The 54,002-nt window shown below is 69.2% G+C and carries 51 protein-coding genes and 7 pseudogenes; 26 read left to right on the top strand and 32 right to left on the bottom strand.

Translation table 11 applies throughout. The features are described 5' to 3' along the window. Positions 1–64 precede the first annotated feature (64 nt). A complete protein-coding gene (locus ACIQFZ_RS35685) occupies positions 65–211 on the bottom strand; it encodes a hypothetical protein (protein ID WP_402693181.1) in 147 nt (48 codons plus the stop codon). A gap of 232 nt (positions 212–443) precedes the next feature. Next, positions 444–1,499 (bottom strand): ABC transporter permease, encoded by a 1,056-nt coding sequence (locus ACIQFZ_RS35680; RefSeq protein WP_376653092.1) that lies wholly within the window; start codon positions 1,497–1,499, stop codon positions 444–446. A 62-nt stretch (positions 1,500–1,561) separates the two neighbouring features. On the opposite strand from ACIQFZ_RS35680, the gene ACIQFZ_RS35675 reads away from it, so the two are divergent. The 3 genes from ACIQFZ_RS35675 (at position 1,562) to ACIQFZ_RS35665 (ending at position 4,334) form a co-directional block, all read left to right on the top strand. Next, positions 1,562–1,867, top strand: a complete 306-nt coding sequence (locus ACIQFZ_RS35675) for a hypothetical protein (protein ID WP_383060631.1) — start codon at positions 1,562–1,564, stop codon at positions 1,865–1,867. Between the two features lie 889 nt (positions 1,868–2,756). After that, positions 2,757–3,512: an SCO4225 family membrane protein gene (locus ACIQFZ_RS35670; protein WP_383060633.1), complete on the top strand. Its 756-nt coding sequence runs from the start codon at positions 2,757–2,759 to the stop codon at positions 3,510–3,512. A gap of 525 nt (positions 3,513–4,037) precedes the next feature. Then, the gene (locus tag ACIQFZ_RS35665) at positions 4,038–4,334 is read left to right on the top strand and encodes a hypothetical protein (RefSeq protein WP_365433091.1); all 297 of its coding nucleotides are present in this window, start codon (positions 4,038–4,040) and stop codon (positions 4,332–4,334) included. Positions 4,335–4,382: 48 nt separating this feature from the next. Here ACIQFZ_RS35665 and ACIQFZ_RS35660 read toward each other — a convergent pair whose 3' ends face one another. Further along, the gene (locus tag ACIQFZ_RS35660; RefSeq protein ID WP_365433094.1) at positions 4,383–4,760 is read right to left on the bottom strand and encodes a DUF6281 family protein; all 378 of its coding nucleotides are present in this window, start codon (positions 4,758–4,760) and stop codon (positions 4,383–4,385) included. A gap of 384 nt (positions 4,761–5,144) precedes the next feature. Here ACIQFZ_RS35660 and ACIQFZ_RS35655 point away from each other — a divergent pair, with 384 nt between their 5' ends. Beyond that, a complete protein-coding gene (locus ACIQFZ_RS35655) occupies positions 5,145–5,696 on the top strand; it encodes a hypothetical protein (RefSeq protein ID WP_402693180.1) in 552 nt (183 codons plus the stop codon). On the opposite strand, the pseudogene ACIQFZ_RS35650 reads toward ACIQFZ_RS35655, so the two are convergent. Beyond that, positions 5,693–5,992 (bottom strand): annotated as a pseudogene (locus tag ACIQFZ_RS35650) (transposase); the annotation flags it as partial. The gene ACIQFZ_RS35655 and the pseudogene ACIQFZ_RS35650 sit on opposite strands and share 4 nt — an antisense overlap. A gap of 455 nt (positions 5,993–6,447) precedes the next feature. Here ACIQFZ_RS35650 and ACIQFZ_RS35645 point away from each other — a divergent pair. Further along, a complete protein-coding gene (locus ACIQFZ_RS35645; protein ID WP_383060635.1) occupies positions 6,448–6,864 on the top strand; it encodes a VOC family protein in 417 nt (138 codons plus the stop codon). Position 6,865: 1 nt separating this feature from the next. Here ACIQFZ_RS35645 and ACIQFZ_RS35640 read toward each other — a convergent pair whose 3' ends face one another. The 3 genes from ACIQFZ_RS35640 to ACIQFZ_RS35630 form a co-directional block, all read right to left on the bottom strand. Continuing rightward, the gene (locus ACIQFZ_RS35640; protein ID WP_365433100.1) at positions 6,866–7,627 is read right to left on the bottom strand and encodes a helix-turn-helix domain-containing protein; all 762 of its coding nucleotides are present in this window, start codon (positions 7,625–7,627) and stop codon (positions 6,866–6,868) included. 422 nt (positions 7,628–8,049) lie between these two features. Then, complete coding sequence (locus tag ACIQFZ_RS35635; RefSeq protein ID WP_402693179.1) at positions 8,050–8,874, bottom strand: hypothetical protein; 825 nt, start codon at positions 8,872–8,874, stop codon at positions 8,050–8,052. Positions 8,875–9,116: 242 nt separating this feature from the next. Beyond that, positions 9,117–9,668, bottom strand: a complete 552-nt coding sequence (locus ACIQFZ_RS35630; protein ID WP_402693178.1) for an RNA polymerase sigma factor — start codon at positions 9,666–9,668, stop codon at positions 9,117–9,119. Positions 9,669–10,250: 582 nt separating this feature from the next. Between ACIQFZ_RS35630 and ACIQFZ_RS35625 the strand changes: the two genes are divergently transcribed. Together ACIQFZ_RS35625 and ACIQFZ_RS35620 are read left to right on the top strand one after the other, a co-directional pair. Continuing rightward, positions 10,251–10,487, top strand: coding sequence for a LysE family transporter (locus ACIQFZ_RS35625; RefSeq protein ID WP_383060665.1), 237 nt, complete (start codon positions 10,251–10,253; stop codon positions 10,485–10,487). Next, complete coding sequence (locus ACIQFZ_RS35620; protein WP_383060638.1) at positions 10,484–10,756, top strand: LysE family translocator; 273 nt, start codon at positions 10,484–10,486, stop codon at positions 10,754–10,756. The genes ACIQFZ_RS35625 and ACIQFZ_RS35620 overlap by 4 nt, the downstream gene beginning before the upstream one ends. Before the next feature lie 264 nt (positions 10,757–11,020). On the opposite strand, the gene ACIQFZ_RS35615 is transcribed toward ACIQFZ_RS35620, so the two are convergent. Then, on the bottom strand, positions 11,021–12,214 hold the full coding sequence (locus ACIQFZ_RS35615) for a DUF2993 domain-containing protein (protein ID WP_402693177.1): 1,194 nt from the start codon (positions 12,212–12,214) through the stop codon (positions 11,021–11,023). A gap of 82 nt (positions 12,215–12,296) precedes the next feature. Between ACIQFZ_RS35615 and ACIQFZ_RS35610 the strand changes: the two are divergent. Both ACIQFZ_RS35610 and ACIQFZ_RS35605 read left to right on the top strand, forming a co-directional pair. After that, a pseudogene (locus ACIQFZ_RS35610) lies at positions 12,297–12,506 on the top strand (DUF6233 domain-containing protein); the annotation flags it as partial. 380 nt (positions 12,507–12,886) lie between these two features. Next, positions 12,887–15,082, top strand: a complete 2,196-nt coding sequence (locus ACIQFZ_RS35605) for a DUF6351 family protein (RefSeq protein ID WP_402693176.1) — start codon at positions 12,887–12,889, stop codon at positions 15,080–15,082. 60 nt (positions 15,083–15,142) lie between these two features. Here the strand turns inward: ACIQFZ_RS35605 and ACIQFZ_RS35600 are convergent. Then, positions 15,143–15,486 (bottom strand): annotated as a pseudogene (locus tag ACIQFZ_RS35600) (zinc ribbon domain-containing protein); the annotation flags it as partial. A 720-nt stretch (positions 15,487–16,206) separates the two neighbouring features. Next, positions 16,207–17,862, bottom strand: coding sequence for an amidohydrolase (locus tag ACIQFZ_RS35595; protein WP_365775958.1), 1,656 nt, complete (start codon positions 17,860–17,862; stop codon positions 16,207–16,209). 523 nt (positions 17,863–18,385) lie between these two features. On the opposite strand from ACIQFZ_RS35595, the gene ACIQFZ_RS35590 reads away from it, so the two are divergent. After that, positions 18,386–18,775 carry a DUF6223 family protein gene (locus ACIQFZ_RS35590; RefSeq protein ID WP_365437053.1) on the top strand — a complete coding sequence of 130 codons (390 nt, stop codon included), beginning with the start codon at positions 18,386–18,388 and terminating at the stop codon, positions 18,773–18,775. Positions 18,776–18,983: 208 nt separating this feature from the next. Here the strand turns inward: ACIQFZ_RS35590 and ACIQFZ_RS35585 are convergent, their stop codons facing one another. Both ACIQFZ_RS35585 and ACIQFZ_RS35580 read right to left on the bottom strand, forming a co-directional pair. After that, positions 18,984–19,706: a VOC family protein gene (locus tag ACIQFZ_RS35585; RefSeq protein ID WP_383060647.1), complete on the bottom strand. Its 723-nt coding sequence runs from the start codon at positions 19,704–19,706 to the stop codon at positions 18,984–18,986. 501 nt (positions 19,707–20,207) lie between these two features. Continuing rightward, complete coding sequence (locus ACIQFZ_RS35580; RefSeq protein ID WP_365433567.1) at positions 20,208–21,158, bottom strand: YafY family protein; 951 nt, start codon at positions 21,156–21,158, stop codon at positions 20,208–20,210. Between the two features lie 72 nt (positions 21,159–21,230). Here ACIQFZ_RS35580 and ACIQFZ_RS35575 point away from each other — a divergent pair, with 72 nt between their 5' ends. Then, positions 21,231–21,617, top strand: a complete 387-nt coding sequence (locus ACIQFZ_RS35575) for a VOC family protein (RefSeq protein WP_365433570.1) — start codon at positions 21,231–21,233, stop codon at positions 21,615–21,617. A 233-nt stretch (positions 21,618–21,850) separates the two neighbouring features. On the opposite strand, the gene ACIQFZ_RS35570 is transcribed toward ACIQFZ_RS35575, so the two are convergent. Genes ACIQFZ_RS35570 through ACIQFZ_RS35545 form a run of 6 tightly spaced genes read right to left on the bottom strand, consistent with a single transcriptional unit; the run spans position 21,851 to position 28,594 of the window. After that, the gene (locus ACIQFZ_RS35570) at positions 21,851–22,999 is read right to left on the bottom strand and encodes a VWA domain-containing protein (RefSeq protein WP_402693175.1); all 1,149 of its coding nucleotides are present in this window, start codon (positions 22,997–22,999) and stop codon (positions 21,851–21,853) included. Then, positions 22,992–23,900 (bottom strand): AAA family ATPase, encoded by a 909-nt coding sequence (locus tag ACIQFZ_RS35565; RefSeq protein WP_402693174.1) that lies wholly within the window; start codon positions 23,898–23,900, stop codon positions 22,992–22,994. The genes ACIQFZ_RS35570 and ACIQFZ_RS35565 overlap by 8 nt, the downstream gene beginning before the upstream one ends. After that, a complete protein-coding gene (locus ACIQFZ_RS35560; protein ID WP_365433579.1) occupies positions 23,893–24,819 on the bottom strand; it encodes an XdhC family protein in 927 nt (308 codons plus the stop codon). The genes ACIQFZ_RS35565 and ACIQFZ_RS35560 overlap by 8 nt, the downstream gene beginning before the upstream one ends. A 10-nt stretch (positions 24,820–24,829) precedes the next feature. Then, positions 24,830–27,202, bottom strand: coding sequence for an aerobic carbon-monoxide dehydrogenase large subunit (locus ACIQFZ_RS35555; protein ID WP_365775961.1), 2,373 nt, complete (start codon positions 27,200–27,202; stop codon positions 24,830–24,832). Beyond that, the gene (locus tag ACIQFZ_RS35550) at positions 27,199–27,720 is read right to left on the bottom strand and encodes a (2Fe-2S)-binding protein (protein WP_383060656.1); all 522 of its coding nucleotides are present in this window, start codon (positions 27,718–27,720) and stop codon (positions 27,199–27,201) included. Before ACIQFZ_RS35550 ends, ACIQFZ_RS35555 begins: the two co-directional genes overlap by 4 nt. Position 27,721: 1 nt before the next feature. Beyond that, positions 27,722–28,594 carry an FAD binding domain-containing protein gene (locus tag ACIQFZ_RS35545; protein ID WP_402693173.1) on the bottom strand — a complete coding sequence of 291 codons (873 nt, stop codon included), beginning with the start codon at positions 28,592–28,594 and terminating at the stop codon, positions 27,722–27,724. Positions 28,595–28,701: 107 nt separating this feature from the next. Here ACIQFZ_RS35545 and ACIQFZ_RS35540 point away from each other — a divergent pair, with 107 nt between their 5' ends. Next, the gene (locus tag ACIQFZ_RS35540; RefSeq protein ID WP_402693172.1) at positions 28,702–29,658 is read left to right on the top strand and encodes a LysR family transcriptional regulator; all 957 of its coding nucleotides are present in this window, start codon (positions 28,702–28,704) and stop codon (positions 29,656–29,658) included. A gap of 83 nt (positions 29,659–29,741) precedes the next feature. After that, entirely contained in the window at positions 29,742–29,864 is a 123-nt protein-coding gene (locus ACIQFZ_RS35535) for a hypothetical protein (protein ID WP_402693171.1), read from the top strand. Positions 29,865–30,161: 297 nt separating this feature from the next. On the opposite strand, the gene ACIQFZ_RS35530 is transcribed toward ACIQFZ_RS35535, so the two are convergent. Together ACIQFZ_RS35530 and ACIQFZ_RS35525 are read right to left on the bottom strand one after the other, a co-directional pair. Further along, entirely contained in the window at positions 30,162–30,764 is a 603-nt protein-coding gene (locus ACIQFZ_RS35530; protein WP_402693170.1) for a hypothetical protein, read from the bottom strand. Positions 30,765–31,494: 730 nt separating this feature from the next. Continuing rightward, positions 31,495–31,881, bottom strand: a complete 387-nt coding sequence (locus ACIQFZ_RS35525; protein ID WP_383060659.1) for a VOC family protein — start codon at positions 31,879–31,881, stop codon at positions 31,495–31,497. Between the two features lie 190 nt (positions 31,882–32,071). On the opposite strand from ACIQFZ_RS35525, the pseudogene ACIQFZ_RS35520 reads away from it, so the two are divergent. Beyond that, positions 32,072–32,302: pseudogene (locus ACIQFZ_RS35520) on the top strand (helix-turn-helix domain-containing protein); the annotation flags it as partial. Between the two features lie 413 nt (positions 32,303–32,715). On the opposite strand, the pseudogene ACIQFZ_RS35515 reads toward ACIQFZ_RS35520, so the two are convergent. Beyond that, a pseudogene (locus ACIQFZ_RS35515) lies at positions 32,716–32,793 on the bottom strand (DDE transposase family protein); the annotation flags it as partial. A gap of 295 nt (positions 32,794–33,088) precedes the next feature. Between ACIQFZ_RS35515 and ACIQFZ_RS35510 the strand changes: the two are divergent. From ACIQFZ_RS35510 to ACIQFZ_RS35490, 5 genes and pseudogenes are all read left to right on the top strand, one after another. Then, positions 33,089–33,922, top strand: a complete 834-nt coding sequence (locus tag ACIQFZ_RS35510) for a PIG-L family deacetylase (RefSeq protein WP_365423165.1) — start codon at positions 33,089–33,091, stop codon at positions 33,920–33,922. A 479-nt stretch (positions 33,923–34,401) separates the two neighbouring features. Continuing rightward, a complete protein-coding gene (locus tag ACIQFZ_RS35505) occupies positions 34,402–34,896 on the top strand; it encodes a hypothetical protein (protein WP_402693169.1) in 495 nt (164 codons plus the stop codon). Positions 34,897–35,078: 182 nt separating this feature from the next. Beyond that, positions 35,079–35,366, top strand: coding sequence for a hypothetical protein (locus ACIQFZ_RS35500; protein ID WP_361422477.1), 288 nt, complete (start codon positions 35,079–35,081; stop codon positions 35,364–35,366). Positions 35,367–35,446: 80 nt separating this feature from the next. Next, positions 35,447–35,584, top strand: a pseudogene (locus tag ACIQFZ_RS35495) (transposase); the annotation flags it as partial. Between the two features lie 79 nt (positions 35,585–35,663). Continuing rightward, a complete protein-coding gene (locus tag ACIQFZ_RS35490; protein WP_402693168.1) occupies positions 35,664–36,269 on the top strand; it encodes a DUF4240 domain-containing protein in 606 nt (201 codons plus the stop codon). A 338-nt stretch (positions 36,270–36,607) separates the two neighbouring features. Here the strand turns inward: ACIQFZ_RS35490 and ACIQFZ_RS35485 are convergent, their stop codons facing one another. Further along, a complete protein-coding gene (locus ACIQFZ_RS35485; protein ID WP_402693167.1) occupies positions 36,608–38,098 on the bottom strand; it encodes a DUF1214 domain-containing protein in 1,491 nt (496 codons plus the stop codon). Positions 38,099–38,409: 311 nt separating this feature from the next. Between ACIQFZ_RS35485 and ACIQFZ_RS35480 the strand changes: the two genes are divergently transcribed. After that, entirely contained in the window at positions 38,410–39,831 is a 1,422-nt protein-coding gene (locus ACIQFZ_RS35480; RefSeq protein WP_402693166.1) for a DUF1214 domain-containing protein, read from the top strand. A 144-nt stretch (positions 39,832–39,975) separates the two neighbouring features. Here the strand turns inward: ACIQFZ_RS35480 and ACIQFZ_RS35475 are convergent. Further along, a protein-coding gene (locus ACIQFZ_RS35475) for an IS5 family transposase (protein ID WP_402693182.1) occupies positions 39,976–40,783 on the bottom strand; the annotation gives its coding sequence in 2 pieces (ribosomal slippage) (positions 39,976–40,447 and positions 40,446–40,783; 810 coding nt in all). A 97-nt stretch (positions 40,784–40,880) separates the two neighbouring features. On the opposite strand from ACIQFZ_RS35475, the gene ACIQFZ_RS35470 reads away from it, so the two are divergent. Continuing rightward, positions 40,881–41,252, top strand: a complete 372-nt coding sequence (locus ACIQFZ_RS35470; RefSeq protein ID WP_365423171.1) for a TetR/AcrR family transcriptional regulator C-terminal domain-containing protein — start codon at positions 40,881–40,883, stop codon at positions 41,250–41,252. Here ACIQFZ_RS35470 and ACIQFZ_RS35465 read toward each other — a convergent pair. The 5 genes and pseudogenes from ACIQFZ_RS35465 to ACIQFZ_RS35445 form a co-directional block, all read right to left on the bottom strand. Continuing rightward, entirely contained in the window at positions 41,221–42,042 is an 822-nt protein-coding gene (locus ACIQFZ_RS35465; RefSeq protein ID WP_402693165.1) for a DUF427 domain-containing protein, read from the bottom strand. The genes ACIQFZ_RS35470 and ACIQFZ_RS35465 overlap by 32 nt on opposite strands. A gap of 115 nt (positions 42,043–42,157) precedes the next feature. Further along, a pseudogene (locus tag ACIQFZ_RS35460) lies at positions 42,158–42,415 on the bottom strand (excinuclease ABC subunit UvrA); the annotation flags it as partial. Positions 42,416–42,574: 159 nt separating this feature from the next. Beyond that, positions 42,575–43,873, bottom strand: a complete 1,299-nt coding sequence (locus ACIQFZ_RS35455) for an amidohydrolase family protein (RefSeq protein WP_402693164.1) — start codon at positions 43,871–43,873, stop codon at positions 42,575–42,577. Between the two features lie 80 nt (positions 43,874–43,953). After that, a complete protein-coding gene (locus tag ACIQFZ_RS35450) occupies positions 43,954–44,178 on the bottom strand; it encodes a hypothetical protein (protein WP_365423148.1) in 225 nt (74 codons plus the stop codon). Between the two features lie 79 nt (positions 44,179–44,257). Then, a complete protein-coding gene (locus ACIQFZ_RS35445) occupies positions 44,258–45,427 on the bottom strand; it encodes a trans-sulfuration enzyme family protein (protein ID WP_402693163.1) in 1,170 nt (389 codons plus the stop codon). 153 nt (positions 45,428–45,580) lie between these two features. On the opposite strand from ACIQFZ_RS35445, the gene ACIQFZ_RS35440 reads away from it, so the two are divergent. Continuing rightward, complete coding sequence (locus ACIQFZ_RS35440) at positions 45,581–46,024, top strand: Lrp/AsnC family transcriptional regulator (RefSeq protein ID WP_365423142.1); 444 nt, start codon at positions 45,581–45,583, stop codon at positions 46,022–46,024. A 28-nt stretch (positions 46,025–46,052) separates the two neighbouring features. Here ACIQFZ_RS35440 and ACIQFZ_RS35435 read toward each other — a convergent pair whose 3' ends face one another. The 4 genes from ACIQFZ_RS35435 to ACIQFZ_RS35420 all read right to left on the bottom strand — a co-directional run bounded on the left by ACIQFZ_RS35435 (position 46,053) and on the right by ACIQFZ_RS35420 (position 49,988). Then, positions 46,053–46,901 carry a PhzF family phenazine biosynthesis protein gene (locus ACIQFZ_RS35435; protein ID WP_402693162.1) on the bottom strand — a complete coding sequence of 283 codons (849 nt, stop codon included), beginning with the start codon at positions 46,899–46,901 and terminating at the stop codon, positions 46,053–46,055. A 154-nt stretch (positions 46,902–47,055) separates the two neighbouring features. After that, positions 47,056–47,997 carry a D-2-hydroxyacid dehydrogenase family protein gene (locus ACIQFZ_RS35430; protein ID WP_365423136.1) on the bottom strand — a complete coding sequence of 314 codons (942 nt, stop codon included), beginning with the start codon at positions 47,995–47,997 and terminating at the stop codon, positions 47,056–47,058. A 78-nt stretch (positions 47,998–48,075) separates the two neighbouring features. Then, positions 48,076–49,248, bottom strand: a complete 1,173-nt coding sequence (locus ACIQFZ_RS35425) for an alkene reductase (RefSeq protein WP_402693161.1) — start codon at positions 49,246–49,248, stop codon at positions 48,076–48,078. Positions 49,249–49,436: 188 nt separating this feature from the next. Further along, the gene (locus tag ACIQFZ_RS35420) at positions 49,437–49,988 is read right to left on the bottom strand and encodes a helix-turn-helix domain-containing protein (RefSeq protein WP_365423130.1); all 552 of its coding nucleotides are present in this window, start codon (positions 49,986–49,988) and stop codon (positions 49,437–49,439) included. Positions 49,989–50,081: 93 nt separating this feature from the next. Here ACIQFZ_RS35420 and ACIQFZ_RS35415 point away from each other — a divergent pair, with 93 nt between their 5' ends. From ACIQFZ_RS35415 to ACIQFZ_RS35400, 4 genes are all read left to right on the top strand, one after another. Continuing rightward, on the top strand, positions 50,082–51,332 hold the full coding sequence (locus ACIQFZ_RS35415) for an MFS transporter (protein WP_365775973.1): 1,251 nt from the start codon (positions 50,082–50,084) through the stop codon (positions 51,330–51,332). Positions 51,333–51,424: 92 nt separating this feature from the next. Continuing rightward, positions 51,425–52,303 carry an aldo/keto reductase gene (locus ACIQFZ_RS35410; protein WP_365423124.1) on the top strand — a complete coding sequence of 293 codons (879 nt, stop codon included), beginning with the start codon at positions 51,425–51,427 and terminating at the stop codon, positions 52,301–52,303. A 271-nt stretch (positions 52,304–52,574) separates the two neighbouring features. Continuing rightward, positions 52,575–52,829: a hypothetical protein gene (locus ACIQFZ_RS35405; RefSeq protein ID WP_402693160.1), complete on the top strand. Its 255-nt coding sequence runs from the start codon at positions 52,575–52,577 to the stop codon at positions 52,827–52,829. Between the two features lie 311 nt (positions 52,830–53,140). Continuing rightward, a complete protein-coding gene (locus tag ACIQFZ_RS35400; protein ID WP_383060208.1) occupies positions 53,141–53,860 on the top strand; it encodes a hypothetical protein in 720 nt (239 codons plus the stop codon). Positions 53,861–54,002: the final 142 nt, after the last annotated feature.

Below are 54,002 nucleotides of genomic sequence, written 5' to 3'. Positions count from 1 at the left end.
TGGCAGTACTGGACACGTCCCGGCGTTGTCAGGGCCGCTCTCGCCCTCCCCGGCATCACCCGGATCAGGCTGCCCTCAGCTTCAACCCCACTGCTGCGACAGCGAGTTGGTGCAGGCCTTCCACCTCCACTCGAACCAACAGCGCCTCACGGCGCACACAGAACTTGAGCCAGAACCCGTTTCCGGCTGCCTCCCGGAATTCCTCAAACATGTCGGTGATCCTTGCCCGCTGAGCCCTTCGCCCGAACGGGTGCCCCGCAGGGCAGGGATGATGCGCTGGTATGGCGGAACCCGCAGAGGGACACGCATTGGGCGGTGCCGACAGGGGTAGGCAGCAGAAGCTGACGGGATGTAAGGCAGCTGGTGGTCAGCGAGCTGGTCAACGCCCGCAAGTACGCCTCGGGCCCGGTGCAGCTGGAGCTGAGGATTGTCGGTGAGCGCGCTCATCCCGTGCTGGGTGTGGAGGCCTGTGCGATCGCCCGGCTGGCGGGGTGGCGTGCACGCCATACAAGGAAGACCGATGTGGCGACCAGGCACCACACGGCGAGTACCACGTAGGGCTCGACGTGTTGGTTGTGCGGGAAGTGGATGGCGTTGCGCTGCGCATTCACTGACGCGCCCGGTGGCAGGAACCGCCCTAGAAAGCCCAGGATCGGAGGGAGCAGGGGCCAGGCGACTGCGCCCCCGGACGAGGGGTTGCCGAGGATGACCAGCAGCAGCCACGTCGGCAGCATCGCCCAGCGGCCCAGGAAGGTGTGGAACGCGGTGAAGATCATGCCCGCCGTGAACATGGTCAACGTGCAGATCCCCCATGACTGGGCGAACGGCAGCCGCACCACGCCGAGCACCCAGTCGGCCATAACGCAGATCCACAGGCCGCCCAGCACGGAATAGCCGATGGTGGCGGCGATCCGTTCGACGGGGCGCAGCGCCTGGGCATGCACCGCTAGTTGGATGGCACCGACGAAACCGAGGATGGTGGACCCCAGGGCGATGTAGAAGAGAGCGAGCCCCTGAGGGTCGGTGGCCGGAAGCGGTTTGATGTCCCTGACCTGGACGGGAATGCCAAGCGCCCAGCCCACCGCCGGGGCGCTCTGGCCGAGGATCCGGGCGACCGACGCGCCCGCCGCGCTCGCCACATCGACCTCCACCCCGGCCGGTCGGCGCTGCAGGATCGCGAATTCCCGCTGCGCGTCGACCGCAGCGAGCGCCCTGCCGTAGTCGGGGTACGCATGCAGGACCAGTGACGTACCGAGCGTGGATTCCAGCGCATCGGTGAACCGGTCGCCCCTGGCCGACTTCCCCGTCACCGCGACGGGGATGCGATGCGGTACAGGATTGGCCATGGCCCAGCAGTAGGCGCCGACGAAGAGCCCGGCCAGGGTCGCGATGATGAGCGATACCACCACCGCCGGCACGAAACGCGACGACGTCAACCGCGACCATCCGCCCTGACGGGGCCGCCGAGGAGGCTCCGTCGCAGACCACCGCTCGCCCATGGCCGTGATCGTATGGGGGGCGCGGGGCGACACCTGGCTGCCGCACCGGACGCGTCACCGGCATGCCGGAACACCAGAACGAAGACGGGCTCCGGGCCTACTCTGGTGTGGGGCGCGGCGATGCACGGCGTTGTTGCGACGGGGAGGCGATCTCGCACTTCCAGCAGGCGCTGTCTGTACCGGGAGCGGACCGCTCGACCTTCGAAGCGGCACGGATCCGGCTGGCGTTCGGTGAACGACTGAGGCGCAGCCGTGGTAAGGGCAAGGCCCGAGAGCCTCTGGCAGCCGCGGCCGACACCTTCATCCGGCTTGGGGCCACTTCCTGGGCCGAGCGGGCCCGCAAGGAGTTGCCCTGCGTGATGCGCTGACCGCCCTGGACGGCGGGGCGTAATCTCTGCCCGGCGCGCTGGGGCTCGCCGAGCGCGCCGGCTCATCGCTGGTCAAGCCGCCGTAGGCCGAAGGGCACCCGTTCAGCGGGCGGCGGTGGTCACTGCAGCAATTCAGGCATCTTCACGACGCCTGCGGTGACCTGACCCATGACGAAGTCGGTGTACATCGTCGATGCTGCGCTTGCCGAATACCTCATCCGTGCTGGTCAAGCGGGGTGCTTTCGTCATGCCACGCTGGGGGGCACGGTCCTCGGGGTGGCACACGTCCGACAGCACCAAGGGCCACCGCCCAACGTCGGTCCATGAACTGATAGATGCCCCTCGATCACACGATGAAGCCGTGGCGCGGCCGTGACCTCAGCTCGGAAAGCTTGGGTGATCCAGGAGCTATGGTCGAGCTGACCAGCGGCGCAGCGACGGCTAGAGCTGATTGGCTGTCGAGTTGGTGCCCGACGTTTCCCGTGGTTCCCCGCATGTTCTGGCACGGTTCTGGCACGCACGCCGCAGCGCTGAGGGCGCCGCCTCAACTCGATCGCCCGTTTGGCTCGGCATCGGCTCCGCGAGTCAGTCTCTTCACTATCTCCAGCACCAGATCCGCTTCCTCCTCTGACAAGGCACTGGGCCATTGCGGTCCAGGGTGCTGCTCATGCGGGTACCGAGGACCACTGACGGTCAGCTGGGGGTGCGGTGGTTGCCGTACTCCGCTGCTGTACAGCAATCGATGCCGCCTGTAGGACTGGTGGTCAGTGTGACTGAGCAGCGTGGTAAGTACTGCCGCCCTGCCGATGAGTACCCGTACTCATGCCTGAGTGCACCCTCCGGTCCATCGTGGGGATCACCAACCCGGACGGACCCGAAGGAACCCTCGATGCCGAATGCCTCCCGCCCGCGCCGTATCCCGCGCCTGCGCCGACTCCTTGCGCTTGCCACGGACAACTGGCTCGCCCGAGGCTATCTAGCTGTATTCGCCGCGTCCGTCCTGGTCATGTTCCTCTTCCCGGACAGTGGCTTCGCCCCGGCCCCCCTGATGCTCACGGCTCCCCTCTCCTTCCTGAGTGTGGTCCTCCCCTTCGGCCCTGGCGCCGAAGGCAGCGGAGCGGTCGAGGTGCTCGCCGTCGGATTCTGGACCGTATGGCTCTTGCTGTGCGCCCTCGTGAATGCCGCCGTGTTGGGCGCCCTCGTCGCGAGATCCGCGACCACCGCACCTGCCGACGCGCGTGAGCCCCTCCCGCGTATCGCGGACCCCTCTGAACAGGAGGGAACGGACATGGCACGTTCTGCGCGTCCCCGCCTGCAAAGAATTCGGGTCCTGCTGGCGCCCGCCGTGGACAACTGGCTCGCGCGCGGGTACCTCGCTGTGGTCGCGGCGGCGCTGGCGTTCTTCCTGTACGCCGTGTACCTGTCGCCGGACCCGGGGTTCGCCGGGATCTGGCCGCTCATGGCCACGGCGCCGCTCAGCATCCTCGCCTCCTTGGTGGCGGCACTTGCGGAGTACTCCTCGCTCTCCTGGCTGAGCCCGTTGATTTTCTCCGCCGGTGTGGCACTGTCCGGGCTGGTCAACGCTGTGCTGCTCGGCCTGCTCGCACACAGGCTGCGGGCGCCAGGAGCGCGCTCAGCCACCTGAGGGACGCCGAACACCGGCCAACCTCCACACCGTCACCCCCGGTCCGTCTTAGAAGCGTCATGCTGCCCTGCCCTCCTTTGCACCCGCCGCAGCGAACGCCGGCCAACGGGCTTTGCAGTCCACGGATCGGCCCTCCGGCCAGTGGTGGGTAGCGACACGGCTGAGGCCCGTAGAGGCTCAGTGGCTGAGTCGAACCACCATCGATCTTGAAAACCGTCGTGGCGCAAGTCACCGTGGGTTCAAATCCCACACCCACCGCCCATGTGAACGGCCCCTGACCGGGTGAGACGGCCAGGAGCCGTTGTGCTGAGGGGTGCCCGCTCGGCACCCTGGTACCTCGAGATTCCCCGCACGATCGGGCGCGGATGGGGCACGGACAGCTTCTGCCGTCAGCTGCCGCCGAACAAGGTGCTCTTGGGTTCTTGACGCCCCCTCGCAGAAAGTGATCATCTTTGCTCTATGGCTTTGACGGCGACGTCCTCAATCCGCCGGAGGGCCCGCAGAGTCCTCTGGGTAGCGGTTGCTATGGTGTTGCTGGTAGCCGGCGGATGGCTGATCAACTACCGCCTGACTTACGACACGTTCGCCTGGTGGGAGGTTCCAGCTCGCATGAGCTTCTGCGGGCGCCAGTACGAGCCGGACGGCCACGGGAAGGCTCTGCCCAAGGGTGACGGCACGGTTACTCCTGTTTTCGTCGTGGAGCCGGCTGGCTGGCAGGTTTATAAGCAGACCTGGGGCAACGGCCCGGAGTGTCCCGTCACCCTTCTTCTGCAACGCAACAACCACGACGTCGTCGAGTACTCACTGCTCGGCGGTCCGTGAGTTCAGATGCCGAAGAAGCGAAGGCCCGGGTCTCTGACAACGACGAACTCAGGAAGCTGCGTCCAGCGACGTGAGATCCGCGCCTTGGACCGCCACCAGTACAGCCTCGCCCGGGGTCTTCCCCGCCGCCACGGCGACCGCCGGATCGATTCCCTCGACCTCGTAGACGGTCACCTCCTCCGACTTCTTCGTGCCGTCGACCTCGCCCGATTCGTCGCACCCGGGCAGCAGGCCGGTACCGAGGTCCTTGCCGACTGTGAACTTCGTGTCGGTCACGGACCGCCCCCTCACGTCGAGGTAGGACCGCCCCTCGTACTTCACGAGGTACGCGCACTTCGCATCGGAGGCGCCGCCCGCCTTGAGACCCCCGTCGCTCTCCCCCTTCGTCGTACAGCCAGTCACCCCGACCACCAGGACCGCCGCCACCGCCAGAGTCCTCGTCCATCTCCGCACCCGCGGCTTCGCTTCCATCGCCCGCCCTCCGCCTCTCCGACATCGCCGAAGGCCCTTCGGCCTCTCATACGATGACGGAGCAGACCTCCTTTTCGTTGTGCTCGACCTCCTGACCGCCGTCGATTTCCTGGCGGCCCGCCGCAGACAGCGCCGGTTATGGCGCAGACCCAGTCGTCGTGGAGCAGATACCGCCCACTGCAGTTCCTCTTGGCGCAGGCGTCGGTTTCGTCAGTCTCAAGATTCACGGCCACGGTAAGTGGCCAGACGAGTTCTCCAGAGCGCTTGCTCGGCTTCCCGGAGTAGGCGGATGGACAGCGCGCCCCTGGTCCGCCATGCTGCCCGGGCGATGATGCGCCAGTGTCGGCCGCATTGGGTGAGGGGTGGGAGCTGATGGAGCAACGGCAGGCCGGGGCCATACCGCCGGAGCGCATCCGCTACCGGTTGACGCGCCTCCAACGCGTGCTGCCTGTGCTGCCCATGATTCTTGTCCTCATGGCCTTTCAGGTCCTGTTCTGGTTGGACGGGGACCCGTTTGGTCCTGTACTGGTCTCAGGACTGCTCGATGGGGTCATCCTGCCGTTCGTGATGCTGATCATCTCGCGGCCCTTCGGCGTCACTCTCACGCAGTCGGCGGCCATCGTGCACAACCTCCGCCGCCGGACCATCCCGTGGTCGAACGTCCAAGCCATCCGGATGGGGTCGCTCTTCGGAAGCCGGACCGTCGTGATCTACGAAGCGGGCGGCCGAGGTACCCGCCTGCGGGCGCCTATCACCGGGTTCCTCAGCTGGGATCGCAGGTTCGAGGAGAAGTTCCACACCATCGGTAGATGGTGGCTGGACCACCGCGGCCCGGACTGGGCTCCCGTTCCGCCGCCGGGGGCACAGTGGGGTGGTCCACGTCGCGGGTAGCGAATCGCGTCCAGCATCTGGCGGTGGCAGTAGCCTTCGGGCTGCCCGCCCCGCCCCTGAAGCCAGGCCGGCACCGGCAGCAACGGCCGGATGGCCGCCCACTCGGCGTCCGTCATGTCCGATGGATACCGGCGCACCCGATCGGGATGGTCGGCCGCGTTGCCGTACACGTGCGCGAGGCAATCACACGATGGAGCAGCCGAGTTGAACTGGACGGGTTCGGACGCGTACAACAACGACACCAGGGCCTCTCGGCATTGCTCGGTCCCCGAACTACCGAGAGGCCCCGTCTTCATGCGCGTACCACGGGAAGATCACCCGGGCGGGGAACCTGTTCGACCCGCACGTTCCATCACCGTTTGAGAGACGGCTTCTGAACGCCACCCACCCCGCTCGCGGCTTGACAAACGGCATGAGGAATCGATGGCACGAACTTAGCGATCACCAACTTTCGGTGACAACGATCAACCATCCTTGTCACGGGACACCCGTGTTCCGTGGGTCCGTCTCTGGTGAGGTGGTTCGCCTCTTGGTTGAAGTGGTCCGATTTGCTCGCCGTCTCTAGGGGTCCGGTCGCTGCCCGCGGGCGTTGTCCCGAGCCGACTTGGTCTTCGTCCCACGGGCGGGCGCCACTCAGCGGCCCGGAACGCGGGGTCGGCACGGCATGGCGCGCCGACCCCGTCACCGTCTCCCAGGAGGGTGTCCGTTTCCTTCAAGACCCGACGCCCGTCCCCTGCCTACGCTGCCGGCCATGAACACCGAGCTGTCACCCCAATTCGATGTCATCGGCATCGTCGTCTCCGATCTGGCCGCGTCGCTCGCCTTTTACCGGCGCCTTGGGATCGCGTTCCCCGAAGGCTCCGAGGACCAGCCGCACGTCGAGGCCGCACTGCCGGGTGGGCTACGCCTTGCTCTCGACACCGAGGACACCATCCGCTCGTTCCACCCGTCGTGGCGTCCGCCGACGGGCGGCGGCCGGGTGGGACTGGCGTTCCGGTGCGCGAGCCCCGCACATGTTGACGCCGTGTACGAGGAGCTGGTCGGCGCCGGGTACCACGGCGAGCTGAAGCCGTGGGACACCGTCTGGGGCCAGCGGTACGCCGTGGTGAACGACCCGGACGGCAACGGCATCGACTTGTTCGCGCCGCTCGCGGACGACAGCGCTTGAGCTACCGTCCCACCAGCTCCGTCAGCGGCGCTCCCGCCAGCTCCCGCACCTCGCGTGACAGATGAGCCTGGTCCGCGAAGCCCGTCAGTGCCGCCGTCTCCGCGAAGGGGATGCCGGCGCGGGCCAGGGCAAGGGCACGCTGCAGACGGAGGACCCGGGCCAGGGTCTTGGGGCCGTAGCCGAAAGCGGTCAGGGAACGTCGGTGGAGCCGACGCGCGCCGAGGCCCACCGATTCGGCGGTCGCCGTGACGGAGCGGCCAGCCGTCAGCGACGCCACGACCGCCCCCAGGAGCGGGTCGAAGGGATCCGCGTCGGCCGCGAGACGCAGCGCCAGATCTTCGAGGGCAGCGGCCGGGTCCGGTGCCTCGTCGACGCGTTCCGTAAGGCGGCGCGTCTGGGCACCGGGCCATAGGTCTACAAGGTCCACGCGTCGGTCCCGCAGCTCGTGCGCGGGCACACCGAGCAGGGCGGGGGCGGTGCCGGGGAAGAAGCGGACGCCCGCCCACGGACCCTGCTCACCGGGGCCAGGGTGGTACGCGCGGGTGTCGGGCCCGGCAACAAGGAGCCTGCCCTCGGTCCACAGCAGATCCATGCAGCCATCGGGCAGGACAGCCGCCGCCTCGCCGACTCCCGGACGCCTGGCGGCTCCCCGCGTCCACACGACCGCCCCCGGCAGCCTGGACGCACGCTCTCCATACTCGGCGGACACGTCACGAAGGCTACGCCACGCGGGTGCGATACCCCGGGAGCCGAACGCGGACATCAGCCCGCAGGCGGTGGTATCGCTTCACACCGCAAGAGCCAGACCACATCATTCGAGACGCGGACCGGCAATCACGCACGACGGACCACATCGACCGGGAAACCAGGCGCCGACGACAACCGTTGGTACTGCTTCTACCAGTACTCGAACTTCGGGGGGCGCCGACTTCAGTGGAACCGTAGGGCTTCCAGCCTCTTCACGCGTTCGACGAGGTCCTCTTGTGCTTCACCCACCGCGTGATCGGGGCCGGGATCGAGAAAGTACGTATCCCGGTACGCATCGTGCAATTGCAGGAGCCCGGCCCTGTGGAGCTCCTGGATCGCGCTGTGAATGTCTTCCGCCCGTATGCCGTATTGGTCGTCGGCCCGGGCAAGTGTATCGCCTTCAGGAGGGGGCCTGTTGTACTTCCTTTCCGGCATCGCTCAGGGCCTCCGGTCGATCGTCGACACACTGCCCCGCTCCAGCGTCTCGGTCACGCTGAGAGTGGCGGGGACGGACACGTTGAGGCGCCGTGCGTGTCCGAACAGAGCCGACTCTGTGCCCACGGGGTAACCCGTCTCCGGGTCCAACAGTACTGATTCCCGTTGCGTGCTGCCGTCCAGCGTCTCGTTCTGCGACACGGCGATCACGTCCCGTCCGTTCCGGCTCGTAGTGCTGGCCACGGCCACGTCGGTGCTGCCGGCGAGGACCCGCAGCGCGGCGGCGCGGAGACGCGGATCCACCGGGCCGGATCTCGCCACGTAGCCGAGCAGGTCGTTCACTCCATAGATGATCAACCCGCCCTCCCAGTTCATCTTCGCCAGCTGCTGTGCGAGTTCCCCGGGGTCGGTGGCGAACGGAGCGACCGCCCCCCAGTCTCCGCCTTCCGGAGAGGGGAACTTGCCGGGCCCGAACGTCCGGTCCTCGACCCCGGTACCGGCGACCAGTCCCGCCTCTTCGGCTTCCTTCCGCTGTGCGGGGCTGGGGTAGATGGGCTCACCGAACGCACTGCGCTGACGTCCGGAATGGTCCTTGCCCACCCAGGACTCGGTCACGGTGGGCACGGCGGCGTTGGCAACGCCTCCCGGAACGTCCCCGGCTGTGTTGAGCCACCAGCCCCACGTCTTCGAGTACTGGTAGGCGCCCTGTGCCGCTTCGAGTTCGAGCCTTTCCACGCGCCGCGCGAAGGCGAGGAGGAACTCGCGCGCCGACTGTCCCTCAACGGGCTGCAGGGACAGTACGGGTGGTGTGTATGCGACAGGTGTCACTACGTCGCTGTTCGGGAGGAGGTTCCGGCCACCCACGGCCAGGGCCGTGCCGCCGCCCACGATCGCTGCTCCCGCGAGGAGCCGCCGTCGACCCAGACGTACCCGTCGCGGACGCCGGGTGGACCGAAGAGCCCGGAGTGTGTGCTCCGCCTGTGACGGCAGGGCGGCGCGGGCAGGCTCGACGAGACCTGCTGGATCATTGGCGGTGGTCAGGACTCCTCGGACCCGCTCCACGTCTCGCTTCACGTTGCAGTCCTCTCCGTAGTGACAGGGCGATGGTCGGCGACCGCAGGAACGTCCTTCGCGAGTTCGTGCTCCAATCTTCGTCGGGCCCTGTGCAGGCGCACGGCGAAGGTGGCTTTGCTGCACCCGAGAGCTTGGGCCGCCTCATGCGGCTCGAGGCCGTCCCAGGAGACGAGCATCAGCGCCTCACGGTCGCCCTCGGACAACCGCGAGAGAATACGGGCGGCGCCCATGCGCGCCAGCACCCGGGAGTCCGCGCCGGGTTCGTCTGTGTACGTGTCCTGTTCGCCGCGCAGCCGGCCTGCCAGCCGATCCGCCCGCCCCTGGGAGCGCCACGTGTTGGCGACGACCCGCCGGGCGATGCCGTATAGCCACGGCAACTCGGCGCCCCGCTTCGTCGACCAACGCTCCCAAGCGATGGCGAACACCTCCGAAGCAGCATCGTCGATCAGGTCCGGGGCGAGTCGGCGCGTCAGATACCTCACCACGGCGTAGTACGAGTCCCCGTACACCGCCTCAAACCGGGACCACTCGTCCGCGATCTCACTCACACGGCCTCCCCTTCCGATGATCCTCGCAGACCGTTTGTGTCCGTCACCCCCTCGCGATTACAGCAGCCGACCGTGCAATCCCTTCTCACGCCATCAAAAGAGATCCACAACCAGTGGTCAGTCTGGTTCGGTCACCGGTTGCGGCGGAACGGGTCGGGGGCGTCGCCGCACAGCACGCCGTGCACGAGCTGGACATGTACGCACCCGCATAAGCCTGAACGATCAGGAACTTCGCCGGGAACCGCGCCACCCCGGCGCTGCGGGCGATCACCGCATAGCCCGCCTCCAGCGGCTAGGAACGTGTGTCGCTAACGGGCAACTGACCGGGTGGTCTTGATCGCTGGGATCGCTCGCGGTCGCCCGGCTGGTTGTCCCGCGGCAGCGGTGGCCGGTCCTTCCGGCTTGGGGAATCGACCCGATGGCCGGACCTGTCAGGCAATCGCCATCCAGCGATGGCGGCAGCAGCAGGACCTGGTGAGGGTCGAACGCCCGGAACGTCCTATCCACCGCCGCCGCACGGCGTGGCAGCTGTTTGCCCTCCACCGGCTCGACCTCGAACGCCGGGCGGCGCTGGCCACGGCGATGGGCAACAACGGCGGGGTGCTGATCCAGGCCGTGCTGGTGGCTTTCGGGTTGGGGGCCGTGGTCGCGCGATCGATCGTGGTGTTCTCAGTACTGAAGTTCGCCGGCGCGCTCTATCTGATCTACCTCGGTATCCAGACGTGGCGGCATCGCGGGGAACTGGCCGTCACGGACGCGCAGCAGCGGCCACCCGCAAACCTGCGCCGCATCGTCCGGCAGGCTTCGTTGTCGGGGTGAGCAATCCGAAGGGCTTCCTGATCTTCTCTGCGGTGCTGCCCCAGTTCGTCAACCGCTCGGCGGGGCACGTGACGCTGCAGCTCCTGCTCCTTGGCATCGTCTGCGCCACTGTCGCTCTGGTTTCCGACTCGGCCTGGGGGCTCCTCGCCGGGACCACACGTGACTGGATCCGCGGGTCGCCCCGCCGCCTGTCCGGGATTGGCGCAGTGTCCGGGGCGGTGATGGTCGGCCTCGGCGCCGGTCTCGCTCTCACCGGGAATGACGTGTGATAGCGGATACTCGAAACGTTGCGCGGGTCGCCGGTTACTGAGACAGGCTCCTGGCCTCTTGCTCTGCACTATCTGCACCTTTGGCGCCGGACGTAGCGAACTACAGCCGACGGAGAAGAGACGTGGACGGCGACGATCGCCGCTAGAACAAGCCTCCAGGCTTGGGATGGGCAGGGCGCGGTTCACGAACGACAGGCTGTTCCTCAGGCAAACGCCGACCGGGCGATGATCTAAAAGCCCCGTGAGCCCCGTGCAGCGGGCGAGTCACCGGCTGAGCCGCACGTCCTTTCCGGTCAGCTGGGCCCGGATGCCGTCCTTCGCCACCGAGATGTCGCGCAGCCGAATGTCGCCCGGGAGGTCGTCCGGCAGCTGCGCCGAGAACTCCATCTGCTGCGCGACCTTCGGCTCCTGGAGCTTCTGCAGTCCCTGGATCAGCGACGGATCGATGCCGGTGGGCTTCAGCACCGACGGATGGTGCACAAGCGCGTCCAGCACCCGGCCCTTCATCATCTGCTGCGGGCGGACGTCCTTGCCGGCCGCCTGTTGCAGCTTGTCCTCGTCCATCCGGTCGGCGGCCGCCGCGGCCAGCTGCAGGCCGCCGCCCTTGCCCGGCACGTACGTGAGCAGGCCGGGCACCACCACGCGCAGGTCCCGCACGCTCATGGCGAGGCCGCGGTCACCGACCCGCCGCAGCTGCGCCCGCCCGCGGACCTGGGCCTGCCGGCCGCCCACCGGCAGGTCGCCGCGGGCCAGCACCGTGTTCTTCCCCGGACCGGGACTCAAGTGAACTTGCGACGCGCCGACTTCGCGGTTCAGGTCCTTGAAGTCCAGCAGGATGTCGCCGCGCACCCGGTCCAGCACCGCGCCCTTGACCGAGGACGGCAGGCTGCCGACGATCCGGATGTCGTCGACGTTCGCCCGCACCTGCGCGACGGAGACCGGCCCGGCGTCGACGTGCGGCACGCTGACCTCGACGTGGTCGACGCCGCCCGCGAGTACCTGCCCGAGGAACGGGAAGCTGTCGATGTGTACCTCCGGCGCGGCATGCAGCCCCAGCGCTTTCTGTACCTGCTGTGCCGCCAGATCCTGGGCGTAGAGCACGGCCCATCGGTCGCCGAGCGCGAGGAACGCGAGCGCAACGACGAGCGCGGCGAGCGTCTTGACGGTCCGCCGGACGATGCGGCCGGGCTTGCGCCCGACGCGCGGGCGGTCCTTCGTGCCGTCCTTGCCGTAGTCGGGGGCGGGGGCGACGGTGTCCGTGCCGCCTGTGTCGTCGGTGGCGGTGACGGCGGTGGCTTCGGTCTTGGCGTCAGCCTCGGCCGCGGGGCCGGCCTCGGCGTCGTCGCGGGTGTCCGCGCCTGCATCCGTATCCGAGTCGGCGCCGGGACCGGCCTCATCGTCGTGTACCGATGGCTGGCCTGGTGCGTCGCCGTCGGCACCGGCCTCAACGTCGGTCACGGGGGCCGTGCCGTCCTGGGCGGCACGGCTCACCGGTACTCGTGCTGCGGAGAATGCGGAAGGTCTGGAGGTCATCGCCCTCATGCGACCACAGCGCGAGCGTTCCGCTCAAGTCGCGTACCGGCCCAGGTCGTCGCCTGGATCGCCCGTGAACGGCACCGAGAAGCCGAACGGCGCCGCGGCGAGGGGCCCTCTACGCCGCCGGATGCCGCCCTGGACGGTCGAGTTGGGCATCGGCCAGGGCCGACCGCCGACCATAGTGCACGTCGGCGGATGCCACATGGCCGGCACCCGTCAACGGCCGTCTCCCGCGAGGAAGCACTCCGGGTCTCCGCCCCGGCGGGCGGCGACATACGGCCGCTGCGCGACCCGGCTACCGCTCGCGAGGAGGAAAGCGTTTCGCGACCCTGAAGAAGGGCCCGGCCGGCGCCGTCAGGATTCCCGCCGGGCCCCACTCGGACACCCCGTTTCACTTCCGGCAAAGCGGACCGCGCTCCGACGCCGGATCTCGGTTGGTTTCTGTCGCTCGCATCCCCGGGGATGTCACTCCCGTTACGGGAGCGTGACCAAGGCCCCTTGTCGCACCCGCTGGGCCTGCCACAGGGTGAAGTATGCGCTTACAGATAACGCGTACGTCCTGGGAACCGCAAGACCCCCGATGAGAGGCCCACTGTGTCCCTGTTCAGACGACTGGTCAGCCGCCGCAGGCGGCGGATCGGTCTCACCACCGCGCTGGTCGGCGCCGCGGCGACGCTTCTCGCGGCGGCGCCCGCGGCCGACGGCGGCCAGGACCGTCTCGCCGTCACCTCCGTCTCCACTCACCCCGGATTCGTCACCGGCGGGGACGTACTCGTCCACGTGCACGTGCCCGGTGGCACCGGGCCCGGCGAGGTCCGTGTCGTCCGCAACGGCACCGATATCACCGGACAGTTCACCCCCGACGCCGACGGTCACGGGCTCACCGGCCTGGTCACCGGGCTCGCGGACGGCCGCAACCGCATCGCCGCCACGACCGGCGACGCGTCGGGCGCGCGGGCCGCGCGCGACGTCCTCGAGGTGCGCAACCATCCGATCACCGGACCGGTCATCAGCGGCCCGCACGAGCGCCCCTACCTGTGCGCCACGAAGTCGTTCAAGCTCGTCGACGGGTCCACCCTGGGCCCGGCCCTCGACAAGGACTGCTCCGCGAATACACGGGTCGACTACGCGTACCGTTCGACCGACGGCTCCATCAAACCGCTCCCGGACCGCGACGCCCGGCCCGCGGACCTCGCGCACACCACGACGACGACCGGCGCCACGGTTCCGTTCCTCATCCGCATCGAGACCGGCACCGTCAACCGGGCCATCTACCAGGTCGCCATGCTGCACGACCCCGCGCGGCCCGAGCCCGACCGGGTCACGCCCAGCGAGGGCTGGAACGGCCGCCTGATCTATACCTTCGGCGGCGGCTGCCGCGCCGGCTGGTACACCCAGGGCGACGCCACCGGCGGCGTACTGGACCCGGAGATGCTGCGCCGCGGCTATGCCGTCGCTTCGTCCTCACTCAACGTCTTCGGCCAGAACTGCAACGACCTACTGGCCGCCGAGTCCACAATGATGGTCAAGGAGCGCTTCATCGAGCGGTACGGGGCGCCGCGGTTCACCATCGGCTGGGGCTGCTCCGGAGGCTCGTACCAGAGCCACCAGATCGCCGACAACTACCCGGGCCTGCTGAACGGCATCGTCGTCGGCTGCAGTTTCCCCGACGTCACCTCCGCGACCAACTTCACACTGCTCGACTCGCGGCTGCTCGACAACTACTTCACCGACACCGCACCCGGCAGCTTCAGCCCCGAGCAACAGCGGGCCGTCTCCGGCTTCGGCGTGCGGGAATCCATCCCGAACCTCAGCGACGGGGCCAAGCGGCTCGACCCCGACGCCGAGTTCCCCGCCGGCATGCCGACCGACCAGCGCTACGACGCGGAGCACAACCCCGGCGGCGCGCGGGCCACGGTCTACGACCACACGGTCAACGTCTACGGGCGGGAGCCCCGCACCGGCTTCGCGCTGCGCCCCCTGGACAACGTCGGCGTGCAGTACGGCCTCGACGCCCTCAACAAGGGCACGATCACCAAGGAACAGTTCCTCGACCTCAACGCCGGCATCGGCGGCATCGACCGCGACGCCCGGCACACCGCAGAGCGGACCCGGGCCGACATCACGGCCACCATGGCGGCGTACAGGACCGGGCGCATCCTGTCGGGCGGCGGCGGGCTTGCGAGCACGCCGATCATCGACTACCGCGCCTACACCGACCACGCGTCCGGCGGCGACATCCACATGGTGGTGCACGGCTTCTCCACCAGGGCGCGGCTCATCGTGGCGAACGGGAACGCCGACAACCACGTGATGCTCGAAGAGGACGACCGCTACGGCTACTTCAGCCTCGAGAGCCCGGTGCTGCGGCAGGCGCTCACCGCGATGGACGCCTGGCTGACGTCGGTCACCGCCGACCACTCCGACCGGCCGCTCGCGCGGAAGGTGGCCGCCGGCAAGCCCGCCGACCTGACCGACGCCTGCTGGACCCGCGACACGCAGCCGCGGAAGATCACCCAGCGGCTGACGTACGACAACCGGGGACGGTGCGGCAAGCTGTACCCGGCGTACCCGACACCGCGCCTGGTCGCTGGAGCACCGCTGACCGACGACGTCGTCGCCTGCCACCGCAAGCCGGTGAACGCCGCCGACTACGCAGTCGACTTCAGCACCGCGGAGCTGCGCCGGCTGCGAGAGATCTTCCCGACCGGCGTCTGCGACTGGTCCAAGGCCGGATACGGGCAGCGCCCGCTGAACGGCACCTGGCAGGCCGTGGGCGGCACGCCCTGAGGACAATGCCGGTCGCTCACTTTTGAAGCGCTCTCCGCCGTGAACGGGGGAGATTCCGCCCTACCTTGCGGTGGGAGGCGTGGCGCGACGAGCGCACCTGGCGACTGCTCTTCCAGCAGCCGGGATCGCCACGAGGCCGATCCGGTACAGGTGCAAGATGTTCCGGGCTGCGTTGTGGTCGGCGTTGCCCGACCAACCGCAGTCCGGGTTCTTACACACGAACACGGCCTGGGACTCCCGGCTGCCCGCAGTGGTGAACTGCAGGCCGAACAGCGCTGGGAGGTGCCGGGTGCGGGGGCCTTGACCAGGGTGCCGCCGAGCCGGGCTGTCTTGTACGTCAGCATCGTGACCGTACGGCCCCACGCCTCGGCGGCCAGACGCGAGGTGCGCTCGCCTGCCTTGCGGTGCTTCCTTTGCTGGGAACACCGTGCTGAAGAAGCACTTCACGCCAGTGGCTGACGAGCAGGTCCGTGGTCGGTGGATGACGGTGTATCAGCGGCTTGCGAAGCTTGTTGACTGGCGGGCAAGACCAACGCACTTGCCCCCACAGGGCTGCAGCTCCGCCGCAAGGACGAGGACGCCTGCGGGCTTGCTTAAATCACTGACGGGTTTTTGACACGGCTACGAGCCAAGGCCCGGTCCGACCCAGTCATGGATCACACCGACCTCCACACCGGCGTCGTGGGCAATACCCTCGGACGCCACGCCAGCGCTCCAGGCAACAAGAATGGCGCGTCGGAGTTCCTCCGCACTCGTCTCCAACCCGATCTCGGCTGCCTCCCCGGACGCGGCCATCAAGGCAGCCGCGTCCTCGGTCAGTCGTTGGCCCGCCCGGCGGACCGCCAGGCGGGCTTCATCCCGCGGACCGTTCACCGTCTGCCTCCAAGGGGCCGCGCTGTCGACCAACTCTGCGTGGACGACCGGGCGAGCTTGATGCTGAGCCACAGCAGGTTCACCGGCATCCCGATGCCGCACGCGCCGAGGGCCGAGGCGGCGCGGGAGAGCAGCCGCTCGCTCCCCTTCGACCAAGGATGCCGGTACGCGGCGGGAGGCCGATGAGGTGGTGCGGGGCCGGTGACTCCTCATCGGCCCCGCACCACAGCTCAGCTCTCGGGCACTGCCTCCTACTTCTGAGGCGCGAGGTCTGGGCCCAGGGAGGAGAACTTCTCCTGGGAGACGATGCGCTGGGGCGGCCAGGTGATGTTCTTCGGGGGCCACTTCTGGCCGGTCTTCTTCAGGAACCACTCCGGCGGCTCGTACATCGGCGGCTCGTACCCGTCGGGCAGTGCCGTCTTCCACTGCACCCCGCGCGTACGCTCCTTGAACTCGGCCTTGATCTCCTTGAGCCGGTCGGGCTGGGTGACGAGGTCGACGGCGGTGGCCGCCAGATAACGCGCGGCCGCGAGCACGGCGGCCTGGCCGGGGGCAGCAGCGGCGCAGGCCGCGGTGGACCAGGTGTGCATCTTGGTGCCGATGGGGGCGAGCGCGGCGCCCATCGAGACGGTCGGCACGTTCCAGCTGATGTCGGCGACGTCCGTGGAACCGCCGCCCAGGAAGGCCGGGTTGGGCGGAGTGAGGTCGCCTATCGTGTCGTGCATGCCCTTCTGCGGCAGCCCCAGGGATGCCTGGAGGTCCTTGGCGAGCTTGTGCGCTTCGTCGGTGAACTGGGGCGGTCCGATCTGCCGCATGTTCTCGTGCAGCAGCTCCGCGAACGACTTGGAGGGCAGCTGGTTCCAGCAGGCCGAGGTGATGCGGTGGCGCACGCTGGTCTGGCTGGCCTTGGCGGCGGCCTCGGAGACCGCGATGACCTTGTCCAGGAGCACCTGCACGCGCGCGGGGCTGCCCTCGCGGACGTAGTAGGAGATCTCGGCTATCTCAGGGGTAACGTTGGGGATGTCGCCGCCGTTGTTGATCACCCAGTGGAGCCGTCCCGAGGGGGCCAGGTTCTCCTCGCGCAGGAACTCCGACATGGTCGCCATCATCACGGCCGCGTCCAGCGCGCTCTTGTTGCCCAGCGGGGTGCCGCCGTGGCCTGCGACGCCGAGGAAGGTGAAGGTGACGGCGGTCATCGCGGTGGTGGAGCCCCACCCGGTGGCGTTTGCGGTCGACGGGTGCCAGTCGAGGAAGGCGTCCAGGCCGTCGTACACGCCCTTGCTGACGGTGTAGGTCTTGCCGATCAGCGTCTCCTCGGCTGTCGAGCCGAAGAACTTCACGGTCACCGGGAGCTTGTGCTTCTTCGCCGCCTGCGCGACGGCAGCCGCCGCGGCGGCTGCGGCCGTGCCCAGCGCGCTGTGCCCGCAGCCGTGACCGGGGCCATAGCTGGGCGCGAAGGGGTCGTGGATGTACTCGCGCGGGTCGTGGTGGCCGACACCCTTGTTCTGCGAGAGGCCGGGCAGCGCGTCGTACTCGCCGCTGAAGCCGAGCACCGGTCCGCCGCTGCCGGAGGTGAAGGTCGCGGTGAACGCGGTCGGGAAACCCGCGGTGCCGAACTCGACGCGGAATCCAGCCTTCTCCAGGAACGCCGCCTCGGCGAGCGAGGAATTCCACTCGCGCAGCGAGAGTTCGGAGTTCTCCCAGATCTCGGAGTTGAGCCTGGTGACTTGGTCGGCGTTGGCGGTGATCCAGGCGAGCGCGGAGGCCTTGGCGGGGCTGTCCTGGGCGAGGCCCGTGGGGGCGTGGTAGTCGGCGGCCGGGCTGTCGTCCGCGGCGGCTGCCATTGCGGGGTCGGCTTCCGCGGTCATCGCGGCGGCTGTCACGCCGGCGGCGCCGAGGAGTTGCATGATGCGTCGTCTGCTGAGTGTGGGGCCGCTCGTGTTCAGAGGTTCGTGCTCGTGCTCATGCTGATCGTGCAGGTCACACACATGGACCTCCGGGGTGAGGTTAGGTGTAAGCGGCAAACGGTTCAGCAACATTGACCCCAGAACTTTGCTTCGTCAACATCCCAGGACGACAAAGTTGTTACTCAGAGGACACGGACGACCGCGTGGAGCTGTGGGACGGGGGCGCACAGCAGCCGGGAAGGGTGAACGGCGAGCGGGCCGGCAACGCCTGGCGGGGAACCTTCCCAGGCGCGTGGGCAGGGGTGAAAGAGGGCTGAGGACCGCACTCGGGCGAGCGCAGCCGACTTCAGCGCGCCAATGATCGGCCGGGTACCGCACACGCGGTACCTTCGCGACTCCCGCAGCGTCCGCAGTAGCCGGATGCGGCATCGGCGGCAGCGCGAATTGTCTGCGCCCGCCGGACGACCAGATGTGGGTCCGACAGACATGATCGGACGACGTCCAGTCGTAGGAGGAGCACCCCATGTCAGTCCGATTTGTGCTTGCCGCGGCGGCGGCGCATGGCTCGGCCCAGTTGGCCGCGGTTTACAGCGTGACCACCGGGCGACTCGTGGGCGGCACGGCCGCTCTGGTGGCGCTGGCCGGCGTGGTCATCGGTGGGCTGAATCTGACCCGCCCCGCCGGTCGTGCCGGCGCCGGCAACAGGCGAAGCAGGGCCCTTGTGGCCATGATGGCAGGGCTGTTCGGCATGGTCGTCGGCGCGCTGAATCTTGCCGTCGCCGATGGTGGTCCCGGCACCGGCAACGGAGTAGTCGGTGGCGCGATGGCCCTGGTGCTGGGGCTGATCGCCGCGGTCCTCGGCCGGCTGGCTCTGGCCCGCTCCCGCCGCACCGCCCAACCGGCTGACGGCTGACCGCAAGCACACGTCCACGTCTGCCTGTCAGGCACCGGCTACCCGGCTGCCGCACCGGTGGGGTACTCATCCCAAGTCCCGCCGGCTAGCGGGCGGCCGCCGGCCTTCGAGGTGAGCCCGCTGCTCTGCTTGAAGCCCTGGACTCATCCGCCTGGTGGCTGTGTTTCACAGGCGCGCCTGTGAAAAACAGCCACCGACAACAGCCCCGCTACCGGGGCCTCTGTACAGAGAACTCGTTGCCGTCGGGGTCGAGCATCAGCGTCCGGCTGCCGTCGCCCTCGCCGGTGTCGGTGCGCGTCGCGCCGAGCGAGATCAGGCGGTCGACCTCCCTCTCCCAGTCGGCGTCGGTGGGGAGCGCCAGCTCGAAGTACAGCCTGTTCGTGCCCCGCTTCGGCGCCACCGGAGGACCACCCCACGTGATCTTCGTACCGCCGTTCGGCGATTGGATGGCGGTCTCCTGGTCCTGGTCCCAGACCAGCGGCCACCGAAGCGCCTCGCTCCAGAAGTAACCGACTTCCTGCGTGCCGTCGCAGGCCAGTGCTCCGATGAAGCCAGTGTCGGCGAGGAACTTGTTGCCCGCCTCGATGACGCAGAACTCGTTGCCGTCTGGATCGGCGAGCACCACATGCCCCTCTGCCGGGAGTTGGCCCACGTCGATGTGTTTCCCGCCGAACTCCAGGGCCCTGGCCACCGTCTGCTGCTGATCCTCCGGGGAGGTGCTCGTCAGGTCGAAGTGCGCTCGGTTCTGACCGATCTTCGGCTCCTGGCTCGGCAGGAAACGGATGCGGAACCCGGCGGTATCAGGGGGCAGGATCGCGATGTCGTCGTCCGGCCCGTCAGCCAACTCCCAGCCCAGGAGCTCGGACCAGAACCGCGCTAGGCCCGACGGCTGGGTCGCATTGAAGCAAATCGCGAACAGTTGACTGGTCATACCCCGTGCATCTCCGATCCACTGACGGTCGATACGGCTCCTCGCCCTCCCCGCGAGCGCAGCCTAGGGTGGCCGTGCGGCGCCCGCATCCGAGTTTCCGTCGCGGGGGAGCCCGGTCCCCCACAGGATGACGATCGTGCGGAATGGCACCTTCGTCCACGGCACCGCCTGAGTCAGCCCGTCACGCCGGGGCGGCAGCCGGTTCAGCCTCGGGGGTGCGCGGCGCCGGCACGGCGGCGGCGCGGGCTGTCAGGTCCAGGTCGAGGCGCACCGGTTCACGTCCGGCCGGAACCGGCCGTAAGGGCACACGTGCGTCCACAACAGCGGTGACAGTGCCCGCCGGTCTGCGTCAGTCAACGCCCCGCCCGGCGGGCAGGCCGCGCTGGCAGCCATGCACGAACTCCACAAGCACGGGCCTCAGCCGGTAATCCTCGAGGCGTCGGACCAGCGGCACCTTCCGCAACCCGGTACTGCCGGACCTGCCGCGCCCCGGTTCAGCCCTCATCCGTGGGCCTCGAGGAGTTCCCGGGTGCGACGCAACACGGCTTGCCGTACCGACTCCGGCGCGAGGACCCGCAGCGAAGTTCCCAGGCCGAGGAGGTAGCGGGCGAGGCCGTCCGGATCGGGGCCGCCTACGTCGACCAGGGTCGCGTCCGGGCCGTCGGAGCGATGGGTGCCGACCGTTGCGGGGACGAGCCGCAGCGCCGCCTCCATGGGGAGCGGGAGCCGGATGGTCGCGGACAACGGGTAGGGGCCGTTCGCGATGTTGCGGGAGACCAGCCGTGCCGGGTCGGGCAGGTCCGTGAGGTCCGCAGGCCGGCCGGTGGGCTGGAGGCGGTCGATCCGGTCGGCCCGGAACGTCCGCCACTGGCCTCGCACCACGTCCCGCGCGACGAAGTACCAGCGGCGCCCGGTGCGGACGAGACGGTACGGGTCGACGTCCCGTACCGTGGCCCGCCCCTCTGCGTCGACGTACGACAGCCGGGCACGCTCGCCTCGTCGGCAGGCGACTGCCAATTCCAGCAACAGGCCCGCCCTGATCTGCGGCCCGTCGGCCCCGGGGAGGCTGACGAACGCGTCGTCCAGCTCACCCAACCGCTCTGCGATCCGCTGAGGCAGCACCTGGCGCAGCTTCAGCAGGGCGGACAGCGCGGCCTGGTCACCGCCCAGGGCGTCGCTCAGTGCCGCCTCCCGCAGACCGACGGCCACGGCCAGCGCCTCCTCGTCGTCGAGGATCAGCGGCGGCACCCGGGAGCCGGCGCGGAGGCGGTAACCGCCCCACGGACCGGCCTCGGAGTCGACGGTGTAGCCGAGTTCCCGGAGCCGGGCGATGTCCCGCCGGACTGTTCGATCCGTGACCTCCATGCGCTCGGCCAGTTCGGCGCAGGTCCACGACGGCCGGGAGGACAGCAGGGACAGCAGCCGTAGCAGGCGGGCGGAGGAGCTGATCACTCACGGAAGTTTTCCACACCCACGCCACAACCAGGACCAGAACTGTCCGGGTCACGGCATAGCGTTCCCTTCATGAGCACGAACACCACTTCCGCACCCGCGTTCCGCTACGCCGCCGTCACCTTCGACTGCGGCGACCCCGCCGAAATGGCTCACTTCTACGGCGAGTTGCTCGGCATGTCGGTCCTCTTCTCCAGCGAGGACTTCGTCCTGCTCGGCAAGGAAGGAGCGACCGGACTCGGCTTCAACCGCCTGGCCGACTACCGCCCGCCCACCTGGCCGGACCCCGCCCAGGAGAAGCAGGCGCACATCGAGCTGGGCGTGGACGACCTGGACGTCGCCGAGAAGCGACTGCTCGACCTGGGCGCCGTCAAGCCCGGGTTCCAGCCGCAGCCCGAACGCTGGCGGGTACTGCTGGACCCCGCAGGCCACCCGTTCTGCATCACGACCTTGGTCTGAAACACCCTCGACCAACCGGGGGCCGCGGAGCCGCCCTTCGGGCGACGACGGGAATGTGACGACAGGACCTAGGCGACAGCAGGCCGCACGCGCTCGCCTTCCTAGCCGCCGTCGCCCCGAGCGCGGTCCCGAGCGGGCCCGCCGCCACCACTCGTCTCGCCCGCAGCAGCGATCCGATCGACCTGACCGTTCCGGAGGTCCAGCACTTCTTCGAGTTGTGACGCCTGAGGAAGTCATCGGCGGCGGCGCCGGGCGTACAGAGCGGCGGTGAAGTCGTCCAGGGCCGCGAGGTTGTGGGCGCTGACGACGGCGTCGCAGTAGGGCAGTGCCGCAGCCATGCCGGCCACGAGCGGGCGGTAACGCGGGCTTGCCGTACGCGGGTTGACCCATACGACGCGGTAGGCGACCCGGGACAGCCGCGCCATGTGGGTGGCGAGGTCGACGGGCGCGCCGGTGTCCCAGCCGTCGGAGACGATGGCGACCACGGCGCCGTGCGCCATGCCGCGCCGGCCGAACCGCTCGTTGAACTCCGCCAGGCAGTCCGCTATCCGGGTGCCCCCGGACCAGTCCGGGGCCGCCCGGCCGGCCCGTGCCAGGGCGTCGTCCGGGCCGCCGCGCCGGAGGACGGGCGTGAGGCGTGTGAGCCGGGTGGCGAAGGTGAAGACCTCGGCGCGGGTGGCGCGGGCGGCACAGTAGAGCAGTTGCAGCATCGCGCGGGCATAGGGCTCCATCGATCCGGAGATGTCGCAGAGCACGATGAGGTCGCGGGGGCGGGTGCGGGGCGCGAAGCGGCGTAGCCGCAGCGGGTATCCGCCGGTGCGCCGGCTGTCGGAGAGGGTGCGGCGCACGTCGATGCGCGCACCGTGGTGTGCGGTGCGGCGCCGACGGGACGGCCGGGTCGGAGTGCGCAGCACGAGGGTGCGCATCACCTCCGAGAGCTGCGCCAGTTCCTCTGCGGTCAGGTCAGCGAAGTCGCGGCCCGCGAGACGGTCGAGCGGACTGGCGGCGAGAGGTACGGGAGCCTCCCGCGGCTGTGCGTCGGCATCCTGGCCTCGTCCGTCCGCGGTGTACTTCCGGGTGCCGAGGGCACGGCCGGGAACGGTGTTCGGGAGCGATCGGGGCGGGTCGCCGGGTTGCCCGCGCTGTGCCCCGCGGTCGGCCGGGCCGCCGAAGACCTTGCGGAAGACCGCGTCGAACAGCTCGATCTGCTCGGGGTCGGACACCAGGGTGGCGAGCGCGCAGTGCCGCAGTTCGCGCGTCGTCGACGGTGCCAGCAGGGTGAGCGCCCGAGCGAAACTGCGGGTACGGTCGGGGCCCACTGCGATCCCCGCGTCGTGCAGGGCGGCGGTGAACGAGGCGGCCAGTTCCGGCAGGTCAGGCATCGGAGCCCGGCTCCGCGTCGACCAGCTCCGCCAGTCCGGCCCGGCGCACGGCCTCCAGGTCCTCGGCGTACTTGAGCACGGTCCCCAGGGTGCGGTCGGCGGCATCGGCGTCGAGAACGGCGAGCCCCAGCACGTGCAGCGCGCCCGCCCAGTCGATCGCCTCGGCGATGCCGGGCGGCTTGGTGAGTTCCTGGCGGGCACGCAGGCGCGCCACCCCGCGCGCCACGCGTGTGGCCAGCCACTCGGCCGACTCCGGCACCCGTCTGCGGATGATCGCGGCGACTCGTGCGGTGTCCGGGTAGTCGATCCAGTGGTAGAGGCAGCGGCGTTTGAGTGCGTCGTGCAGATCCCGGGTGCGGTTGGAGGTCAGTACGGCCACCGGCGGCAGCGCGGCCGTCCGGGTGCCGAGTTCGGGGATGGTGACCGCGGCATCGGCGAGCAGTTCCAGCAGGAACGCCTCGAACTCGTCGTCAGCGCGGTCCACCTCGTCGATGAGCAGCACCGCCGGCCGAGGTCCCGAGTGGCAGATCGCGGCGAGCAGCGGCCGTGGCAGCAGGTAGTCCTCGGTGAACAGGTCGGTGTCCCGCAGGGGCTCCCCGCGGGACTCGGCCAGCCGGATGGCCAGAAGTTGCCGGGGGTAGTTCCACTCGTAGAGGGCCTCGGCCGAGGAGAGTCCCTCGTAGCACTGCAGCCGGATCAGTGGGGTGTCGAGCACGGCGGCGAGGGCGCGGGCCGCCTCGGTCTTGCCGACGCCGGGCTCGCCCTCCAGCAGGATCGGCTGCCGCATGCGCACGGCCAGCAGCAGCGCCGTAGCCAGGGCGTCGTCGGCCAGGTAACCGACCGCGTCGAGACGCGAGCGAAGGGCGGGGACATCGGGTACGAGGCGGTCGAGGTCAGGCATGGGCGTAACGGGAGGGGTTGTCGGCGAAGGCGTGCCGGCACCCCGGCCCGCAGAAGTACACCCTGTTGCCGGCCCGGTCCAGTGAGAGGGTGTCGGGCGTGATCGCCACGGTCATGCCGCACACCGGATCCACGTCCTCGGCCACGGCCTGCGGCGCGGCGGTGTCGACTCCGGGGCGCACGGCTCGGGCCGCCTTCGGCCGCAGCGCGATGATCTCGGCGTACACCGACAGCGCGATCTCCCCCGGGGTCCGCGCGCCGATGTCCAGACCGGCCGGCGTGTGGACACGCGCGCGTTGTTCCTCGGTGATGTCCAGCCCGGCGAGCACCGCCGCGCCGCGCTTCGGACTGGCCACAAGACCGATGTACGGGATCCCCGCGCGTGCGGCCTCGATGAGCACGGTCTCCTCCTCGCGGCCGTGTGTGGCGATGACGACGACGTCCAGATCGGGCGGCAGCGGCTCTCCGGGCGAGGCCGGCCGGGCGTCGAGGCCGACCACGCGACCGACGTCGAGCAGGGCGCGGGCGATGGGGGCGTGTCCGTAGACGTATGCCAGCGCCGGGGGGAGGTTGGCTTCCAGGAAGATGTCGAGCGTCCCGCCGGACAGGCAGGGATTGGCCACCGTGACCAGGCCTTCGACGGGCTCCTGCGCGCCTTCGGTGCCGGTGCCCGCGCCGGGCGTGATCCTCAGCAGCAGCGACTCGCCGGTCTGCAGCACGTGCAGGCCCTGCAGCTGCACCGTTGTCTCGGCGCAGGTGCCGCCCACGAAACCCTCGACGGTGCCGTCGGGCAGCACCAGCGCGCTGTCCCCGGGCTTGGCGCTCGTGGGCCGTTCCACGTGGACGACGGTGGCCAGGACGAACGGCGTACGGCCTTGCCGGAGCACGTCCGCGCGGGTCAGCAGTTCGGTGTTCGTCATCGTGGGGGCCTCAGGTGATGGCCATGTCGGTGCGCAGCGGACGGCCCTGGGCGGCCCGCCACACCGCGGCGGGCGTCAGCGGCATGTCGACGTGGCGTACGCCGAGCGGCTTCAGGGCGTCGACCACGGCGTTGACCACGGCGGCGGGCGACCCCACCGTGGCGGACTCGCCGACGCCCTTGGCGCCGATGGGGTGGTGCGGGGAGGGGGTGACGGTCTCGCCGAGCTCCCAGGACGGGCACTCGACCGAGGTGGGCAGGAGATAGTCCATGAACGACCCGCCGAGGCAGTTGCCGTCCTCGTCGAAGGCGATCACCTGCATGAGCGCCATGCCGAGGCCGTCGGCGAGTCCGCCGTGCACCTGCCCCTCGACGATCGTGGGGTTGATCCGGTTGCCGCAGTCGTCCACGGCGATGAACCTGCGGATCTTCACCTGGCCGGTGCCGGCGTCCACGTCGGCGACGCAGATGTACGCGCCGAAGGGGAAGGTGAGGTTCGGCGGGTTGTAGACGCAGGTCGCGTCCAGGTGGCCCTCGACGCCCTCGGGCAGCTCCAGGTTGGAGTGTGCGGCGAGCGCGATCTCGGCCATGGTCCGTCCCTGGTCGGGGTCGCCCGTGACGTACCAGCGGCCCTTCTCCCATTCCAGGTCGTCCGGGCTCACTTCGAGCATGGCGGAGGCGACGATCTTCGCGCGTTCGCGCACCTTGCGGGCGACCATCGCGGTCGCTGCTCCGGACACCGGCGTCGAGCGGGAGCCGTAGGTGCCGAGCCCGAACGGGGTCTGGTCGGTGTCGCCGTGCACCACCTCGACGTCCTCGGGCGGGATGCCCAGTTCCTCGGCGACGATCTGCGCGAACGTCGTCTCGTGGCCCTGCCCCTGGGTCTGTACGGAGATCCGCAGGACGGCCTTGCCGGTCGGGTGGACCCGCAGCTCGGCACCGTCGGCCATGCCCAGTCCGAGGATGTCCATGTGCCTGCGCGGGCCCGCGCCGACGGCCTCGGTGAAGAAGCTGACCCCGATCCCCATCAGCTCGCCACGTTCGCGCTTCTCGGCCTGCTCTCGGCGCAGGTCCTCGTAGTGCGCGATGTCCATCGCCAGCCGCAGGGCTCTCGGGTAGTCACCGGAGTCGTACTCCCATCCGGTCTGCGTCCGGTACGGGAACTGGCCGGGCCGCAGCAGGTTGCGCATCCGCAGCTCGGCCGGGTCCGTGCCGAGCTTGTCCGCGAGCACGTCGACCATCCGCTCGACCAGGTACACGGCCTCGGTGACGCGGAACGAGCAGGCGTAGGCGACACCGCCGGGTGCCTTGTCGGTGTAGACGCCGGTCACGGTGCAGTGCGCGGCGGCCAGGTCGTACGAGCCGGTGAAGACGCCGAAGAAGCCGGCTGGGAACTGCGTCGGCTGTGCGGTGGCGTTGAACGCGCCGTGGTCGGCGATCACATGGACGCGCAGGCCCAGGATCTTCCCGTCCTTCGTCGCCGCGATCTCGCCGTGCATGTGGTAGTCGCGGGCGAAGGAGGTGCTCATCAGGTTCTCCGAGCGGTCCTCCACCCACTTCACCGGCTTGCCGGTGACGATCGAGCCGACGACCGCGCACACGTAGCCGGGGTAGATGCCGACCTTGTTGCCGAAGCCGCCCCCGATGTCCGGGGAGATGATCCGGATCTTGTGCTCCGGGATGCCGGCCACCATCGCGTAGATCGTGCGGTGGGCGTGCGGGGCCTGGGTGGTGGACCACACCGTCAGCTTGCCGGTGATGGCGTCCATGTCCGCCACCGTGCCACAGGTCTCCAGCGGCGCCGGGTGCACCCGTGGGTAGAGCATGTCCTGCTCGACCACGACGTCGGCGGCCGCGAAGACCTCGTCAGTTCGCTCCTTGTCACCCGCCGACCAGTCGAAGATGTGGTTGTCAGTCTGGTGTTCCTTGTCGTCGCGGATCACCGGCGCGTCCGGCTCGAGCGCCCGTCGGGCATCGACGACCGGCGGCAACGGTTCGTACTCCACGTCGATCAACTCGAGGGCGTCCCGGGCTGCGTAGCGGTCCTCGGCGACAACGAAGGCGACCTCCTGGCCCTGGAAGCGCACCTTGTCGGTGGCGAGCACCGCCTGCGTGTCGTACGAGATCGTGGGCATCCAGGCCAGCCCGAGACCGGCCAGGGTCTCCCCGGTGATCACGGCCTTGACCTTCGGGTGCGCCTCGGCGGCGCTGATGTCCACGGACACGATCCGGGCGTGGGCCAGCGGGCTGCGCAGGATCGCGCCGTGCAGCATTCCGGGCAGCCGTACGTCGTCGACGTAGGTTCCGTGGCCGCGGACGAACCGTGCGTCCTCCTTGCGGGGCATGCGTCCGAAGCCGACCGGCCGTTCCTCGGTGGTCGTCATGCCCGCACCTCCTCGCGGCCGGGCGCCGGCTCGGTGCCGGCGTCGGCGGCCCCCCGCCCGCCGCCGTGCTCGGCGGCCCAGCGGATGGAGCGCACGATGTTCTCGTAACCGGTGCAGCGGCACATCTGTCCGGAGATGGCCTCGCGGATGTCCTCCTCCGACGGATCCGCGTTGTGGTCGAGCAGCCAACGGGCGGTCATCATCATCCCCGGCGTGCAGAAGCCGCACTGCAGCCCGTGGCAGGCGATGAATCCCTTTTGCACCGGGTCGAGTTCGGTACCGTGCGCCAGGCCCTCGACGGTCCGCACCTCACGGCCGTCGGCCATCACCGCGAGCACGGTGCAGGACTTGACCGGCGTCCCGTCCAGCCAGACAGTGCACACCCCACAGTTGGAGGTGTCGCAGCCCCAGTGGGTGCCGGTAAGTCCGAGTTCGTCGCGCAGGAAGTGCACGAGCAGCAGTCTGGGCTCCACGTCCCTCGTGTGCTGCTCGCCGTTCACGGTCACGGTGATCCGCATGTCACGCCTCCTGCCCCTGGGCACGTGCAGCGGCGGCGCGTAGCGCCCGCGTGGTGAGCTCCCCGGCCAGATGCCGCTTGTAGTCGACCGGGCCACGCTGGTCGGCCGTCGGCCTGCACTCCTGCGAGGCGATCCGGCCCGCCTCGGCGAAGCCCTCGTCGTCCGGTCGTCCGCTGCGCAGGAAATCCTCGGCCTGCTCGGACACGAACCGTGGGGCACCCACCGCGGTCAGCCCGATCCCGGCGTCGGTGATGACCCCGTCGGAGATCTCCAGCACCGCTCCCGCGGCGACGACCGCCCAGTCGCCGACCCGGCGCTCGACCTTGCGGTAGGCGCTGGCGTGCGAACGGATGGGCACCCGGATCTCCACCAGAAGCTCCGCTTCGTTCAGCGCGGTCTCGTACGGCCCGAGGAAGAACTTCCTGATCCCGATGGTGCGCCTGCCGCGGGGGCCCTGGGCGACAAGGGTCGCCCGCAGTGCCGAGAACGCTGCGGACAGGTCCTCCGACGGATCGGCCTGGCACAGCGAGCCGCCCACGGTGCCGCGGTTGCGTACGAGCGGATCGGCTATGACGCGTTCCGCGTCCCGCAGGATGGGGAAGTGCTCGCCGACGACCGGCGAGGCGAGCAGCTCGGCGTGGCGGACCATCGCTCCGACGGCCAGGTCGTGCCCGTCCACCCGGATCAATGCCAGCTCGCCGAGGCCGTTGATGTCGATCAGGGCTTCGGGCTGAGCCAGCCGCAGCTTCATCATGGGCAGCAGGCTGTGTCCGCCCGCCACCACCCGGGCCTCGGGGCCGTAGCGTGTGAGCAGCTCGATCGCGTGCTCAATGCTGGTGGCCGTCTCGTACTGGAAGGCAGCTGGAACCTGCATCGGGCCCTCCTGAAACGCTGTGCTCTTCAGGCTGCGCTCTTCCGCACGGGCCATGCAAGAGGTCGATAAGCATTCACTTATCCGTCCAAATGTAGGAAAATCTGCTAGTGACGGTCACGCAGCTCAGCACCTTCGTACTGGTCGCCCGGCTCGGTTCGGTCGGCGCCGCGGCGCGCGCCCTGAGCGTGAGCGAGTCGGCCGTATCGCAGGCGCTCACCGCGCTGCGCACCCACTACAGCGATCCGCTCATCCGGCGCACCGGCGGCGGTGGGATGCGTCTGACGCCCGCGGGCGCGCGGCTGCTGCCGGTCGCGTCGCAGATGGTCGCGCTGAGCGCGGATGCCGAGGCGGCGGTACGGGCGGCACGGGGTGCGCCCGACGAGCTTCGGGTCGTCGCCACGAGCACGCTGGCCGAGTTCGCGCTCCCCTCGCTCGTGGAGGCTTTCGCCGATCGCTCAGGGCGCAGGACCGAGACCTCCTTCGGGGTAGCCGCCGGCAACGAGATACGTGCGCTGGTCGAGAACCGGCTGGCCGACGTCGCGCTCGGGCCGTATCTCGGCACGGGCCATGGGGGCGAACTGGTCAGCGAGCCGCTGTTCCGCACCCAGCTGGTCGTGGTGATCGGCGTCAGGTCGCCACGGCCGCCCGGTCCGCCGCCGCAGTGGTCGTGGCTGGTCGATTCCTCCGGGACCGATCCGGACGCGGACTCCGGGCGACTGCTACGTCGGCTCAAAGTGGCCGAAGGACACGTGTGGGTGTTCCCCAACCAGGCCGCGACCTGGGCGGCTGCCGCCGAGGGCACGGGGGTGGCACCAGCGTTGGCCCATCTGGTGTCGCCCCGCATCCGGCGTGACGAGCTGCGCGTACTGGAGACCCCGGCCACGCCATCGGACGCCACCTGGCACGCCACCGTCCTGCAGGCCGAGCATCGTTCCCCGGCCACCGACGCGTTCCTGCACTTCCTGCACACGCCCGCAGCGACCCGCATCATGCGCGCGCCCGGCGCGGGCGTCCCGCCCTCCCGGTTCCGGCCCCCGGTGTACGTCACGCTCTGGGGCGCGTAAGAGAGCAGGCCCGCCTGTGGTGCTCGGAACGTCATCGCTGCAGGCGAGGGCGGCACTGCGGCGTGGGCCCGCACCATCTCCGCATGATCGTTTCGCTGGTGTGCGAGGTGACCCGGAAGCCACCGTCCGTCCCGGCTGTGCTGCCGCGCCGCGGCACCGCCGAAGACGTCGAGCCGCTCGTGCGCCCGTCCTCCCATGGAGGGTGAGCGAACGCTCGGGTGTCGGCGGTCGTGTGCCTCGCACCGTCGCCTCTGGGCCCCCGGATGAGGGGCGCCAGAGGCCCGGACGGCCGTGGGACCAGACCGGCTCGAACGGTCTTGGGCCGGGTGATCAGCTCCGGCTTGGGCAATCTGCGGTCCCTCAGTGCGGCACAGGGGTCCCCGCCCGACCCTCGATGTGATCCACCGGCAGGGCTCGCCTTTCACGCGGAACAAGGCACGCGCGCCGGGTCTCTCACCCGGATGCCGCACGCCAAGGATGCCGAACGCAGTGGGCGTGCCGGCTCAGAAGCAGGGGTGGAATGCGTCGGTGGTGCCGGCGGTGGTGACGAGGCCCGTGCCCTGGTCAAGGACCACGATGGTGGCGGGATACGGCCCGCTGTCGCAGTGGAGGGCCTGAACCTGCTGCCATCCCTGCAGGGTTCCGGCGGCGTCGGCCGTCAGTCGGCCCAGCGAGACCGGCCAGGTCGTCGGGGCACTGTAGAACCGCACCGTGCCGTAGGGCGTGAGCCCGCCGCCGGTGGCGAACAGGGTGCCGCCGGTCGGATACAAGGTGGTGGTGACGGACACCCCACCGCGCGGCGTCGCACCCGGATCAGCCAGCCGCGCAACGGCGTTGGCGTTGTCGCTGCCGGCCTGGTCGCGACTGTCTGGCGGCACGCACACGTGATCCGAGGGTCGCGTTGCACGCCAGACGAAGCCCTGCCTACAGGTGTCCGGGCCGTAAATGCCGCCGTTCGGCTCCCGGCGCAAGGGGCCCAGCGCGTTTTCCGTCGCGGTCTGGGTACGGATCGCCGGCGTCACGCAGACTTGGTCGCCCGCGTACGCATCCCGCCACACGTAGCCCGCGGCGCAGGTGTACGGCCCGTACGGCAGGTCGGTTGCCATGGCGGACGAGCTTGTCGCCATCAGCCCGGCCAGCAGCGCCAACGCCGCTATCAGCCACGCCGGCACACGCCGCGGGTGGCCGAAGTCTGCTGTCCGAGCGTCCCTTCCTCTGCCTCGCATACGTCCTCCTCGATGTATCCGGTTCAAGCGGTCGCTGAGACCAGCCCATGAGGCCCAGAAGCAGGGCACAGTCACCGAGGCATCGCGGTGTGATCCCCCGACATCCATGCACCCGTCCGCCCGACCCCGTGGTGGAGTGTCGATCCGGTTGGAACAGCATCTGCTCAACTATCTGCAGACTGTGAGGGGCCGTTATGCGTTCTGTCTACCGTCCTGCGCCATTCGTTCTGCTCGTCTGCCCTGTGCCGGCGGACTGTTCTCCCGCCGTGCAGGACAACGCATCGGCTGACCCCAAGGGCACCGCCCCAGCCACGTCGGCCACGACCGCCGGAAACGGATCACAGGCTGGGGCCGATTCCGGTGGGTACCGTTCCGCAGAAGACGCGGTATGCCAAGGCGCCGGCCGAGCACGACGCCTCGGCCGAAACGGAGCCGGCCGGTATCGCCGGCGGACCACGAAGGACGCGAAGTACCGCCCGCCGGCATCCTTGACCGCTGTCACCGTGGCCGGGGTGGACTCTGCAGGAAACTCGCGGCGGTTGAACTACGCCACGGAGTGGCAGGCCAGGACACTCCCCGACCTGCCACTGCCTCACGAAGCGGTCGACGTCTACTCGTGGCTGCCATAGGGCCGCGTGATGATCTCCATGCCGTGCCCGGCCGGATCCATGAAGTACAGGCCGCGCCCACCGTAGTGGTGGTTGATCTCTCCGGGCTGCTTCAGATGCGGATCGGCGTAGTACGTGATCCCGGCCTGCTCGATAAGCGCGAAGGCCGCGTCGAACTCCTCGTCCGAGATGAGGAAGGCGTAATGCTGCATAACGATCGACTCCGCCGGGATGGCGGCGAAGTCCAGGGTGACCCCGTTGCTGGTGGCCACGGGAATGAACGGGCCCGACTCGGTCCCGACCTCAAGCCCCAGGATGTGCGCCAGGAATTCGGCCGACTCCCGGTTGTCCCGGGCATGGATGATGGTGTGATTCAACTCGACTGACATGTGTGGAATGCCTCCGCAAGGCAATCTCACGGGCACCTCCATGCCTCACCCAGCCGGTGACCGACACGCGATGCCGTGCCCATGATCCTAAGCAACACCGCTCATGGCGTCGAGGCCCGCACCCAGTAGCCGCCGATGACGACCACACACCGTCACCGACACACCAGACGGGACCGAGAACTGGCGACAGTTGAATACGCGAGCCCACCAGCAAACCCCGGGACGGCCGCAGAAGCCCATCACCACGCCGAACCGGAACCTGGGGCGACTCGCCATCTGGCTGCGGAACCATCGCATGCAAGCGGGTCTGTCGCACCGGCAACTGGCCGAGCGGACGATCTACAGTGCGGCGACCTTGTCCCGTGCGACGACCGGGGAGAAGATCCCCAGACCACCCGTGGTGGAGGCTTTCGCCTGCACATGCGGGGGAAACGTCGCCCAGGCCCGGCAGGTATGGCGTGGCGCCGTGCCGATCGAGGAAATCGAGCGGCGAGCCGGCGGGGCCGACCTATTTCCCCACACCACCCTGCACCGCATGGTTCTCGGGCAGACCATGCTGCAGCTCACCATCGGCGCCGACGGCCTGCCCACCGGACGGCCACACTGGCGCAGGGTCCCCCCTCCCGGCAACGCGAAACCATGGAACAACTGCGCTGCCAAGTCTGCGCTCAACCCGCCCGCACCCGCCACGGCGTCATCTTCCTCGCCGGCCGACCCACAGTGTTCCTGGCACAGAGCGCCCCGCTGTACGGTGTCATCGGCACTCCCTACCAATGGGGCGACCGCGGACTCCAGGCCCCACCCGCCACCGACACCCCACTCCCCTACGGGCATCCCGGCCTGGGGCCGGCGAACCTGGACCTCGGTGGCGTCCAGGCGGAGCTCGATTCCCTCGGCCTGGGCGTAGGCGAATGTCCAGGTCGAGCTTGCTGCTGTCGACGACGCGCGGCAGTGCACGGGCGCCAGCGCCAAAACGCAGGAGTTTTCCCTTGCGCGGCGGGAACAGCAGATCCGGCCAGCACTGTTGCACCAGCCGAGGGACCGGTGCCGCGCGGGCGGGGAATAGAGAGGCCAAAAGATCGTCCGTCCCGACGTGATCCGGGGGCTCCCGGGTCCGCGGTACGCCCGGTCACCCGATATCGGGGCGATCCCTTATGCGCCTGCCGCAGACTCGGACCGCGGCCTTTTCACACAGGAGGACTGTTTTATGAATGACCGGCCCTTGACGCTCATGGCGGTGCACGCCCACCCCGACGATGAGGCCACTGGAACGGGAGGTGTCCTCGCACGGTACGCGGCGGAGGGCATCCGCACGGTCCTCGTGACGTGCACCGACGGCAGTTGCGGTGACGGACCGGGGGGTGTCAAGCCGGACGACCCCGGGCACGATCCGGCAGCCGTCGCCTTGATGCGGCGTCAAGAGCTTGAGGTGAGCTGCAACATCCTGAAGGTCAGTCATCTGGAGACGTTGGGCTACGCCGACTCCGGGATGATGGGCTGGCCGACCAACGACGCGCCCGGATCCTTCTGGCAGACACCCGTGGAGGAGGGCGCTGCCCGACTCGCGGAACTCTTGCGGCGCTACCAACCCGATGTGGTCGTCACCTACGACGAGAACGGCTTTTACGGTCACCCCGACCACATCCAGGCAAACCGCATCACGATGACGGCGCTGGCGATGACCAAGTCGACACCGAAGGTGTACTGGACGACGGCGCCCCGCTCGATGATGCAGCGGTTCGGTGAGGCCATGCGCGAGTTCGGTGCGGACTGGCAGGAGCCGGATCCCGCCGAGGCCGCCGCGATGGCCGAGATCGGACTCCCCGACGAGGAGATCACCACCTGGGTGGACACCACCGCGTTCGGCGGTCAGAAGTTCGATGCCCTGGCCGCGCACGCCAGCCAGGGCGAGAACATCTTCTTCCTCAAAATGGGCCAGAAAAGGTTCACCGAATTGATGGGCGTCGAGACCTTCGTACGTGTCCAGGACACCACCGGAGCGGCCGTGCCCGAGAACGACCTCTTCGCTGGCCTGCGCTGATCCGCCCGCCTTCCCGGGCCTGAGGAAGCTCATGGTCCGTACGGCTCGTTCGAGCGTGCTCGCACACCCGGAGGCTTGTTCACGTGGGTTCCGCTTCGGCGGCCCCTGATCACCAGGGTGGCCCTGCTCAGTAGCGTGGCGGTCACGAGGACGCCAGTCCCCCCACCCGGGCAGGGCCGCTGTGCGAGGAACGTTCGACCGGGCTGGGCGGGAATCAACCGGACGGGCTGGTGGCCGATATCCACGCCGAGTTGCGGGCCGACCGCGGAGTCAGAGGATCAAGCAGTCCGAGGTGCTCTCGCCGCACGGTGGCGACAGCATGCCAGGGGCTGCGGCCTCAAGCTGTGGCGCCTGGCGTTTCTGTCCAGGCCGAGGGCGTAGGTCCACGGTTTACGATCGCGGTGCTTCGGAGGGGGTGCCGCATGGGGCAAGTGGGAGATCCCGGGGTCGCGCGTCGGCGGCGGATTCGGCGTGCCGCGGTGAGCAGCGGTTCGGTGGTGGGCTGCATGGTGGTGGCGCAGCTGCTGGTGGAGGGGTTCGTCACGCCGCTGCGGTGGTGGCTCGTCGTCCCGGTCGCCCTGGTGGGCGGCTCGTTCGCGGGGTGGCGGGCGGCGCGAGCGGGCCGGATCACCCGAACCCGCGACGAGATGATCGGGCACCGCGAGCTCCTGCTGAGCGCGTACGAGGTGCGTTCCCCGTACGACATGAGCGCGCCCACGGCACAGTACGATGCCGCCCGCTTCGAGCTGCGGGTGACGAACCGCGGGCTGCAGATGTGGGACGGCACCACGCAGGTGTGGAGCCACCCATGGCGGACGCTGCGTCTGACCGCCGAAGACAAGGTCCTCGTCATTTACCACGAGGGCGAGACGATCGGCCGGATGCTGGTGCACACACCGGACGGCTCGCCGTGCGAACTCCTGCTGGCCGCACGACGGTTGCAGGCCCGCAGCGCCCGGTCCGACAGGGCCTAGGTGTATTGATCATGAGCGTTGTTGACGCCGATCAGGCTTGATCACGGCGAAGACCTCCAGTGTGGTGGAGCTGTCCAGGGCTGCACCGCACGGAGGTCTTCGTGTCCCGAGTCGTGATCAAGCTGCCTGCCGTATAAGCCAGTGGCGGCCGATTGCGGCGACTCGCGTGAGATCATCTGTGCATGAGCAGCGACCTGGAAGTGAGTGCTCTGGCGATCAATGTCACGATCCCGCAGGCGCTCCGCTGGACGGACACTCGACGCGGTGAAGCGTTCACGCTGACCACACTCAACGTCCGGCTTCTCCCGGACGGTCACCTCGCCGCAAAGGCCTATGGCCGACCAGTCGGTGGTGGTCGGGGCGCATACGTCTCGTTTCCTGTCCCCGACAAGCCCGAACTGGCGGCTCTGATCGCTGGCGCTGCCAGCCGTGCCGGGGCGTTGTGGGCCGCCCATCGTGGTCTCGGCTGAGCTTGGTTCGACTCGAAGGCGGACGGTGGGAGTCCCGGACTTCGCCCTCGCGGCGCGGCCTGGGGGCGAGATCTTCTTGCGTGACGCGAGTGCAACTGACGGATGCGAAGTGGAAGTTCATCGGGCCGCAGGAGTTCGGTGCCTGGTCGACCGTCCACAACCGTCTCCGGCAGTGGCGTGACGCCGGCGTCTTCGAGGCCCTGCTGGAGGGCCTGCTGTGCATGGTGGTAGACCCACCGCCGCTGTTTCCGCATGGAGCTCTCGGGTGTGTCAGTGGCGGCTGCGATCCTGTGCCGCATGGACGAGAAGACCTTCTGGGCGCTCATGGACGAATTGAGCCGTCGCCCCGGTGACCGGAACGAGCGGCTGAATTGGCTGCGCGGGGAGTTGCTGTGCCGCCCGGCCGCGGCGGGCGTGGAGTTCCAGGCGCGCCTGGAGGCCGCGTGCGAGGCCGTCGCCACGGGCGCGCTGTGGCGAGCGGTGAGCCGGATCGAAGGCGGCTCGTGTTCCGACGACGGCTTCGACTATTTCGCGCTCTGGCTGGTGACGCAGGGGCGAGGGACGTACGAGGCGGTGCTCGCTGATCCGGACGCGCTCGCCGACGTTTCCGAGGTGCGGGCCCTGGCGGGGCGGCACCTGCGGCAGTGGCACGACGACGAGTGGCCGGAATGGGAGGAGCTCGACTACGTGGCGCAGGATGTCTTCGACGAGCTGACCGGCCAGGAGGACGACTGCGGGGACGCGTTCTACGAGGCCTTGGGCGCCGTCCAGGAGGCGCGGGCGGAGTGTGAAGAGGGGGACGAGACCGTGAGGGCCACGACGAGGGGTGCGATACCCCGGCGCGCCGCGGGGGCGGGGACACCTCGGCTCGACGCCCTCTTCCCGGTGGAGGCACGTGCCTAATCAGTGACGCGGCGCCGCGTCAGAAGGACACTGCCCGCGCCGAACGCGCCGGGGCGTCGGCGTCCTCGAGGGGGGACTCCGCGGTGTTGACGGACATCCGATTGAGCAGGTTCACCCGTACCAACCTGGGCGCTTCGACAAGTACGGCGACAGTCGCGTCCATTATCGCCAAGGTGCGCCCGTCGGGGGCGAACTGCAGGCCGGCCTCGCGTCCGCAGGCGGCCCGCTGACTGCTCGTTTCAGAATGACTCGGCTCAGGAGACCAGTGCTGAATGACGGGGTGCGCCGGGCGACGTGACCAGGCGCGTGAAACCCACGATTGCGCTCCGGGCGGGCGGTCAGGCGTTGCTGTGGTTACTGGCGGTTTTGATGAAGTCGCCGGGCTTGTACCGGCGGTCGAAGAAGGCCTGTTCGGGTCCGTACCAGCGGATGAGGGCGAACCAGCCGCGGCCGGGGACGGTGCGGATCCAGTTCTCGGCGCCTGCCGGGCGTTCGGGGCCGATGTGGAGGGTGATCGACTCGTCGGAGTTGAGGGCGATGTCGTCCATGCCGTTGAGGGAGGAGTAGGTCTGGCCCTGGGCATCGACTTGGGCGGCGGTCTCGGCGTCGTAGAGGGTGAGGGACCAGAAGAGTCGGGCCGGCGGGTCGGCGGGCAGGTCGATGCGGTAGGTGTGCTCGCCAGTGAGCAGGTCGCCGTCGTGGTCGCGGTAGGCGCCCGCGTACTTGGCGCCGACGCCGACGATGGAGCTGATCATGCCGGTGCTCATGGAGTAGTGGTTGACGAACATGTGCGCTTTGGCGTTCACGTCGGTGTGGCCGGTGGCGCGGTCGCGAAACTCCTCGTCCAGCATGGTGTGCCAGAAGTCGTCCTGGGCGGTCTTGACGTGGGCGACCCAGTGGCGGTCTGCCCACCACAGGGCGTCCTGCTCGCGGTCGAAGCGGGCGGCCAGGGTCTTGGCCGCCTTCCAGCCCGTCTGCGCGGCCAGGTCCAGCAGTTCTCGCTGACGCGGCGTCGGGGCGAAGGGCCGGCCCTTGCGGATGCCCAGCGACGTCAGGACGCCGTGCATGTAGGGGTCGGTCTGGTCGACCCGGTCGGCTTGGACGAAGGCGTCGAGCGCGTCGAAGAACGCGCCGTCACGGGGGTAGAGCGCGTCGGCCGGGGTGTCGGAGGCATGGGCGAAGTGCATCGGCTCCGCGTCGCCGTGCAGCGGGTGCAACTGGATGCCCTCGATGGCCGCGACGCCCGGCGACAGGTCGTCGACGGAGGTGAAGAAGCCGCGCAGCAGGAAGTAGATGTTGTCGGTGCGGCTGCGGTAGACGAAGAAGTCGTCCCACTCGCCCTCGTGCTCCGGCTCGGCGTCGTCGGGGACGATGAGGTACCGGCCGCCTTTGCCCCGGTCTGGGCCGGGCAGGCCGATGTCGCCGAGGAACTGTCGTCCGTCGATGACGGGGCCGGTGAGTGGGCGGTGCCAGAAGTCGTCCACCAGTCCCTGGATGCCGGGCGGGGCCTCGACGACGAGCGGGCCGGTCAGGCTCAGGTCGGCGAAGGCCATGCCGTAGATGACGTCGCAGTTCGGGGTGGTGATCAGTGTCCGAGGCTTCAGTCGCTGTTCGAACACGGCCATCACCTGGTAGCCGTGGCCGAGGGCCGCGCCGAGGCCGTCGCGCATCGCGCACGCGTTCACGGTCGGCAGCGTCCACAGGTAGACCTGCACGGCGCGCTGGAAGAACAGCTCGTCCTCCAACGTCCGCGCCGTCTCGTCGGTCGGGTAGCCGTCGGCGAACGGCAGCGAGGCCAGGTCCTGGTAGCGGTCGGGTGCGGACGTCATCGGACACCTCAGGTATGAGTGCGAACCAGGAGGGCAGTTGACCGCACAATAGCCGCAAAAGGTGCATTGAGTAACCGCGCACCACCACATCGAGCGTTTGGCTCTGTTCATGAGAAGCAGCAGCAGTTGTTCACCGGTTTGGGCAGTAGCCGAGGCCGCTCGGGATTCGAACAGAGCAGGGGTTCGGACCGCGCCGAGGTGGCGCGACGAGCACTTCTGAGTCTGCCCATGGTGCGGCCGGGCGCGTCGAGTCGACACCGCACCTCTGGGTGGTAGATGTGGTTCATCCCATTTGCGCTTGAGGGGCGATCATGACTGATCTGCGCAATGCCCGTCTGACGGGCGACGAAAGGATCGAGACGTCGTTCGGCACTGTCCGCCTGGAACACACCTTCCCGACGGACGACACGTCCCAGTTGTTGTTCGACCAGCTGGACGTGCAGCGCGCCGCCCAGGCGTACCTGTGGTCACTGCCGCTGGGTGGCTTTTTGGCATGGCGTGATGGCGTGGCCGAGACCTTCGGCGCGACCCGGTTCGGTGACTTCGCGGTCTGCGACTCGCTGCGGGAGAAGCGCGGCATCGTCACTGCGAACCTGACCACGCCGTACATCATGAACTTCACCAGCCTCGCGGACGGCCCGATCGTCATCGACTACCCGGCCGGCCCGACCGCGGGCGCGATCCTCGACGCCTGGCAGCGCCCGGTCGCGGACCTCGGCCTGACCGGCCCTGACCAGGGCAAGGGCGGCGGCTACATCATCCTCGGCCCCGACCACGACGACGCGCCCTTCAAGGTCTCCAGCCACTATGTCGTCCGTTCCAGGACCGTGAACGTCCTCGTCGCCTTCCGGGTGCTGACCCAGGACCCGGACGTCATGGCGCAGGCGAAGGCCGGCCTCAAGTTCGCCCGCGGTGGCGGTTCCGCCCCGGCTCCGGTGCGGTTCATCGAGGGGGTGGGCCGGGAATGGAGCGCGACCCCTGCACGCGGCCTGCAGTACTGGCAGGACCTGGCGCCAGGGCTGGACGAGGAGCCGATCGCAGAGGTCGACAAGGCGTTCATGGCCATGCTCGAACCCCTCGGCATCGCCAAGGGCCGCCCCTTCGCCCCGGACGAGCGCCAACGCCGCATCCTGGAAGAGGGCGCGGCACTCGGGGAACTGTTCGCCCGCAACAACCAGGTCAACCCGCGCTACACACAGCCCTACTGGAAGGGCACGAGCTGGTACAAGGGCCTCGACTTCGATCTCGAGCAGCAGACCGACACGATCCTTCAGCTGGACCAGCGCGCCACCTGGTTCTACGAGGCCGTCGGCTCCACGATCGGCATGGCCCACCCCACGCCCGGCACCGGCCAGGTCTACATGACCTTCAAACGCGACAGCCAGGGCCGCCTCCTGCGGGCCGACCGCACCTACCGGCTGCACGTCCCCGCCGACGTGCCGAGCGCCCAGTTCTGGTCGCTCACGCTCTACAACGAGGACACCCGCCGGCCCTACGACAACGGCGGCACCGACAGCCGCAGCGCGAGCCTCGACAGCCTCGACCAGCAGCTCAGGTTCAACGACGACGGCAGCATCGACCTCTACATCGGCCCCACCGCACCCCCCGGGGCCGAGACCAACTGGATGAAGACCATGGGCCAGGACGGCTGGTTCGTCTACTTCCGCCTCTTCGCCCCAGCCCAACCGTTCTTCGACAAGACCTGGAGCCTCCCCGACTTCGAAGCCGTCTGAAAGCCGCTCAAGTGTCGGAGCGCCCTCATACGGCGGCGCTCCGACGGTGCTGTTCCTTACTCATGAACATCGAACACGGCGTCTCCGGGGCGCTGCTCGACGTCGTGAACACCCGCTGCCCGAACTCGTGAACAAAACCAAGCGTTACAGGCGGGAGCGGAGCCTGCGGAGGCAGATGAGACTGCAAGCCAGCTCCAGCAGGTCCTGATGCAGGTCCGTGCGTCGTTCGTAGCGGATGCGGAGCCGTTTGAACTGGTGGAGCCAGGCGAAGGCGCGCTCCACCACCCAGCGCACCTTGCCCAGTCCGGAACCGTGGGCAACGCCGCGTCGGGCGATCATCGGCTTGATGCCGAGCCTCCACAGCAGGCGGCGGTACTTGTCGAAGTCGTAGCCTTGGTCGGCGTGCAAGCGCCGGGGCTTACGGCGGGGGCGTCCCCGAACTCCCCGGATCGACGGGACGGCGTCCAGCAGTGGCAGGAGCTGGGTTACGTCGTGCCGATTGCCGCCAGTAAGCCTGACGGCGAGCGGTGTTCCGTGGCGGTCGACGATCACATGGTGCTTGGAGCCGGGACGGCCGCGGTCCACTGGTGACGGGCCGACATGGTCCCCCCTTTGAGGCTCGGATGTGCGAGCCGTCCACGGCGCAGTCATCAAGGTTCAGAAGGTCGGCGCGACGCAGTTCGGCGAGAAGGGCGGCGTGCAGACGTGGCCGGACTCCGGCCTCGGTCCAGTCCCGCAGTCGGCGCCAGGCCGTCACCCCGGAGCAGCCCACGCTCTCCGCGGGGACATCGCGCCAGGCGACGCCGGTCCGCAGCACGTACAAGACGCCGGCGAGTGCCGTCCGGTCGGGAACACGCCGTCGCCCGGGGAAACGGCGGCGCCGCTCGGGAGCGGGTCGCAGCAGCGGGGCCACCCGCTCCCACAAGTCGTCCGGAACAAGCTGGGTGCACAGGACCACCGCGTCGGGGGATGTGAGGGATGCAGTTCCCCCGTGACCTCACCCCACGCGCCCGACTCCCCCATCCCACACCCATCCCCAGGCGGCGCCGCTGCTCACCACGCATCTGCCGGCGGTCCCGCTGGCCCCGCGGCCCGCCGCGGGGCTGCGGGATCACGAGCGGGTGCTGGTCCTGCTGCGGGGCGCCGGTTTCGACGAGGCGACCGCGTCGGCCGTGTTCCGCGCCGTCACCGCCTGGATGCTGGGCTATGTGTCCGTGGAGCTGCGGCCCATGGTGGACAACCCGGAGGAGCCCGACCCGGTCTTCCGGCTCGGGCTGCACCGGCTGTCCGCGAAGGAGCTGCCGACCCTGCGGGAGACGGCGGCCGCACTCGCCGAGCAGGGCGGGCCGGAGGGCCTCGCGGCCGGGCTCCACACCCTGCTCGACAGCTTCACGCGCGGCTCCCCTTCAGCATCCGGCTGAACGGCGTGTCCGGGCGCTCCAGGCGCTCGCCGTCGAGAGTGATGTCGACGGCCTCGTTGAAGAAGGCCAGCCGCCCCTGGATCACCGCCACCGCGGGCAGCGGCTCGGGGTAGCTCCAGAGGATGTTGGGCGGCACCTCGCCCCCGCCGCGCCAGGACCAGTACTCGGCGGTGCCCTTGTAGGGGCAGCCGGTGTAGTGGTCGGTGGCGTCGAACAGGTCGAGGCGGACGTCCTCAAGGGGAAGGTAGTAGCGGGTGGGCAGGGCCGTCTCGAAGAGCAGGACGGGGGCCCGGGTGTCCGCGACGGTCTGCCCGTCGATCTCGACCCGCACGTGCCGGCTGCTGGGCAGCGCGTCCACGCGTTTGTGGGGGTCTCGGGGGTGGATGAAGATCTCCTCGTCCTCCTCGTACCAGTGGTCGAGGCCCGTGTCGGCGCGCAGGAACCACTCGAAGGCGATGTGGCCGGCCAGGTCCTCGGCGGGGAACGTCCAGGCCGCGTTGTCGCGCACCTCGCCGTCGGCGTCGAGGTCGTAGAAGACACGGGAACCGGTGTGCGTGCCGGTGGGCGGGTCCTTTGCCGGGCGGAGGAGGTCCGTGCGGACCTCCTCGCGCGGGAAGGCGTACTGCGGAACGGGCAGGTGAGGTTCCCAGACGAGCACCGGGTGCCGGCTGTCGACGACGGTGACGTCGCCCTTGCGGCCGCGCACCCAGCGCTCGCTGGGCTCCCACTGGAGTCCTTCGGGGGTGGTCCTGATCGAGCGGGCGGCGGGGTGGGCCGGGTAGGTGGTCATGGCCGGTGCTCCCTCCAGAGGTCCGGATGCCGGTTCGTCTCCACGGTCCCACGATGCCGTGACGGGTGAGGTGATGGCGCCTTCACGGGCCGCCTCCCGCGAAGGCCCCCGCCGGTCAGGCGCGGCAGTTGCGGCGCAGGTACTCGCCGGTCACGGAGGTCTCGGAGGTCTCGGACTTCAGCAGGTCACCCGGGGTGCCGGTGAAGACCACCTCGCCTCCGTGCTTGCCGCCGTCCGGGCCCATATCGACGACCCAGTCGGCCTGCCGGACGACATCGAGGTTGTGCTCGATCACCACGACGGTGTTGCCGCGGTCCACCAGCCGGTTCAGCAGGGCAACCAGGGTGTCGACGTCCGACATGCGCAAACCCGTCAACTCGGTGATGCGTGAGGCCGGTTTCAATCTCTCCGACGACGAGGGCGACACCGGCGTGTACGTCGAGAAGGCCTCGGTGCTCGCCCTCGCCGAGCGGCTGACCTGGGGCGGGGAGATGTTTTCGGGCGCGCCGTACCGTGCGCTCCTCGAGAGCTGCTACTCCGATTCCGGCCGTGGGCGCCATGTGCCGTCGAGCGGAATGCCGGCGGCCGCGGCGATCCTGTTGCGTGATTCGACCAGTCGGGTCCTCAGCGCCGCCAGGTCCACGTCCACCAGTACGCCGTCGCGTTTGACCACGCGCCCGGCGACGAGGACGGTGTCGACCAGGCCGGGATGGCCGGCGCTGACGATGGTGGCGGCCGGGTCGGTGACCGGGAACACGTTCAGGTCGTCGGCGCGCAGAAGGATGAGGTCGGCGTCCTTGCCGGGCGTGATGCTGCCGGTTCGGGAGTCGAGTCCGCACGACTGGGCGGCGTCGATGGTGGCGAACGCCAGCAAGTCCCGGGAGCGCAGGCCGCCGTCCAGGCCGCGCTGCACGGCGAAGGCGGTACGCATCGTGGAGAACATATCGCCGCCGACCGATGGGACGTCGTCGATGGACAGCGTCGGGCGCAGGCCCGCGGCAAGCGCCCGGCCGGTGACCGGTGATCCGAACCCCATCTTCAGCTCGACGTCCGGGCTGATCGACACCGAGCTGCCCGCGTCGGCGAGCATCCGCAGCTCTTCGTCGCTGATCCCGTTGGCGTGCACGAACGTGGTGGTGTCCCGCAGCAGACCGTGCTCGCACAACTCGGCGACCGGGCGCTGCGTCCCACCGCCGTCGACATGCAGGCTGGTGCGCAGGCCGAGTTCGGCCGCCAGCTTCAACTCCCTGCCGACGGTGTCCATGCTGGTGCCCTCGGGCCCGCGCAGCCCCAGCGCCATGGTGACCAGGCCGTCCCCGGCCAGGTCGGAGCGGACGCGGCGGATCTCTGCGTCGACGGGGTCGGGGGTGCCCCATCCGGCGCCGAGGCAGAAGATGGATCGCCCCGACGTGTCCCGCAGCGCCGCAATGGCGGCGTCCTCGTGCTCGTGGCTCTGCGCGACGTGGTACCAGTCCAGCATCGTGGTCACGCCGGAGTGGAGGGCCTCCAGGCGGCCGAGCAGAGTGCCCACATAAACGTCCTCGGGCTGGTAATGGGGCTTGACCGTGCCGTGCATGGCCACCGCCCACTCGGGGAACGTCCAGTCCGCGCCGATCCCTCGGAACGCGGTCTGCCAAGTGTGGCGGTGGTTGTCGACGAAGCCGGGCATGACGATCCGGTCGGTCGCGTCGATCACCTCGGCGTCCGGCGCGTCGATCCGTTCGGCCACCTCGACGATCACGCCGTCTTCGATCAGCACGTCACCGCGGTCGAGATCTCCGACCGCCGGGTCCATGCTGACCACGGTTCCGCCGGTGAGCAGGCTCTTCATCGGATGAACTCCTCAACGCTTTCGGATAGTTCAGGATCAGGTTGCGGTGGCCGCTGCTTCTCTGCTTGCGGCCGTGGCGATCAGCCGCGGGCGGGCAGGGTCTTCTGCCGCAGGTAGCCGACGAGGACGAGGGCACCGCCAGACCGCCGATGGACCATGAGTCGGTCTCCCGGGGCCTTGTCGGCGAGCTCCTGGCCCTTTGGGGGCGGTCGTGTCGGAGCGTTGTGGTGCACCGTGTGCACCGACGTGCGGTCGTCGCACACGATGCACGCTCGGTGGTGCGCACGGCGTCCCAGCGGGTTCATGGCCCCGGCCACGGTGAGGCGGGGCGCCCGGAACTCCCGGCAGCCGTGCAGCGGGTATCGCCGCCGCGCAAACGGTCGCTCAGGTGCTCACCGCGTCGGCGGCGGCGAGTGCGTCGGCGACCAGGTCGGCCGTGTCCTCCGTGCCCGCGGCCAGCCGGACCAGGCCCAGCGGGACCGACTCGGCGATCTGCTCCTCGCTGAGCATCCCCCGCCACATGGACGCCGGGTGCACGGCCAGCGATTCCACCCCGCCGAGGCTGGCCGACCGGCGGGGGTAGCGCAGCCGGCCGAGGAAGGCGTCGGCCATCTCGAAACCGCCCGCGAACTCGATGGCGAGCACCCCGCCGAAACCGCTCATCTGGTGAGCCGCCAGCCTGTGCTGCGGGTGGCTCGCCAGGCCGGGATAGTGCACCCGACTGACGGCCGGATGCTCGTTCAGCGCCTGGGCAAGCGCGAGGCCGTTGGCGTTGTGCCGCGGCACCCGCAACGGCAGGGTGCGCATGCCCCGCAGGAGCAACCACGCGTCGATCGGACCGAGCGTGGCACCGGTGAGCAGGCCGACGTCCCAGATCCGGTCCAGGAGTTCGGCCCGCCCGGCTATCACCCCAGCGGACACGTCGGTATGGCCGTTGAGGTACTTGGTCGCGCTGTGCCAGACCAGATCGATGCCGAGGTCCGCCGGACGCTGGTTCAGGGGGGTGGCGAAGGTGTTGTCCGCCAGGGTCAGCACGTCGTGCGCGCGGGCCAGGTCCGCGACGGCGCGCAAGTCCGTGATCTGCAGCAGTGGATTGCTCGGCGACTCCACCAGGATCAGGCGGGTCTGCGGGGTCAGCGCCTCCGCGAACGCCTCCGGGTCGGTCTGGTCCACCAGGGTGGTCGACACGCCCAGGCGCGGCAGCAGGTTCAGCAGCACCGACGCCGTGCCCCCGTAGGTGGACTTCTGCCCGATGACGTGGTCACCGGCGGACACCAGGGCCAGCACGGCGGTGGTGACCGCGGCCATCCCGGACGCGGTGACCATGGCCGCCTCGGTGTTCTCCAGTTCCGCGACCACGGTGGCGACCTGCGCGTGGTTCGGGTTGCCGAAGCGGGTGTAGAAGTCCTTGCCCCGCGGTTCGACGGCACCCTGCGCGAACGTCTCCCCGTCCTCGGCCCAGAACGCCGCCGTCTGGTAGATGGGCGGTGCCACGGCACGGCTGGGATGGACTTCGCGATCAGCGTGAACCGTGATGGTGCTGTTGCCCGGCATGGCTGCCCTTCCGTGGACCGTCGGTATGACGCCATGAAGCGTGTCCGACCGGCGCCCCGATGCGAACAGGTCCGGGCAACTTTGGCAGCAAATTGCGCTGAGAGCAGGCGTACGATTGTGGTACACCGACCTTTGCAGCAATAATCTGCCGCCATGGATGAGGTTGATCGGTCGATTCTGGCCGTGCTCGAACAGCATGGGCGGATCAGTAACGCCGAGCTCGCCGCCCGGGTCGGGCTGTCGCCGTCGCCCTGCCTGCGGCGTGTGCGTCAGCTGGAGGAAGCCGGGGTCATCCGCGGTTACCGGGCGCTGATCGATCCCGCCGCGGTCGGTCGCAGTCTGCGGGTGTTCGCCGGGGTGCGGCTGATGCGGCACACCCGTGCGGACGTGGTCGCGTTCGAGCAGGGGATCACGCAACTGCCCGAGGTGGTCGCCTGCCACCACATCACCGGCAACTTCGACTATCTGCTCCAGGTCGAGGTGGCCGACCTGCCCGCCTATGAGGACTTCCACGCCAACGAGTTGGCCAGCCTGCCCGGCGTCGCCACGGTGACCAGCTACGTCACCATGAAGACGCTCTCCGCCGACACCACATGACGGTCCCGTCCCGGCCCCGGTGGGACGGTCAGACAGAGATGGTGCCGCGGATGCAGACGGTGGCGGCGCCTGTGACCCAGACGGTGCCGTCCGCATCGGCGGTGATCTCGATGCTGGCGGCCCGTCCCAGCCTCGTGCCCTGGGAGACCCGGTAGGTGGAGGGTGCGGCACCGGTGGCGGTGAGCCATTGCCCGACGGCGGCGTTCATGCTGCCGCACGCGGGGTCCTCGGGCACGCCGGCGCCGGGGGCGAAGGTGCGCATCTCGAAGTTGTGCCCGGATCCCTCGGGGTAGGCCCCGATCGCGCCGACCATCGCGGCCGGGATGAGGGAGAGGTCTGGTTCGAGGGCGAGGACCTCCTCGGCGGTGCTCAGTTGGAGCACGGCCCAACCGGGACCGTTGTCGACCCACTGGTGAGCCACGACCTGGTCACGCGTGATGCCGAATGCGGCGACGATCTGGTTCAGATAGGTGTCATCGAGCGCGCCGTCGCGGACGCGAGGGGGCGCGGCGAAAGACAGAGTGCCCTTGCCGCGGCGCACGGTGACCAGGCCGGCGGCACACTCCTGCACGATGCGGTCGGCGTGTTGCGGCGTGCCTCCGCCGTCCAGCCAGGCGCGTGCGGAGCCGAGGGTGGGGTGGCCGGCGAACGGCAGTTCGCCCTGGGGTGTGAAGATGCGCAGCCGGTAGTCCGCTTCGGGGGCGGTGGGGAGAAGTACGAACGTGGTCTCGGACAGGTTCGTCCAGCGCGCCAGGCGCTGCATCTCCTCGGCGGTCAGGTCCGTCCCGTCCAGGACGACCGCAACCGGGTTGCCGCTGTAGGGGACCGTGGAGAACACGTCGACCTGGGCGAACGAGCGGGTGCGCGGCATGGTCATCGAGGGCCTCTCGGTAGCGGCTGCAGCGGATTCTGCGCGTCCCGCCCTTCGGCGGAAGCAGGTCCATCCCAACGGGAGCTCAGGCGGTCAGGACAGGGCCAGTGGCGACAAAGTGGCCTGATCATCCCTGCCAGTCCCTGCTCCACCACTACGTTCAGGTCAAGGTCCGCAGCGGAGAGCCTGCGGCCCACGCTGCGATGTCTTCCGCTGCGTCCCGGTAGAACACCTCGTACAGGTCCCGGCTCACGTATCCGATGTGCGGGGTCACCACGGCGTTGTGCATGGAGCGCAGAGGATGGTCGGCAGGCAGCGGTTCGCGGTCGAAGACGTCCAGTGCCGCGCCTGCGATCCGCTTCTCGTTCAAGACGTCCAGGAGTGCGGCCTCATCGATCACGGGACCACGTGATGTGTTGACCAGGATCGCCGTGGGCTTCATCAGGCGCAGTTCATGTTCGCCGACGAGCCCGCGTGTCCGGTCGCTGAGCACGACGTGGATGCTCAGTACGTCCGAGCGGGCGAACAACTCGTCTCGTGAAACGTAGGTCACTCCCTTGGTCTGAGCGTCTTCCGGTCGGAGATTCTGGCTCCAGGCGATGGGCTTCATGCCGAAGGCCTTGCCGATCTCGGCCACCCGGGTCCCCAGCCGTCCCAGGCCCAGGACACCCAGAGTGGCGCCGTGCAGGCTCGTTCCCAGCCCCACCTGCCAGCCGCCGCGACGTACCGACTCGGCGTTCTGAGGAATGAGACGGGCGGCCGAGAGGATCAGTCCCCACGTCAGTTCGGCCGTCGGGTGGGAGAAGTACCCCGTGCCGCTGACGGTGATGTTCTGCTGCCGGGCGGCATCGATATCGATCGCGGCGTTGCCGGGGCCTGTGGTGACGAGCAGGGCCAGCTTGGGTAGTTGGCTCAGCGTCGAGCTCGGAAACGGCGTCCGCTCGCGCATCGCCACGATGACGTCGTAGTCAGCCAGCGCCGCTACGACTGCCGTCTCGTGAGTGAACGGCTCGCTGAATACGTCTACTTGGGCGTGCAGGGAATCCCAGTCCGCCAGGCTCAGTGCGACGTTCTGATAGTCGTCGAGTACTGCGACCTTCATGTTCGGTCACCGGCTCTCGTGATCGGTTCGCCTTCATGGTTACCAGGCGGAATCGTGCTGGCAGCCCGATTCCGTCGCTTACCTGACCGTTTGCCTGCCGCGGCTTCCGTTTCTGTCAGCCGGCCGGCCTACGGCGCAGCCATACCTCTCAAGCCGCGGGTAGTCGGTGTAGCCGACGGCGTCCGGGCCGTAGAAGAGTTCCGGCCTCGGTTCCGTGAGCGGTGCGCGGGCAGCGAACCGGGCCGACAGATCCGGGTTGGCGATGAACGCCTGTCCGTAGGCGACCAGATCCGCCAGGTCGTCGGCCAGAAGCGCGTTTCCCCGATCCTGGTCGAATCCGACGTTCGCGATGACGGTGCCCTGGTAGACCTTCCGGAAGTGCCGGAACATTTCGTCGCCGGCCAGGTCCTCCAGCGGTCCCCCGGTGGGGTCTGACATCATCCCCATGAGCAGCAGGTGCGACAGGTCGTAGTCGTTGAGTCGCCCGAGGACGTACTCGCTCTCGCCCAGAGCTTCGCGTCCGGAGACGAACGCTCCCGTCTCGGCCCAGGCGGGTCCGGCCTTCACCCCGACACGGCGCAGGTCGAGGTGCTCACCGACGGCTTCGATGATCTCGAAGAGGAAGCGGGCGCGGTTCTGGATCGAGCCGCCGTAGCGGTCCGTGCGCACATTGGTGCGGGGGTTCAGGAACTGGCTGATCAGGTAGTTGAAGCCCGCTTGGAGCTGCACACCGTCGAATCCGGCGCGCAGGGCGTTGCGGGCGGCCGTCGCGAAGTCGGCGACCGTCTGCCGGATGTCGTTCTCCGACATCGCCAGGGGCTCCACGGTGGGCTTGCGGCCCGTCGCCGTCGGTGCCAGCAGCCCCGGATTGACGGCTGATGGCGCAAGAGGCGGCCGGCCGTCGAAGAAGTCGGGGTGCGAGGCGGACCCGGTATGCCAGAGCTGCGCGAAGATGACGCCTCCCTCGCGATGGACCGCGTCCGTCACCTGCTTCCAGTGGGTGACCTGTTCGCCGGTGAACAGCCCCGGAACATCGTGCCAGCCGATCGCTTCGCGGCTGATCCACGCGCCTTCGGAGATGATCAGGCCGGCCGATGCGCGCTGTGCGTAGTACTGGGCGTGCAGATCGCCGGGGAGCAGGTCGCGGTTGCGGGCGCGGGAGCGCGTCAACGGGGCCATGACCATGCGGTTCGCCAGCGGGAGGTCCCGCATCCGGTACGGCTGGAGCAGGGGCTGCGTCGAACTCGTCATGTGAGTCTCCTGATGGAGGGCGAAGCCCAGCAGGCCCCGGGAAGGGTGCCGGGTCGCATTCCGGGCGGCATCAACCGCCCTGCCGCGCAGACCACTAATGCACAGATCCGCGCCTTAGGGTGAGCTTAGCAGCCGTACGCCTTAACGCAAACTTCTGCGCTTCGAGCGTGCACAGAGAGGGCGAGGACTCAGGAGTGCCGGGCGCAGAGTTCGTCGACATATGCATGAACGTCGACCTCGGAAAGCGTCCAGGGAAGGAAGATGACGCGGTAGACAATAGGGGCCACCACCCGGTTGATGACATCGTCGCCAGTGAAGGCGCCGCCGGACCGGGCGGCGAAGGCCGCCGCTTCCGCCCGCCGGTCGCGCAGGCAGTCCGACTCGCTCTCACCGGCCGCCGCGGCCCCACCCCGAAGGATGGCGGCGTTCACCGGGACGCTGTAGTGGGTGATCAGCTCCTGCGCCCAAGCGGTCAGATCGGCCCGCGGATCCCCGGTGTCGGGAAGGCCGCGTTCGGGATCCAGCCGGTAGGTCGCCAGGTCGTTGATCATGGTCCGCGCATCACCCCACCGCCGGTAGATGCTGGAGTGATTCACCCCGGCACGCTCGGCGACCATCGGGATGGTGATCGCGTCACTGCCCCGCTCGGCGATCAGCTCCTCGACGGCCTTCCTGATGGACGCAAGCACAGCGGCACTACGGCCGCCGGTGCGCCGCCGCGGAGTCGATTCTGCAGTCATGGACACCACGGTAACGCACAGGGGTTGGCAATAATTCCTCTCCGGGTCTACGCTCCCCGTAACGCACAATTCCTGGCCTTAGGGAGCTTCGAGGTGTCCCGCGTCATCGAATCAACACGTGCCCGCAGCCCGGTCCCTCTCACCACCGAACCTGCCCCGACCCGGAGGCTGCTCGCCACATCCGCTGCGTTCGCCGGGTCGGGGGCCGTCTTCGCGGCGCTCTACGTGGCGGCCGGGGCCCCCACCCCGCTACTGGTCGTCTTCGAGCAGCAGTGGCACTTTCCCGCCTGGGTGCTGACAGTCGCCTTCGCGTCCTACGCGCTGGGCCTGCTGGCGGCCCTCCTGGTCGCCGGATCCCTGTCCGACCACGTCGGACGGCGACCCGTCCTGATCGGATCGCTCCTGGTGGAGCTCGGGTCCATGCTCATGTTCGTCTTCGCCCCCGACATCGGCTGGGTGATCGCGGCCCGCACCATCCAAGGCATCGCCACCGGTGCGGCCACCAGCGCCTTCTCGGCCTCGATCGTGGAACACGCCCCGGCGCACCGCAAGAAACTGGCGACGATCATCACCAGCATCGCGCCGGCCGGCGGGCTCGGCCTGGGCGCCCTGCTGACCGGCGCGGCGGTCCAGTTCAGCACCCACGCGAGCATCATCGTGTTCACGGCCCTCGCGGTCATCATGGCCGTCGGCACCGCCGTCGCCGCGTTCTCCGCCGAGACCGTCTCCACCCGCCCGGGAGCGGCACGCTCCCTGATGCCCCACGTATCCGTCCCCAGAGCCGCGCGCCGTGAATTCGTAGCGAGCATCCCCGTTCACATGGCCGCCTGGATGCTGGCCGGACTGTTCATGGGGCTCGTCCCCACCATCATCCGCGACCTACTGGGACTGCACAGCGGCCTGCTGAACGGCGCCACAGCCTTCACCCAGCCCGCAGCCGCCGCCGTGGCCGGCCTCTTCCTCGGCCGCCTCACCCCCCGGCACACCATCATCATCGGCGGTGCGGGCGTGCTGCTGGGCACCGCGGTGAACATGACCGGAGTCGCCACCGCAACACTCCCGCTGCTGTGGGCGGGCGGCCTCATCGGCGGCGTGGGCTTCGGCGCCTCCTTCTCCGGAGCCATCCGCACCATCACCCCCCTCGCACAGCCCCACCAGAGGGCCGGCCTCTTCGCGGCCGTCTACCTCGTCGCCTACCTGAGCTTCGGAGTCCCGGCGATCATCGCGGGACTCCTGATCGCCCCGCTCGGCCTGCCGAACACCGTCCTCGGGTACGGCGTCGCTATCATCGCCGTCGCCGCCCTCGGACTGCTCGCGCAGTACCGCATGCACACGCGCCACTGACCGACAGGGCCCCGCACCGGCGACCGCCGATGGGCATCAACGAGTGTTCGGCCCCTACGTCACAGACAACAACCCGACAGCAGAGGCACACCATGACACACGAAAGCTCACGCCCCGCCGACGCTTCCGGAGTCTTCCGACTCGGCGGTGACCTGCCCGTCAACCGGCTCGGATACGGAGCGATGCAGCTGACCGGACCAGGCGTCTGGGGGCCGCCCAAAGATCCCGACGAAGCCGTGCGCGTACTGCGCCGGGCCGTCGAGCTCGGCGTGAACTTCATCGACACCGCGGACTCCTACGGCCCGTTCGTCAGCGAGCAGCTCATCCACAAGGCACTGCACCCCTACCCGGCGGACCTGGTGATCGCCACCAAGGGCGGGCTGTCCCGCTCGGGCCCGGACGACTGGCGGCCCTTGGGCCGACCCGAATACCTGCGGCAGCAGACCGAACTGAGCCTGCGCCACCTGGGCGTCGAGCGCATCGACCTCTACCAACTGCACCGCATCGACCCCAAGGTGCCCCTGGCCGACCAGATCGGCGAGCTTCGCCTGCTCCAGCAGGAGGGCAAGATCCGCCACATCGGACTGTCCGAGGTGACGGTCCCGCAGATCCAGGAAGCCCGTACGATCGCGGACATCGTCTCCGTGCAGAACCTGTACAACCTCGCCAACCGCAGCGCCGAGGACGTACTGGACTACGCCGCGCAGGAGAACCTGGGCTTCATCCCATGGTTCCCGATGGCCACCGGACAGCTCGCACGGGAAGGCGGCCCACTGGACACACTCGCCACGACGTACGGCGCGAGTCCATCCCAGCTTGCCCTGGCCTGGCTGCTGCGCCGCTCCCCCGTCATGCTGCCCATTCCAGGCACCTCCCGCGTATCCCACGTCGAGGAGAACATCCAGGCCGCCCGAATCACCCTCAGCGACGCTGCGTTCGAGGCGCTCGGCCAGGCCGCGCGCGAGTCGTGATCAGCGGCACGATCGCCCAGTACAACGCCAACGCGGTCACGGCCCCAAGTGACCACGTGACGCAGGTCGGCCGCCGAGTAGGCGAGGACACGGTGCACGGCGACAACGTCCCCGGCCCTGCCCAGTCGACTGTGCACCGGCAAGAACACAAGCAAGCGTGCACTCGATCGACCACGTACACAGCGTGATCCTGCATCGACCAGCCGGCCCGACTCCCCCACCTGTTCAGATGAGAGAAGCGCAGCCGACCAATAGCCTAGGACTTGAGGTCATGACATCCACCGTCACCGGCGCTGCGTCGGGACTCGGCGCCGAGACCGCGAGCGCCGGCACCTCCGTCACGTTCGCGGTCCGCAACACGGACGCCGGCGTGATGGCACTGCCCACACTCGGCCGCGCACCGGACGGCTGGGGCGCCGCGACGAGCGCGCTGATCACGACCTCCCCCCAGCTGGAGGGCATCGGTGGTCGCTACGTCGAGGACAACGTTGCTCCTTCGAAGACAACAACGAGGCGGAGACGCTGACGCCGGAGGCCGTGGGCATCTCCCCCGGCGACGTAGCCCCGTCCGCGCTCGACCCGGACGCCGCCGAGCGCCTCTGGGACCTGTCACTGGCCCCAGTGGGCGCCTGGGCACGCTCAACGGACACGACATCACAGTTCACGTTCGCTGACCGCGTTCGGTCGCGCTCGTCGTATCCCTCGGTGCGACGAGCGCGACGGCCGCAGGCCGAGGCGCGGACTGCGGGGTCCGGGAGGATCGCGTCGGCTGTTCCTCGGAGCCCGCCTTCTCCCAAGTCCCCGCGCCGAGTCCCACGCCTCGGGAAGGAATGTCACATGCGCGCTCTACTCGATCTCGTTCTCGATGCCCACGGCGGCCTCCGGCGATGGCAACAAGCACGAACCATCCGCGCCAAGGGATCCATCGGTGGGCTGCTGTGGACCCTTCGAGGGCAGGAGGGAATCCTCGCCACCACCGATGCGACCGTCGACGTGCAGCAGCAGCATCTGGTGTTCGACGGCTTCACCGGCCCCGGGCTGCGGGGGCTGTTCACGCCCGATCGCGTGGCGATCGAGAGGTACGACGGCCAGGTCGTCGCCGAGCGACGAGCTCCACGCGGTGCCTTCGCCGGCCACGGTCCAGACACTCCCTGGGACCAGCTCCACGCGCTGTACTTCGCGGGCTACGCCCTGTGGAACTACCTCACTGCCCCCTACCTGCTGACACGCGACGGTGTCGTGGTGGAGGAACTACAACCCTGGCAGGAGAACAGCGAGGACTGGCGACGGCTGCGGGCCAGATTCCCCCAAGCCTTGGCCACGCACGCCGCAGAGCAGGTCTTCTACTACGACGCCGCCGGCTTGCTACGGCGCCACGACTACGCGCCCGACGTGCTCGGCAGCACGCCGGCCGCGCACTTCTCCGAAAACCACGTGACGGTATCGGGATTGGTCTTTCCGACCCACAGGTACGTCGTGCCCGTCCAGGAAGACGGGCACGCGATGCCGGAGCCGATCCTCATCACCATCGACCTGACCGAGCTCTCCGTCACCTGACATCTCGTCCCGAGCACTCCCTGGGGAAGCACGAGGAGGCATAGAGCCCAAGGCCCCGGGGAGAGTCGCGTTCGCCCGATTTGATCATGTGGTGGGCTCCGGACGCAGAGCGGGCACGGCGCTTGTAGATCATGGAGTTCTC

Source organism: Streptomyces sp. NPDC093064 (assembly GCF_044754605.1).
In the GTDB taxonomy this organism is placed as follows: domain Bacteria; phylum Actinomycetota; class Actinomycetes; order Streptomycetales; family Streptomycetaceae; genus Streptomyces.
This window is presented reverse-complemented; position numbering and strand designations above follow the sequence as displayed.

Excerpts from the sequence above, each read along its gene's own strand:
- ACIQFZ_RS35685 (WP_402693181.1), bottom strand. The coding sequence starts at position 211 with ATGTTTGAGGAATTCCGGGAGGCAGCCGGAAACGGGTTCTGGCTCAAG.
- ACIQFZ_RS35435 (WP_402693162.1), bottom strand. The coding sequence starts at position 46,901 with ATGACCATGCCGCGCACCCGCTCGTTCGCCCAGGTCGACGTGTTCTCC.
- ACIQFZ_RS35595 (WP_365775958.1), bottom strand. The coding sequence starts at position 17,862 with ATGCAACTCCTCGGCGCCGCCGGCGTGACAGCCGCCGCGATGACCGCG.
- ACIQFZ_RS35420 (WP_365423130.1), bottom strand. The coding sequence starts at position 49,988 with ATGACTGCAGAATCGACTCCGCGGCGGCGCACCGGCGGCCGTAGTGCC.
- ACIQFZ_RS35525 (WP_383060659.1), bottom strand. The coding sequence starts at position 31,881 with ATGTCAGTCGAGTTGAATCACACCATCATCCATGCCCGGGACAACCGG.
- ACIQFZ_RS35530 (WP_402693170.1), bottom strand. The coding sequence starts at position 30,764 with ATGGCAACCGACCTGCCGTACGGGCCGTACACCTGCGCCGCGGGCTAC.
- ACIQFZ_RS35425 (WP_402693161.1), bottom strand. The coding sequence starts at position 49,248 with ATGACGAGTTCGACGCAGCCCCTGCTCCAGCCGTACCGGATGCGGGAC.
- ACIQFZ_RS35585 (WP_383060647.1), bottom strand. The coding sequence starts at position 19,706 with ATGACCAGTCAACTGTTCGCGATTTGCTTCAATGCGACCCAGCCGTCG.
- ACIQFZ_RS35640 (WP_365433100.1), bottom strand. The coding sequence starts at position 7,627 with ATGTCCGCGTTCGGCTCCCGGGGTATCGCACCCGCGTGGCGTAGCCTT.
- ACIQFZ_RS35400 (WP_383060208.1), top strand. The coding sequence starts at position 53,141 with ATGCGCGCTCTACTCGATCTCGTTCTCGATGCCCACGGCGGCCTCCGG.
- ACIQFZ_RS35590 (WP_365437053.1), top strand. The coding sequence starts at position 18,386 with ATGTCAGTCCGATTTGTGCTTGCCGCGGCGGCGGCGCATGGCTCGGCC.
- ACIQFZ_RS35555 (WP_365775961.1), bottom strand. The coding sequence starts at position 27,202 with ATGACGACCACCGAGGAACGGCCGGTCGGCTTCGGACGCATGCCCCGC.
- ACIQFZ_RS35545 (WP_402693173.1), bottom strand. The coding sequence starts at position 28,594 with ATGCAGGTTCCAGCTGCCTTCCAGTACGAGACGGCCACCAGCATTGAG.
- ACIQFZ_RS35405 (WP_402693160.1), top strand. The coding sequence starts at position 52,575 with ATGACATCCACCGTCACCGGCGCTGCGTCGGGACTCGGCGCCGAGACC.
- ACIQFZ_RS35575 (WP_365433570.1), top strand. The coding sequence starts at position 21,231 with ATGAGCACGAACACCACTTCCGCACCCGCGTTCCGCTACGCCGCCGTC.
- ACIQFZ_RS35550 (WP_383060656.1), bottom strand. The coding sequence starts at position 27,720 with ATGCGGATCACCGTGACCGTGAACGGCGAGCAGCACACGAGGGACGTG.
- ACIQFZ_RS35645 (WP_383060635.1), top strand. The coding sequence starts at position 6,448 with ATGAACACCGAGCTGTCACCCCAATTCGATGTCATCGGCATCGTCGTC.
- ACIQFZ_RS35665 (WP_365433091.1), top strand. The coding sequence starts at position 4,038 with ATGGTGTTGCTGGTAGCCGGCGGATGGCTGATCAACTACCGCCTGACT.
- ACIQFZ_RS35430 (WP_365423136.1), bottom strand. The coding sequence starts at position 47,997 with ATGAAGGTCGCAGTACTCGACGACTATCAGAACGTCGCACTGAGCCTG.
- ACIQFZ_RS35625 (WP_383060665.1), top strand. The coding sequence starts at position 10,251 with ATGGGCAACAACGGCGGGGTGCTGATCCAGGCCGTGCTGGTGGCTTTC.
- ACIQFZ_RS35465 (WP_402693165.1), bottom strand. The coding sequence starts at position 42,042 with ATGACCACCTACCCGGCCCACCCCGCCGCCCGCTCGATCAGGACCACC.
- ACIQFZ_RS35565 (WP_402693174.1), bottom strand. The coding sequence starts at position 23,900 with ATGCCTGACCTCGACCGCCTCGTACCCGATGTCCCCGCCCTTCGCTCG.
- ACIQFZ_RS35445 (WP_402693163.1), bottom strand. The coding sequence starts at position 45,427 with ATGCCGGGCAACAGCACCATCACGGTTCACGCTGATCGCGAAGTCCAT.
- ACIQFZ_RS35500 (WP_361422477.1), top strand. The coding sequence starts at position 35,079 with ATGAGCAGCGACCTGGAAGTGAGTGCTCTGGCGATCAATGTCACGATC.
- ACIQFZ_RS35670 (WP_383060633.1), top strand. The coding sequence starts at position 2,757 with ATGCCGAATGCCTCCCGCCCGCGCCGTATCCCGCGCCTGCGCCGACTC.
- ACIQFZ_RS35490 (WP_402693168.1), top strand. The coding sequence starts at position 35,664 with ATGGACGAGAAGACCTTCTGGGCGCTCATGGACGAATTGAGCCGTCGC.
- ACIQFZ_RS35675 (WP_383060631.1), top strand. The coding sequence starts at position 1,562 with ATGCCGGAACACCAGAACGAAGACGGGCTCCGGGCCTACTCTGGTGTG.
- ACIQFZ_RS35560 (WP_365433579.1), bottom strand. The coding sequence starts at position 24,819 with ATGACGAACACCGAACTGCTGACCCGCGCGGACGTGCTCCGGCAAGGC.
- ACIQFZ_RS35480 (WP_402693166.1), top strand. The coding sequence starts at position 38,410 with ATGACTGATCTGCGCAATGCCCGTCTGACGGGCGACGAAAGGATCGAG.
- ACIQFZ_RS35440 (WP_365423142.1), top strand. The coding sequence starts at position 45,581 with ATGGATGAGGTTGATCGGTCGATTCTGGCCGTGCTCGAACAGCATGGG.
- ACIQFZ_RS35450 (WP_365423148.1), bottom strand. The coding sequence starts at position 44,178 with ATGAACCCGCTGGGACGCCGTGCGCACCACCGAGCGTGCATCGTGTGC.
- ACIQFZ_RS35510 (WP_365423165.1), top strand. The coding sequence starts at position 33,089 with ATGAATGACCGGCCCTTGACGCTCATGGCGGTGCACGCCCACCCCGAC.
- ACIQFZ_RS35410 (WP_365423124.1), top strand. The coding sequence starts at position 51,425 with ATGACACACGAAAGCTCACGCCCCGCCGACGCTTCCGGAGTCTTCCGA.
- ACIQFZ_RS35570 (WP_402693175.1), bottom strand. The coding sequence starts at position 22,999 with ATGCCTGACCTGCCGGAACTGGCCGCCTCGTTCACCGCCGCCCTGCAC.
- ACIQFZ_RS35680 (WP_376653092.1), bottom strand. The coding sequence starts at position 1,499 with ATGGGCGAGCGGTGGTCTGCGACGGAGCCTCCTCGGCGGCCCCGTCAG.
- ACIQFZ_RS35535 (WP_402693171.1), top strand. The coding sequence starts at position 29,742 with ATGATCGTTTCGCTGGTGTGCGAGGTGACCCGGAAGCCACCGTCCGTC.
- ACIQFZ_RS35485 (WP_402693167.1), bottom strand. The coding sequence starts at position 38,098 with ATGACGTCCGCACCCGACCGCTACCAGGACCTGGCCTCGCTGCCGTTC.
- ACIQFZ_RS35455 (WP_402693164.1), bottom strand. The coding sequence starts at position 43,873 with ATGAAGAGCCTGCTCACCGGCGGAACCGTGGTCAGCATGGACCCGGCG.